Here is a 56929-nt window from a genome sequence, read left to right as displayed (position 1 = left end):
GTAAGGTGCTTTACCCTTCATGGCGGTGGAGATCATCAGCGATGACATGAACCAGCCGCGGTGTTGGTCAGACCCTTCCAGATACATATCGGCAGCGTGACCAGCAAACTCCGGACGCACATCAACCACGGAGGAGTGGGTAGACCCGGAATCGAACCACACGTCCAGGGTATCCGGCACTTTCTCGTAGCTGTCTGCGTCAGCGCCCAGGATGTCGCGGGCGTCGAGATCCCACCACGCCTGAATGCCGTCAACTTCGACGCGCTTCGCCACTTCTTCCATCAGTTCCAGAGTGTTCGGGTGCAGCTCCTGCGTCTCTTTATGTACGAACAGAGACATCGGCACGCCCCAGGTGCGCTGACGGGAGATACACCAGTCAGGACGGTTAGCCACCATGGATTCGATACGCGCCTGGCCCCAGTCAGGGATCCACTGCACGCCTTTGATCTCTTTCAGAGACTGCGCGCGCAGGCCTTTCTGGTCCATGCTGATAAACCACTGCGGGGTTGCACGGAAGATGATCGGGGTCTTGTGACGCCAGCAGCACGGATAGCTGTGCTGCATTTTCTCAACGTGCAGCAGCGCGCCGCTGGTGCGCAGCATGTCAACGATGATGTCGTTAGCTTTAAAGACGTTGATGCCGTCCAGCGCCGGGTACGTGCCTGGCAGGTAAGAGCCGTCCGGACCAACCGGGTTAGCGATTTCCAGACCATATTTCAGGCTGATGTTGTAGTCGTCAGGACCGTGGCCACCGGCGGTATGCACCGCACCGGTACCCGCGTCCAGCGTGACGTGGTCGCCCAGGATCGCCGGAACGTCGAAGTCCAGGAACGGGTGTTTGAAGCGCATCAGTTCCAGCGCGTCGCCTTTTACGGTGCCCAGCACGGTGTAATCGGTGATGTTCGCGCGTTTCAGCACGCTTTCGACCAGGTCTTTCGCCAGGATAACCGCACGGCCATCAATCTGCACCAGCGCATACTCAAACTCGCCAGAGAGGGAGATCGCGCGGTTAGCAGGCAGCGTCCACGGGGTGGTGGTCCAGATCACCAGAGAGATCGGGCCGCTTACACCAGGCAGACCAAATTTAGCTTTGATCGCATCCTGATCGACCGCTTCGAAGGCCACGTCGATAGAAGGCGAGGTTTTGTCGTAATACTCCACTTCCGCTTCTGCCAGCGCAGAGCGGCAGTCGACGCACCAGTGCACCGGCTTCGCGCCTTTGTGCAGGTGACCGTTGCCGATGATTTTACCCAGCGCTCGGATGATGTTGGCTTCGGTTTTGAAGTCCATGGTCAGGTACGGGTGCGACCAGTCGCCCAATACGCCCAGACGGATGAAGTCAGCGCGCTGACCGTCAACCTGGGTGGCAGCGTATTCGCGGCATTTCGCGCGGAATTCTGCGGCGGTGAACTTCTCACCCGGCTTACCGTACTCTTGCTCAACTTTCAGCTCGATTGGCAGACCATGGCAGTCCCAGCCCGGAACGTAAGGCGAGTCATATCCCGCGAGTCCTTTGGACTTCACGATAATGTCTTTCAGAATCTTGTTTACAGAGTGACCAATATGAATGCTGCCATTCGCATATGGAGGGCCATCATGCAGAATGAAGGTTTTTTTGCCTTTTTTGGCTGCACGAATGATGCCGTACAGGTCATCATCGGTCCAACGCGCCAGCATTCCCGGTTCACGCTTGGCGAGATCGCCGCGCATCGGGAACCCTGTTTCCGGCAAATTCAGGGTTGATTTATAGTCACTCATCAGATTCTCGGTTCCGTATTTATCACGTAGGCAGTTAAGCCGGTTCTAAAGCCCAAAAAACTCGCGGGCCGTTAATTCATCTCGCGCGATTTGCGCCTTAAGTTCATCCAGCGAAGCGAATCGCTGTTCATTGCGTATTTTTTTACGCAGTATCACATCTATATGGCGACCATACAGGTCCATTACAACGTCCAGCAGGTGTACTTCTAACTGTTGACGCACACCGGCAACCGTTGGACGTGTGCCAATGTTGGCGACGCCGTAGAAAGGCTTCTCGCCCAGTCCTGCCACTTCCACCGCATAGACCCCTTTAACCGGGGAGACCTGACGACGCAGCGGTATATTCGCCGTCGGGAAACCTATCGTGCGGCCCAGCGCATCGCCATGGACCACGCGACCTGAAATTGTGAACGGGTGACCCAGCAGCGTTTCTGCCGTGTCCAGTTCATCGTTCGCCAGCGCCTGACGTACCGCCGTGCTGCTGACGCGCACGCCGCCCTCACAGAAGGTCATCGTGCTGGTGACGTCAAACCCGTACTCCAGGCCAGCCTTCTGTAATAACAAGAAATCGCCCTGACGACCAGCGCCAAAGCGGAAATCATCGCCCACGGCGAGAAACTGCACGCCAAGCTGCCTGACCAACAGGTCGCTGACAAAATTTTGTGCGGTCAGCGCGGCAAAACGACGGTCGAACCGTACGCACAGGACGTAGTCCACCCCTGACTCCGCCAGGTAGCGTAACTTCTCACGCAGACGCGTCAGCCGCGCGGGGGATTTCTCGCCTGCAAACAGCTCCAGCGGCTGAGGCTCGAAAATCATCACCACGACGGGCAGGCCTCGCGCCTCGCCTTCTTTACGCAATCCCTGCAACAGCGCCTGATGCCCACGATGCACGCCGTCGAAATTACCAATGGTCAGCACGCACCCGTGCGGGGCTTGACTGAGATTATGTATGCCGCGTATCAGCTTCATGACTGGCTCAAAACAGTGAAAATCGCCAAAGTATACCTTGTACAGCGGTTAAGGTTAACCGGCGATTGTTCACGCTAAACAGAAAGCCGTATGATTTCATCACGCTGACCTTTCGCAGCAAAAAAATCTGTCCGCGAACTGCGATTTTTACGCCGAAAAGCTGTATTCACGAACGACAAGCTGGTAGAATCCTGCGCCATCACTACGTAACGTAGCGTCGCCACATTAACGGCGCTTATTTGCACAAATCCATTGACAAAAGAAGGTATAGAGGGCATATTCCTCGGCCTTTGAATTGTCCACATAGATCATATTTGGGAGTTGGACCTTGGCTAATATCAAATCAGCTAAGAAACGTGCCGTTCAGTCTGAAAAGGCTCGTAAGCACAATGCAAGCCGTCGCTCTATGATGCGTACTTTCATCAAGAAAGTATACGCAGCTATCGAAGCTGGCGACAAAGCTGCAGCGCAGAACGCATTTAACGAAATGCAACCAATCGTGGATCGTCAGGCTGCTAAAGGTCTGATCCACAAAAACAAAGCAGCGCGTCATAAAGCAAACCTGACCGCGCAGATCAACAAACTGGCTTAATCGCCACTTGTTGTTGCTTGTTTGAAAGAACCCGCTTAACGCGGGTTTTTTTATGTCTTCAGATTACCGGCGGCGTAAACAGCGCCGAATAGTCGCGATTGCAGATTCGCTGCACCGCCGGGTGCTGAATCATCCTTTCGGCGAATATGGCGTGATACTCTTCCATCACGTTATCCACCCTGCCGATCTCGGTTATTTTGTCGTCTGAATAGAGATCGTGCGCGTACAGCGTCGGAGCAACGAAGATAGCGTTATGCGCTTCGCCAAAGGCTTTCATCAGCGCCGCATCGTCGAACTCACCGAGAATTTCTACGTTCAGCCCCTGCGAGTTAAACCAGTTCAGCAGCTTCCGTCCGAGCATGGACCTCCGACCCGGCACCAGCAAGCGGCGCTCTTCCAGGCAGGCAGGAAACGGTTTTTCCGGTGGCGGATTGATGCACCAGAAACTGACGCCGCATTCGCCAATTTTCACCGAGAACAAGCCTTCCTGCTGCGTGGAATCGATAGGGCAATCCGAAATAATCATATCCAGCTTATGCTGGCTCAGCTGTTCAAGCAGCATCTCGTGAGTGGACTCAAAGCAGCGTAAATGGATCTGTTCATCTTCCACCACCGCCGCATCCAGCACGCCACTCACCAGCCGTTTGGACAGCGCATCCGCCACCCCCACGTCAAAAAGCAGGTTAGACTCTTTGCGGTAGTTGACGATATCCAGCATCTCCTGGCTCAGGGTGAACATTTTATCCGCATAGCGGAACACCAGCTCGCCCAACTCACTGGGCTCAATCCCACGGCCCTTGCGCTTGAACAATTTGCCCTGTAACCGCTCTTCCAGGGCTTTGATTTGCCCGGTAATGGTTTGTGGCGTCAGGTAAAGCGCTTCTGCCGCCCCCACGACCGAGCCCTGTTTATAAACGTGCCAGAAGTAATAAAGATGGTTGTAATTCAAATGAGACATCGCGTGTTCTCTCCCTGAGTGTGTATCGGGAGAAGGAGCCCCCTCCTCCCGGTTTTCCGTTATGCCTGGACAGCCTGTCCGGACAATTTCACCTTCAACAAGGTATAACCAATGACTGCGGCCAGTAATGACCCGATGAGAATGCCGAGTTTTGCCCAGACGATAAGCTCAGGCGCATTTGCGCCAAACGCCAGCGTCGAGATAAAGATCGACATGGTGAATCCAATACCGCACAGCACGCCGACGGCCATAATCTGGCTAAAGGTGGTCCCGTTTGGCAATGACGCCAGCTTCAGCTTCAGCGCCAGCCAGCAGAACAGGCTGATGCCCAGCGGCTTACCGATAAACAGACCGGCGATGATACCCAGCGGCAGCACGGAGGTGAGTCCGTCCAGGGTAACCCCGGCCAGGGAAACACCCGCGTTGGCAAACGCAAACAGCGGCAGGATCATAAAGCCCACCCACGGATGAAGCACATGCTCCAGCTGTCTGGCAGGCGATTTGCCGTCCTGCTCCTTCAGCGGAATAAAGAAGCCAACGATGACGCCCGCCAGCGTGGCATGCACGCCAGACTTCAGCACCGCCGTCCACAGCACCATGCCCACCAGAATATAAATACCCGTACGTCGGACGTTGAAGACGTTCAGCAAGGCCAGCACCACAATAGCCACGGCCGCCACGCTCAGCGACAGAACCGACAGATCGCTGGTGTAGAACAGCGCGATAATCACGATAGCGCCCAGATCATCGATAATCGCCAGCGCCATCAGGAAAATTTTCAGTGCTACCGGGACGCGGCTACCGAGCAAGGCTAAGACCCCGAGCGCAAACGCGATATCCGTTGCGGCCGGGATCGCCCAGCCGTCACGCGCAACCGGATCCTGCCACGCAAACGCGAGAAAGAGCAACGCCGGAACGATCATCCCGCCAATCGCCGCGATCACCGGAAACGCCGCGCGCTGACGGCTGGCAAGCGAACCGATCACCAGCTCACGTTTAACCTCCAGACCCACCAGCAGGAAGAACACCGCCATCAGCGCATCGTTGATCCACAGCAGCATGTTCTTGTTAATTTCCAGCGCCCCGACTTTCAGCTCGACGGGCGTTTCCAGAAATGCGTGATAGAGATCGCGCGTCATGCCCATATTGGCGAGCAGCATAGCGGCCGCAGCAGCAATAATCAGGATGACGCCGCCGGATGCCTCACTGCTAAAGAAACGGTGTAGTAATTTCACGTTTAAACTCTCTTTTACAACAATACCTCGGTAAAACCATAATATCAGCGCAAACAGATCGGTAAAAACAGATTAATATTGGGTATATATTCAGTTTAACCGAGGAATAACGCTATAAACAAAAAGCCCGGAATCGCTTCCGGGCTTTAAAGGATAGTAACCAGCTGGCGGGTTAGCGGGTTAAATCGTCGAAGAATTTTTTGACGCCATCGAAGAAGCTTTTGGAGCGCGGGCTGTTTTTCTCACCCGTCGGGCCGCCAAAGCTTTCCTGAAGCTCTTTCAGCAGCTGTTTCTGCTTATCGTTCAGGCCGACCGGCGTTTCCACGACCACGCGGCATAACAGGTCACCCTGCGCGCCACCGCGAACGGATTTAACGCCTTTGCCGCGCATGCGGAACAGCTTCCCGGTCTGGGTTTCGCCAGGGATTTTCAGGTTAACGCGACCGTCCAGCGTCGGCACTTCGATTTCGCCACCCAGCGCCGCCATCGCAAAGTTGATCGGCACTTCACAGTACAGGTTGTTACCTTCACGCTCGAAGATGGCGTGCTGCTTCACCTGAACCTGAACGTACAGATCGCCTGCCGGTGCGCCGTGCTCGCCGGCTTCACCCTCACCTGCCAGACGGATGCGGTCGCCCGTATCCACGCCTGCCGGGATCTTAACGGACAGTGTTTTGGTTTTCTCCACGCGACCGTGACCGTGGCATTTGGTGCACGGATCTTTAATCAGCGTACCGCGACCATGACAGTGCGGACAGGCCTGCTGCACCGCGAAGAAGCCCTGGCGCATCTGCACCTGACCGGAACCGTGACAGGTTGGGCAGGTCTGTGGCTGAGTCCCCGCTTTCGCGCCGCTGCCGTGGCAAACGTCACACTCTTCCAGCGTCGGAATACGGATCTCTTTGGTGACGCCGCGAACCGCTTCTTCAAGCGTCAGCTCCATGTTGTAGCGCAGGTCTGCGCCGCGCGCCGCGCGCTGACGACCACGTCCGCCGCCGAAGATATCGCCAAATACATCACCAAAGATATCGCTGAAATCAGCGCCGCCGCCGAAGCCGCCGCCACCAAATCCACCGCCGCCCATGCCGCCCTGTTCAAAGGCCGCGTGACCGTACTGATCATAGGCCGCACGTTTTTGTGCATCGGTCAGGACTTCGTAGGCTTCTTTAATCTCTTTAAATTTGGCTTCAGCCTCTTTGTCACCCTGATTACGGTCAGGGTGGAATTTCATGGCCAGGCGCTTATACGCCTTTTTGATTTCACGCTCTTCCGCAGTTTTCGGAACGCCTAAAATCTCGTAATAGTCTTGCTTTGCCATTGGTTTTTTTAAGCCCCTTAACATGCGAGCACGGGCGTGGAGAATTCTCCTACGCCCGTGCCGATTACTTACCCTGCATCAGGGCGATTATTTTTTGTCTTTCACTTCTTCGAACTCAGCGTCGACAACATCGTCGTCTTTCGCGTTGTTCTGGGAAGCATCAGCGCCCGCCTGCTGCTGTGCGTGCTGCTGCTGAGCGATTTCCATCAGCTTCTGAGAAACCTGTGCCAGCTCCTGCATCTTCGCTTCGATGTCCGCTTTGTCTTCGCCTTTCAGAGACGTTTCCAGCGCGCTCAGTGCAGTTTCGATCGCAGTTTTGTCTTCCGCTGGCAGTTTATCGCCCGCTTCTTCAACCTGCTTACGGGTGCTGTGCAGCAGATGGTCACCCTGGTTACGGGTCTGAACCAGCTCTTCGAACTTACGGTCGGATTCCGCGTTAGCTTCGGCATCACGAACCATTTTTTCGATTTCCGCTTCGTTCAGGCCAGAAGATGCCTTGATGGTAATCTTCTGCTCTTTACCGCTATTTTTGTCTTTCGCAGACACATGCAGGATACCGTCAGCATCGATGTCGAAGGTGACTTCGATCTGTGGCATGCCGCGTGGTGCCGGGTTAATACCGTCCAGGTTGAACTGACCCAGAGATTTGTTATCCGCCGCGCGCTTACGCTCACCCTGAATCACATGGATGGTTACCGCAGACTGGTTGTCTTCAGCGGTAGAGAACACCTGGCTGTGTTTCGTCGGGATAGTGGTGTTTTTGTTGATGAGCGGAGTCATCACGCCACCCATGGTTTCGATACCCAGAGACAGCGGGGTAACGTCCAGCAGCAGTACGTCTTTTACTTCACCCGTCAGAACACCACCCTGAACCGCAGCACCGATAGCAACCGCTTCGTCCGGGTTCACGTCTTTACGTGGCTCTTTACCAAAGAACTCAGCCACTTTCTTCTGAACCATTGGCATACGAGTCTGACCACCTACCAGGATAACGTCCTGAATGTCAGACACGGACAGGCCAGCGTCCTGCAATGCAACTTTCAGTGGCTCGATAGAACGGTTCACCAGGTCTTCTACCAGGCTTTCCAGTTTCGCACGGGTCACTTTGATGTTCATGTGTTTTGGACCGGTCGCGTCTGCGGTGATGTACGGCAGGTTCACGTCGGTCTGCTGAGCGGAAGACAGCTCGATCTTCGCTTTCTCAGCGGCTTCTTTCAGTCGCTGCATGGCCAGCGGGTCGTTACGCAGGTCAATGCCCTGATCTTTCTTGAACTCGTCAACGAGGTAGTTGATCAGACGGGTATCGAAGTCTTCACCACCCAGGTGGGTATCACCATTGGTTGCCAGAACTTCGAAGGTTTTTTCGCCGTCAACGTCGTCGATTTCGATAATAGAGATATCGAAGGTACCACCACCCAGGTCGTAAACCGCGATAGTACGGTTGCCAACTTCTTTATCCAGACCGTAAGCCAGTGCTGCTGCGGTTGGTTCGTTGATGATACGTTTTACTTCCAGACCTGCGATACGGCCAGCATCTTTGGTTGCCTGACGCTGAGCATCGTTGAAGTAAGCAGGTACGGTGATAACAGCTTCAGTTACCGGTTCACCCAGGTAATCTTCCGCGGTTTTCTTCATTTTCTTCAGCACTTCAGCAGAGATCTGCGGAGGTGCCGTTTTGGTGCCTTTCACATCAAGCCATGCATCGCCGTTATCGGCTGCGATGATTTTGTAAGGCATGATGGAAACGTCACGCTGAACTTCTTCGTCCTGGAAGCGGCGGCCAATCAGGCGTTTGATCGCAAACAGGGTGTTTTGCGGGTTTGTCACGGCCTGACGTTTAGCCGGCTGACCAACCAGAGTTTCACCATCCTGGGTATAAGCAATGATAGAAGGCGTGGTGCGATCGCCCTCGGCGTTCTCCAGCACACGTGCAGTAGTGCCATCCATAATCGCTACACAAGAGTTGGTAGTACCCAGGTCGATACCAATAATTTTACCCATCTAAACGTCTCCACTAAAAATTCAGTCAACATGTGGTTGTGTACCTGTAATAAGGGCAGAACGTGCTTTTTCAACTGCCCAGATTTGATTTTTTTCAGGTCCACACACTGCGGTTGCTTACAAGATGGGGTCACAACGGCATCCATCAAGGGGGAAGGATAAAAAATTTTTTAATTTCACCCCGGTGAGATCATAGACGGCGTCGATGCCGCCCATTATGATGCCGCGCCCCGTCAGGTAGAACTGGCGCGGGTTTAACCATTTCACCATATTAATGATGATTTTTTTGAGGACTTATGGGCAACACTAAGTTGGCTAATCCGGCTCCGCTGGGCCTGATGGGTTTTGGCATGACCACCATTCTGCTGAACCTGCACAATATCGGGATGTTCCCGATGGACGGCATTATCCTGGCGATGGGCATTTTTTACGGCGGTATCGCACAGATCTTTGCGGGCCTGCTGGAATATAAGAAAGGCAACACCTTCGGCTTAACCGCCTTTACCTCTTACGGTTCCTTCTGGCTGACTCTGGTCGCAATTCTGCTGATGCCTAAAATGGGCCTGGCAGAGGCGGCAAACGCCCATTTCCTGGGCGTGTACCTGGGACTGTGGGGCGTGTTCACCCTGTTCATGTTCTTCGGTACCCTTAAGGCGAACCGCGCACTGCAATTCGTCTTCCTGAGCCTGACCGTACTGTTCGCTCTGCTGGCCATCGGTCACCTGGCGGATAACGAAGGCATCGTTCACGTTGCCGGCTGGGTAGGTCTGGTTTGCGGCGCAAGCGCAATCTACCTGGCCATGGGTGAAGTGCTGAACGAGCAGTTCGACCGCACCATTCTACCGATTGGTGAAAAACACTGATCCCTCTGTCGTGCCCGCGTCGCGGGCACGACGTCCCTCTGACTGGCGAAGCCACACCCCCAAAACCAGTCCCATCAGCGATAACGCCAGCACGTACCACGAAGGTGCAAGGGGTGACACCCCCATCAACACCGTCACCACAATCGGGGTCAGCCCACCGAAAATGGCATACGAGACATTATAAGAGAAAGAGATCCCAGTGAAGCGTACCTCCGGCGGGAAGGCGCGGACCATTACGTACGGTACGGCGCCAACGACGCCCACGCACAGCCCGACGACACCGTACAGCAGGAACAGCTGTTCAGGATGGGTGCCCGCAAGATGATAAAATGCCCAGCTCGACGCGGCCAGAAGCAAACTGCCGACAATAAAGGTCGCGCTTGCGCCGAAACGATCCGCCGCCAGCCCGGCGGCCAGACAACCAAAGCAGAGCATAATTGTCGCGATACTGTTCGCCTGTAACGTCACGGCAGGCGCAAAACCGTACTGTTTTTGCAGCCAGACCGGCGACATCAAAATGACCACCACGATCCCCGCAGACAGCAGCCAGGTCAGAAGCATCGACACCATTACCGCTTTTTTATGCCGCACTACTACGGTTTTCACCGGCAGTTCTTGCGCCAGCGCCTTCCGCTGCTGCATTTCCAGAAATATTGGCGTCTCTTGCAACCAGCGTCGCAGGTACATTGCCACCAGCCCAAACGCCCCGCCCAGCAGGAACGGTATACGCCAGCCCCAGTCGTGAACGGCCTGTTGCGTCATGCTGGTATTGATGATGGTTGCAACCACGGAGCCAAGCAGGATCCCGATCGTCAGCCCTGCGGTCAGCGTTCCGCACGCAATGCCGATGCGGCGCACCGGGACGTGCTCAGCGACAAACACCCAGGCGCCCGGCACTTCCCCGCCGATGGCCGCGCCCTGGAGAATACGCATCAGCAGCAGCAATAACGGGGCGATAATGCCCATCGACTCATAGGTAGGCAAAAGCCCAATCGCCAGCGTCGGCACGGCCATAAGCAGGATGCTGAGGGTAAACATCTTCTTGCGCCCGACCAGATCGCCAAAGTGCGCCATGACAATGCCGCCCAGCGGACGCGCCAGATAGCCGGCAGCGAAAATGCCGAAGGTTTGTACCTGACGCAGCCATTCCGGAATATCCGCCGGGAAAAACAGCGCCCCCACAACGGCGGCGAAGAAGACAAAGATGATGAAGTCGTAAAACTCCAGCGCGCCGCCCAGGGCAGCGAGCGTGAGGGTTTTGTAGTCCTGTCGATTCAGAGGTCGGGTGTTATGTGACATAGCGAACCATTGTGCATGTGTTGTGGATTATTTTTTACAGTAATCGTAAAGAAAAAATTACTATATCGTAAATCCATTTACACGCTACCGCGGCTGGCGCTAATGTCACATTTTAAAGAATTTCAGGAGATTGTTTCGCGGCGAGCGCTTTTAGGGCGAAATGCTGCTACCACATTGCCGTCAGTTTCCACGTACGGACCGTCAAGCAGTTGTATACAATACGGTACACTTGCAAAGATACCGTGGACGATAACGCTGCCGTCCTCGGCTTTTACCCCTTCAAGCGTTTCTTTTATCGACTTCGGCTGCCCCGGCAGGTTCAGGATCAGCGCCTGTTTGCGGATCACCCCGACCTGACGGGAAAGAATGGCCGTCGGGACAAAGTGTAGACTGATCTGGCGCATCTGCTCACCGAAGCCCGGCATTTCACGATCGGCGATAGCCAGCGTCGCGTCCGGCGTTACATCGCGGCGCGCGGGGCCGGTTCCGCCCGTCGTCAGCACCAGGTGGCAGCTCATCTCATCCACCAGTTCACACAGGGTTTGCTCGATGATCGGCTGCTCGTCCGGGATCAGGCGAGTCTGGATCTCAAACGGGGTAGTGAGCGCGCTGCCCAGCCACGCTTCCAGAGCAGGGATGCCTTTATCCTGATAAACACCGCTGGAGGCGCGGTCAGAAATCGACACTAAGCCGATGCGTAAGGTATTCATATCCATTCCATTCAAAAAGTACTGATTAAAGGGAATGATACACGCAGAGAGAAAATTCAGACAGAGGCGGGGGAAAGACGCGTGACCGGGAACCCGGTCACGCAGAATGATTACAGCAGGTCGCCGATCATTTTTTCCAGTTTTTCCTGGTCGATAGCAAACTTACGGATACCGTCCGCCAGTTTATCTACGGCCATTGGATCCTGGTTGTGCTGCCACAGGAACTCGGACTCGGTGATGCGCTCAGGGCGTGCTTTCACTTCGCCGGTGTAGGACAGTTTACGCTCGATAGCACCTTCGCTTTCTGCCAGCTCTTTCAGCAGCGCAGGAGCGATGGTCAGGCGGTCACAGCCAGCCAGCTCGATGATTTCGCCGACGTTACGGAAGCTTGCGCCCATAACAACGGTCTCATAGCCGTGCTGTTTGTAGTATTCGTAGATTTCAGTCACTGAAATCACGCCTGGATCTTCAGACGCCGCGTACTCTTTCTTGTCGGTGTTGGCTTTGTACCAGTCCAGAATACGGCCCACGAACGGAGAAATCAGGTATACGCCAGCTTCGGCACATGCACGCGCCTGCGCGAAGGAGAACAGCAGAGTCAGGTTACAGTTGATGCCTTCTTTTTCCAGCTGCTCAGCAGCGCGGATGCCCTGCCAGGTAGACGCCAGTTTGATCAGGATACGGTCATTGCTGATGCCCGCATCGTTGTACAGTTTGATCAGGCGTTTTGCTTTTGCGATAGACGCTTCGGTGTCGTAGGACAGGCGAGCATCAACTTCGGTAGAGATACGGCCAGGAACGAGCTTCAGGATTTCCAGACCGATGTTCACTGCCAGTTTGTCAGTAGCATCCACAACCTGCTGCGCGCGGTCATTGCTCTGTGCTTTTGCCCAGGTCACCGCCTCGTCGATCAGTTTGCGATACTCAGGGATCTGCGCGGCGTTAAGGATCAGAGAAGGGTTGGTTGTGGCATCCTGCGGCTGGTACAGCTTCATTGCCGCGATATCTCCGGTGTCAGCGACGACAGTGGTGAACTGACGAAGGGAGGTCAATTTATCCGTCATGATAGTGTTTCTCTTTTAACGTGCCCTGGATAATTCACACTACCGACAGCTTGCCAGCAGCGGAAAAATGACAGGTTTACTTGTTAGGGGGATGTAACCGGTCTGCCCTGATGATAACACGAGTGAGAGGCAGCGCAACCGCAGACAGTGCGCTTAGGCAGAGTATGATAAACTCAGAATATTAACAGGCTGCTAAGTAACAGCATGCACAATCAGTGGTAGCGCTTACATATTCACTTTGGCATCAACAAGAGGGACGTTAGTGCCTGATTTCTTTTTCTTTATCAACGAAGTCCTCTGGGGTTCGATCATGATATACCTGCTTTCAGGAGCAGGTATCTGGTTTACGTGGCGCAGCGGTCTGATTCAGTTTCGCTATATCCGCAAATTTGGCAGAAGTCTGAAAAACAGCGTCACCCCACAGCCGGGCGGCCTGACCTCGTTTCAGGCGCTCTGTACCAGCCTGGCCGCGCGCGTCGGCAGCGGTAACCTGGCCGGTGTCGCGCTGGCGATCGGCGCGGGCGGTCCGGGCGCGGTATTCTGGATGTGGGTGACGGCGATTATCGGTATGGCCACCTCCTTTGCTGAATGCTCGCTTGCGCAACTCTACAAAGAAAAAGACGGCAAAGGTCAGTTTCGCGGCGGTCCCGCCTGGTATATGGCTCGCGGGCTGGGAATGCGCTGGATGGGCGTTCTGTTCTCGATCTTTTTGCTGATTGCCTATGGCCTTATTTTCAATACCGTTCAGGCAAATTCCGTCGCCCACGCGCTGCGCTTTGCCTTCAATTGTCCGGAGTGGCTGACGGGCGGCGCGCTTGCCCTTCTCACCCTGCTGACCATTGTGACCGGGCTCAAAGGGGTTGCCCGCCTGATGCAGTGGCTGGTTCCGCTGATGGCGCTGCTGTGGGTGTCCACCAGCCTGATGGTATGCGCGATACATATCGATGAGGTGCCGAACGTCATCGTCACCATTTTCCAAAGCGCGTTCGGCTGGCGCGAAGCGGCTTCCGGCGCGCTGGGTTACACCCTTAGCCAGGCACTCACTGCGGGTTTTCAGCGGGGTATGTTCTCCAACGAAGCGGGAATGGGCTCCACGCCGAATGCCGCCGCAGCGGCCGCATCCTGGCCCCCACATCCCGCCGCGCAGGGCATTGTACAGATGATTGGCGTCTTCACAGACACCATTGTTATCTGCTCCGCCAGCGCGATGATAATGCTGCTGGCCGGTGCCGCTGAACAACCGTCCGGTAGTACGGCAGGCATTCATTGGGTACAACAGGCGCTGGTCTCCCTCGTCGGCAGCTGGGGCGCGGGCCTTGTCGCACTTGTCGTGGGACTTTTTGCCTTTAGTTCCATTGCGGTGAACTATATCTATGCCGAAAACAACCTTATCTTCCTGAAAGTTGACTCGCGTCTGGCCCGCAACATCCTTCGCGCGGGCGTGCTGGCGATGGTGTTTGTAGGTTGCCTGCTCAGCATGCCGATGATCTGGCAAATAGCGGACGTCATTATGGCGCTGATGGCCATCACGAACCTGACGGCCATTTTGCTGCTTTCACCGGTTGTGGCGCTGATCGCGCGCGATTATCTGCGTCAGCGCAAGCTCGGCGTACAGCCCGTCTTTGACGCCTCACGCTATCCCGAAATCGAGTCACAAATTGCCCCTGGCACCTGGGATGATTTGCCGCGGCAATAACAGCTATCGATCAATTCAGGGCGATTTTTTGTTAAAGTCGCTCTAAATTTCCTGCAAGGACTGGATATGCTGATTCTGATTTCACCTGCCAAAACGCTCGACTACCAGAGCCCGCTCGCCACTGAGCGTTATACCCAGCCGGAATTGCTGGACTACTCGCAACAGCTGATCCACGAGGCGCGTAAGCTTTCGGCTCCGCAAATCGCTTCGCTGATGAGCATCAGCGATAAACTCGCCGACCTGAATGCCACCCGTTTTCATGAGTGGCAGCCTGACTTCACGCCCGCCAACGCCCGCCAGGCGCTGTTGGCCTTCAAAGGTGACGTCTACACTGGCCTGCAAGCAGAAACGTTTAGCGAAGCCGATTTCGATTTTGCCCAGCTGCATCTGCGCATGTTATCGGGCCTGTACGGGGTGCTGCGACCGCTGGATCTGATGCAGCCGTATCGTCTGGAGATGGGTATCCGCCTGGAAAACGCTAAAGGTAAAGATCTGTACCAGTTCTGGGGCGATGTCATTACCGACAAGCTTAACGCGGCGCTGCAAGCCCAGGGGGACAACGTGGTGATCAACCTGGCCTCCGATGAGTACTTCAAATCGGTGAAGCCGAAGAAGCTGGATGCGGACATTATCAAGCCGGTGTTCCTCGACGAGAAAAACGGCAAATTTAAAGTGATCAGCTTCTACGCCAAAAAAGCGCGCGGTCTGATGAGCCGCTTCATCATTCAAAACCGTCTGACGAAGCCAGAGCAGCTCACTGGCTTTAACAGTGAAGGGTATTTTTTCGACGAGGCATCGTCAGGAAAAAACGAGCTGGTGTTTAAGCGTCACGAGCAATAAAAAGACAACCCCGCCAGCTGGCGGGGTTTGTGTTAATGGTGCTTCCGGTCCGGGCCCGGGCGACGATCGTCATGACGGTGGTGATCGTCACGATCGCGATGTTCATCGTGTGGACGCCAGTGGTTATCGCGCCAGTCATAGTGCGCTTTCCACCAGTCATGGTCGCGCCAGCGGCCGCCATCCCAGTAGTGCCCGTTATTATCCCGATCGCCAATTTGCAGTTTTACCGCTGGCACGAGGGTGATCTCAGCTGCCTGCACCGCCATGGGAGCGACCAGCATCAGTGAAAGCGCGATAAGTGCAGGTTTCAGGGTAGACATAGGTGACTCCTTATTCTTCTTGCCCAACGTGGGCCGATGTAAGGAGAGTACGTGATGGGGACGGGGGATGTTATTCTCTGCAATCCTAAACGCTAAGTGACCGCATTTATTGGGAATTTCTGCTTTTTTCCTGCTGTTTTTCTCCTTAATTTCTTCACAAAAAAGCCGGGTGGCGCTGCGCTTACCCGGCCTACGATGAGTTCGCCGTTGTAGGCCCGGTAAGGCGAAGCCGCCACCGGGCAGCACAATCACGCTCGGGTCATCATCAGCTTACGCAGCGCGGCAAAGTCTGCGGGCAGCTCATGAGACAGCAGCGGCAGGTCGGCGCGATCGGCCAGCTCTTTTGGTAGCGGCAGCGTTTCCCCCAGGATCGCTTCCACGCTCTCTTTGAACTTGGCCGGATGGGCGGTGCCGAGGAACAGACCATACTCACCCGGTTGAAGCTGATCGCGCAGGGCACGATAGGCAATCGCCGCGTGCGGCTCAGAGGTATAGCCCACCGCTTTCAGCTCGCGCATGGTGGCTTTAGTGGTTTCGTCCGTCACCGCTGCGTAACCCAGATCGCCCAGACGCCAGACCTTACGGCGGAACAGCTCTTCCACACGCGGCCAGTTGTTAGGCTGTGACACATCCATCGCATTGGAGAGCGTGGCCTGAGTCGCGTTCGGCGCCCATTTTCCGTCCTTCAGGAAACGCGGCACGGTGTCGTTGGCGTTGGTGGCGGCGATAAAGCGCTTCACCGGCAGGCCGAGTGATTTCGCCAGCAGGCCTGCCGTCAGGTCGCCGAAGTTCCCACTTGGCACGGAAACCACCAGCTGATTGCGCGCGTCCTGCGGCAGCTGCGCCACCGCTTCGAAGTAGTAGCAGATCTGCGCCAGCAGACGGCTGATGTTGATGGAGTTGGCAGAGTTCAGCCCCAGCGCCGCCTTCAGCTCTTCGTCATCGAAGGCCTGCTTCACCAGCGCCTGACAGGCATCGAAATCGCCGTCGATCGCCACGGTTTCAATGTTGCCCCCAAGGGTGCAGAACAGTTTTTCCTGAAGCGGGCTGATTTTGCCTTTCGGATAGAGGATCACCACGCGGACGTTTTTCAGGCCGTAGAACGCATGGGCCACCGCCGCTCCGGTATCGCCTGAAGTCGCGGTAAGAATGGTCACCGGTTTGTCGCCGCTGATGTGGGTCAGCATCTGCGCCATAAAGCGACCGCCGAAATCTTTGAACGCCAGCGTCGGGCCGTGGAACAGCTCCAGACATCCAACGTCAGGCTCCACCTGCTTCACCGGCGCCGGGAAAGCAAACGCCGCACGCACGCGTTCTTCGAGCAGCTCCTGCGGGATTTCGTCGCCGATAAAGGCAGACAGAATTTTGGTGCTGCGGGTGACAAAGTTCTGCTTCAGCAGCTCATCGATTTCGGTCAGCTGAAATTCCGGCAGGTCGTGGGGGAAGAACAGCCCCTGATTTTTGCCAAGCCCCTGCGTTACCGCCTGCGCGAAGCTGACCTGCTCGTTATGATCTTTAAGGTTGTAGAGTTTCATTCGTTATCCCAGTACTCGTGCGCCAGCCGTGTCCAGACGGCAGATATGAACAAAGCCTTCCTGATTTTGCAGGTAGTGTTTAGAGAGCCAGTCCGCCACGCGCTGCGCGGTGTCTGGCTTGTCGCATAAGGCGAACAGCGTCGGGCCGGAGCCGGAGATGCCGCACGCCTGTGCGCCGATATCCATGGATGCCTGTCGCGCCTCGTTAAAGCCCGGCAGCAGCTTCGTGCGATACGGCTCGGCAATGACGTCTTTCATCAGTTTCGCCGCCAGCTGCGGCTGACGGGTGTAGCAGGCGTGAATAAAGCCCGCCAGATGACGCCCGTGGGCGATACAGTCCTGACGACGATACTGCGCCGGCAGGATCGCACGCGCTTCGGCGGTAGACACTTTAATGCCCGGATAGGCCAGCACCCACAGCCACTCATCAAACCCTGGCACCTGCTGGCTGATGATGCCATTTTCTTCAATCATCAGCTGCATGCCGCCAAGGAAGCACGGCGCCACGTTATCATAATGAATGCTGCCGGAGATGCGCCCTTCCAGCTCGCCCATCAGCGCCAGCAGACGGCTGTTGTTCAGCGGCTTGCCGCAATGCTCATTCATCGCCACCAGCGCGGCGACCACCGAGCAGGCGCTCGAGCCCAGCCCCGAACCAATCGGCATGCTCTTTTCCAGCGTCATGGCGACCGGCACGTTTTTGCCGATCTCCTGACAGAAGCGTTCCCAGCACTGATAAACGATATTCTCGCGCGGTTCAGACGGCAGCTTACTGGCGAAGCGGCCGATGTTATTCAGGCTGAAGCGCTCTGCCGCCTCAACCGTAACCGTATCGCCCAGCAGCGAACCGTCCACCGGCGTGACCGCCGCGCCCAGCACGTCAAATCCGACGCTCATATTGGCGCTGGAAGCCGGGGCATATACTTTAACCATCTTAAACTCCTAACTTCCATGACAGGGTACGCAGCAGATCGGCAAACACGCCTGCCGCCGTCACATCATTCCCTGCGCCATAGCCGCGAAGCACCAGCGGCAGTGGCTGATAATAATGGCTGTAGAACGCCAGGGCGTTCTCGCCGTTTTTCACCTTGTACAGCGGATCGTTGCCATCCACTTCGGCAATCTTCACCCGGCAGACGCCGTCTTCTTCAATGTTGCCAACATAGCGCAATACCTTACCTTCATCACGGGCTTTCGCAACGCGTGCGGCAAAGGCGTCGTCAAGCTGCGGCAAACTGGCCATAAAGGCGCTGACGTCACCGCTGTCATCAAATTCTGCTGGCAGCACCGGCTCAATCACGATATCCGAAAGCTCCAGCTCGCGGCCAGTTTCGCGCGCCAGGATCAGCAGCTTACGCGCCACGTCCATGCCGGAGAGGTCGTCGCGCGGATCCGGCTCGGTGTAGCCCAGCTCGCGCGCGGCGCGGGTGGCTTCCGACAAGCTCATCCCTTCGTCCAGCTTGCCGAAGATAAACGACAGGGAGCCGGAGAGGATGCCGGAGAAACGCTGTAGTTCGTCGCCCGCGTTCAGCAGGTTTTGCAGGTTCTCGATGACCGGCAGGCCCGCGCCCACGTTGGTGTCATACAGAAACTTACGGCGCGACTTACTCGCCGCCAGCCGCAGCTGATAATAGTAATCCATCGACGAGGTGTTGGCCTTTTTGTTTGGCGTCACCACGTGGAACCCTTCGCGCAGGAAGTCGGCGTACTGATCGGCCACCGCCTGGCTGGAGGTACAGTCAACAATCACCGGGTTAAGCAGGTGATATTCTTTCACCAGGCGGATCAGGCGGCCTAGGTTAAATGGCTCTTTCGCCTCTTCCAGCTCCGCCTGCCAGTTTTCCAGATTCAGACCGTGGACGTTAGTCAGCAACGCTTTCGAGTTCGCAATGCCGCAAACGCGCAAATCGATATGTTTCTTCTTAAGCCACTCCTGCTGGCGCTTCACCTGCTCCAGCAGCGCGCCACCGACACCACCGACGCCCACCAGGAACAGCTCAATCACCTGGTCGGTGTTGAACAGCATCTGATGCACCACGCGCACGCCGGTAGTGGCGTCATCGTTATCCACGACAACGGAAATGGAACGCTCTGATGAGCCCTGGGCAATCGCCACGATATTGATATTAGCCCGCGCCAGCGCGGCAAAGAATTTGGCGGAGATACCGCGCAGGGTGCGCATGCCGTCGCCGACCACAGAGATAATCGCCAGACGCTCCTGAATCGAGAGCGGCTCCAGCAGCTCTTCTTTCAGCTCCAGATAGAACTCTTCTTCCAGCGCGCGACGGGCACGCAGGCAATCACCCTGCGGAACGCAGAAGCTGATGCTGTATTCGGAAGAAGACTGCGTGATCAGCACCACGGAGATCCCGTTGCGGGACATAGCGGCAAAGACGCGTGCCGCCATGCCGACCATGCCCTTCATCCCCGGGCCGGAGACGCTGAACATCGCCATGTTATTGAGGTTAGAAATGCCTTTCACCGGCAGGTCATCTTCATCCGCGCTGGCGCCAATCAGCGTGCCCGGCGCCTGAGGGTTACCGGTATTCTTAATCAGGCAAGGGATTTGGAACTGGGCAATCGGGGAGATGGTACGCGGGTGAAGAACTTTAGCGCCGAAGTAGGAAAGCTCCATCGCTTCCTGGTACGACATCGACTTCAGCAGCCTGGCGTCCGGTACCTGGCGCGGATCGCAGGTATAAACGCCGTCGACGTCAGTCCAGATCTCACAACAGTCTGCGCGTAAACAGGCCGCCAGCACGGCGGCGGAGTAGTCAGAGCCGTTACGCCCCAGCACCACCAGTTCGCCCTTCTCGTTACCGGCGGTAAAGCCTGCCATCAGGATCATATGGTCAGACGGAATTTTGCTCGCCGCAATACGGCGTGTCGACTCGGCAATGTCGACGGTGGATTCAAGGTAGTGGCCCACAGCCAGCAGTTTTTCAACCGGATCGATGACCGTCACGTGGTGACCGCGCGCTTCCAGCACGCCTGCCATGATGGCGATAGAGAGTTTTTCACCCCGGCAAATCAGCGCCGCGTTGATGCTGTCCGGACACTGACCAAGCAGGCTGATACCGTGAAGAACGTGTTTAATCTGGGCAAATTCAAGTTCAACGGTGCTTTTCAGCTGCGCCAGCGGGAAACCAGGCTGGGCGTCGGCCAGCCCCTGAAGCAGATCGGCAAAGATACGCTCGGCGTCGCTGATGTTCGGTAGTGCATCCTGACCACCGATGGTTTTTTCAATCATCGCCACCAGGTGGTTCGTGATTTTGGCCGGGGCAGAGAGCACGGTGGCAACCTGCCCCTGCCTGGCGTTGCTTTCCAGGATATCGGCAACACGCAGAAAACGTTCTGCATTTGCCACTGACGTACCGCCGAACTTCAACACTCGCATGGTTCTACCTCATTTCCTTTAGCCGAAAAAAAAGCCCGCACTGTTCAGGTGCGGGCTTTTTTCTGTTTTTCCTGTACGCGTCAGCCCGCATCGTTACCTGTGGTAATGATGATGGTTGTAGTAATGGTGGTGATGCTGATGCGTTTCATGGATGTTGTGTACTCTGTCATTATTATCTGTCTGTGCTCTATTCTTTTAGGGTTAAAGGATCGAGCCCCTTAAGTCAATGAATTTTTAATTCGATCACAATTCGGGACATTCTCACGTCCCGCTGCGGGCAGATTTATTTTCATCGGAATAACCCAGATGCAACCCCAGACATCAGCAGGATCGGCCATAATAAAAACCTATGACACTATTTTACTCGGCTAATTTTTTTTCAATATCATGAAGCAATCGGTGCAGCATTGCCGTATCGCGCTGCTCAAGACGCCCCAGGCGCTGCTGTAACCAGTCCACCATTTTTTGATCGTCAGCGACGCCCAACTGCTCAAGAAGCTTATCTGCACGAACACGCAGTGCCGCCAGCTGGTTTTCATCCGAAACTGTCACCGGTGGCTGAGAAATTTGTATTAAGGATGCTAATTGATAGCAATAGACCATCACCGCCTGCCCCAGATTGAGTGACGGATAATCCGCCACCATCGGCGCGCCCGTCAGCACGTCAGCCAGCTCCAGCTCTTCGTTAGTCAGCCCGGAATCTTCTCGCCCAAACACCAGCGCGGCTTTCTCCAGCCACTGGCTTTTCTCTTCCAGCATCGGCACCAGTTCAGCAGGCGTGGCGTAATAGTGAAACTTCGCCCGGCTGCGCGCGGTCGTCGCGACGGTAAACGAAATATCGTGGAGTGCGTCGGCGAGCGTAGCGTAAGTGGTTATATTATCGAGAATATCACCCGAACCGTGCGCCACCCAGCGCGCAGCAGGCTCCAGATGCGCCGTGCTGTCCACAATACGCAAATCGGTAAAACCCATAGTCTTCATGGCACGCGCCGCAGCGCCAATATTTTCAGCTCTTGCTGGTGCCACCAGCACAATCGACAGATGCATTTACGTTCTCTTTTTAATCAGTTAGCAGGTAAAAATGTGATTCAGTTCAACATATTACGCAGCACGAATTTACAATTTTGCAACACAAATCACCGAAATAGCGTTTCATAACAATTAAAAAAAGCTAAACTATTTTGTGGCTGAACAATCAGTTAGAATGTTAACAGAAGTCCATTATCCTTATGTTTTGTAATGATAATGACCATATGAATACTCTTTTCTGATTGGATTCGTACCGTTTATCAATCAATGTCCGCAACTAGTTGGTTTATTGAAAAATTGTGACAAAGGCTAGCATTCAGCTACGATGATTTCATCAAACTGTTAACGTGCTACAATTGAACTTGATATATGTCAACGAAGCGTAGTTTTATTGGGTGTCCGGTGTCACTTAGCCTGTTATGTTGCTGTTAAAATGGTTAGGATGACAGCCGTTTTTGACACTGTCGGGTCCAAAGGGAAAGTACCCACGACCAAGCTAATGATGTTGTTGACGTTGATGGAAAGTGCATCAAGAACGCAATTACGTACTTTAGTCACGTTAAGCCGATCATGTTAATTTGCGACATGCATCAGGCAGGTCAGGGACTTTTGTACTTCCTGTTTCGATTTAGTTGGCAATTTAGGTAGCAAACATGCAGACCCCGCACATTCTTATCGTTGAAGACGAGTTGGTAACACGCAACACGTTAAAGAGCATTTTCGAAGCAGAAGGCTACGATGTCTTTGAAGCGACCGATGGCGCAGAGATGCATCAGATCCTTTCTGAAAATGATATCAACCTGGTGATTATGGATATCAACCTGCCGGGCAAAAACGGGCTTCTTCTGGCGCGCGAACTGCGTGAACAGGCGAACGTCGCGTTGATGTTCCTGACGGGCCGTGACAACGAGGTTGATAAAATTCTTGGTCTGGAAATCGGCGCGGATGACTACATCACCAAGCCGTTCAACCCTCGCGAGTTAACCATTCGTGCACGCAACCTGCTGTCCCGCACCATGAATCTGGGTACGGTAAGTGAAGAGCGTCGTAGCGTCGACAGCTACAAATTCAACGGCTGGGAACTTGATATCAATAGCCGTTCGCTGATTGGCCCGAACGGTGAGCAGTACAAACTGCCGCGCAGTGAATTCCGCGCGATGCTGCACTTCTGCGAGAACCCGGGCAAGATCCAGTCCCGTGCAGAACTGCTGAAGAAAATGACCGGTCGTGAGTTGAAGCCACACGATCGTACCGTTGACGTAACCATCCGTCGTATTCGTAAGCACTTCGAATCTACGCCGGATACGCCGGAAATCATCGCCACGATCCATGGTGAAGGCTATCGTTTCTGCGGTGACCTCCAGGAGTAATTCTCCCGTCACGCAGTAAAAAACGGCGCATTTGCGCCGTTTTTTTTATCAATGCCACGGCATAATCGGTACCGCGCTTATCGCGTTTTTCGGTGAGCCGTCCACGACTTTGTCGGAATAAGCCAGATAAGCCAGGGTGTTACGCTTCGCGTCATAAAAACGGACCACCTGTAGCTTTTTGAACACCAGCGAGGTCCGTTTCTGGAATACGACGTCGCCCTGCGCTTTGCCGTTTTTGATTTTGTCACTCAATTCCACCGGGCCAACCTGCTGGCAGGAGATGGCCGCGTCAGACGTGTCTTCAGCCAGCCCCAGGCCGCCTTTAATCCCGCCGGTCTTTGCCCGGCTGACATAGCAGGTGACGTTTTTAACGTCCGGATCGTCAAAGGCTTCCACCACAATTTTGTGGTCCGGCCCAAACATTTTAAACACAGTATCCACGGAGCCAATTTGCTCCGCCTGTGCCACGCGCCCTGCCATCAGCGCCAGTGCTGCAAAGACTAAAACCTTGTATTTCATATTGTTACCATTCATAAAAATTACGCTGAGCGATTATTCAACAGGTTAGATAAAAATGTAGCAAGATCACAGGATTAGAATATATCCGCACATAAATCACTACAAAAAGCATTTATGCGCAAAAAAAACACTGAATGCTAAAACGTCAAAAAATGCTATTATCCGCTAACCTGTAAACAGGCACCTGCGGCAGTTTTAAGGATGAGGATAGTATATGGATCAGGCTGGAATTATTCGCGACCTGCTCACCTGGCTGGAAGGTCATCTCGACCAGCCTTTGTCACTGGATAATGTGGCGGCAAAAGCAGGCTATTCCAAGTGGCATCTGCAAAGGATGTTCAAGGATGTCACCGGTCATGCTATCGGTGCCTATATTCGCGCACGTCGTTTATCAAAGTCTGCTGTCGCGTTGCGCCTGACCGCGCGACCAATCCTGGATATTGCCCTGCAATATCGCTTCGATTCACAGCAAACCTTCACCCGCGCCTTTAAAAAACAGTTCTCGTTAACGCCAGCACTTTATCGCCGCTCGCCGGACTGGAGCTCCTTTGGTATGCGTCCGCCGCTGCGTCTGGGCGAGTTTGCGATGCCAAAATATGAAATCATCACCCTGCCGGAAACGCACCTGGTCGGCACCACGCAGAGCTACTCCTGTTCCCTGGAGCAGATCTCCGAGTTCCGCCATCAGATGCGCGTTCAGTTCTGGCGCGAATTTTTAAGCCATGCTCCGGCGCTCCCGCCGATTCTGTATGGCCTGAACGAAACGCATCCCAGCCAGGAAAAAGACGACGAGCAGGAGGTGTTCTATACCACGGCGCTGACGCCTGACATGGCGAACGGTTACATTCATGGCTCGAAGCCTGTCGTGCTGGAAGGCGGCGAGTATGTGATGTTCTCATACGAAGGTTTAGGAACGGGCGTTCAGGAGTTCATCCTGACCGTTTACGGGACCTGCATGCCGATGCTGAATCTGAATCGCCGTAAAGGTCAGGATATTGAGCGCTACTATCCGGCGCAAGATGCTAAACCGGAAGAAGGCCCTATCAATCTGCGTATGGAGTTTCTGATTCCGGTACGTCGTTAACGCTGCAATTCGTCCAGAGCAGGGGCATCAAGATGCGAAATGTCCCCTGCCATCTCAACTACCCACCCCGATGCCAGCCAGGCACTTTCCTGATAGTCGATACGGGAAATGGAACAGTTGCGCAGCCGCAAACGGCGTTCGGCGTAAGCCGGCAGTCCCAGAATGGTGCTCACCAGGCAACCCAGCGCGATACCGTGGCTCACCAGCAGCGGTCGGCTACCTGCCGGGAGTTTCAGGCACTCGGCCAGCGCGGCATGCATGCGCACGCTCAGCTCCTGCATGGATTCCCCTTCAGGGATGCGACCATCTTCAGTGCCGTTCACCAGCGTGCGGCGCCAGCCTTCTTCGGTTTCCGTCAGCGTATCGATAGGACGTTTTTCCAGCACGCCCATATCCAGCTCGCGCAGACGCGGTTCGAGGGTCACGTCGCAGCCACAGGCATCGGCGATGATGCGTGCCGTCTGCTGCGTGCGGCCTAAATCACTGGAGATGACGTGAGTGATACCCAGCGTTCTGGCGCGCTCCGCCACCTGCCACGCTTGCTGCACACCTTTGTCGGTGAGAGGACTGTCTGACTGGCCTTGAATACGTCGCTCGGCGTTCCACTGCGTTTCACCGTGGCGAACAAGGTATACCTGTAACATGCTTTTTTTCCGTTATACTGCGATGAATTTTTTAAATCGAGCTTAATTATGCACCATGTTGTCTCTGCTACCACCAATCCTGCCAAAATTCAGGCAATTCTAAGGGCATTTGAAGAGATCTTCGGCGAAGGATCCTGCCATATTGACGCCGTCGGCGTCGAGAGCGGTGTGCCGGAACAGCCGTTTGGCAGCGAGGAAACACGCGCTGGCGCACGAAATCGCGTGGCGAATGCAAAAGCCGCCGCGCCAGACGCTGACTTCTGGGTCGCGATTGAAGCAGGCATCGACGAAGGGGCGACCTTCAGCTGGGTTGTCATCGAAAGCCGTGAGCAGCGCGGCGAAGCGCGTTCTGCCACGCTGCCGCTGCCGGAAGTCATACTGGAGAAAGTCCGCGCGGGTGAGGCGCTGGGGCCGGTAATGTCGCACTACACCGGCATTGATGAAATTGGTCGTAAAGAGGGGGCGATTGGCGTCTTTACGGGTGGCAAGCTTACGCGTTCAGGCGTTTACCACCAGGCCGTTATTCTGGCGTTAAGTCCGTTCCATAACGCGATTTATCGTTAAGTTTACAGGCCGGATAAGGCGAAGCCGTCATCCGGCGCTTTTCAGCAATACCGCTTCCAGCCACTGACGCAGTTCAACCGGCGCCGACTTCAGGCTGTTTGAACCACGGGTGATGGTCGCAATACCCGCGCCCAGCTCGTTTTTCAGCTCGCGCTGGCTCATTTCGCCGCGCAGCAGTTCCTCAATAATGCGTACCCGCGTGCCCAGCGCTTCGCGTTCATCGGGCGTCAGCATCAGCTGTAGCAACGGTAAATGCAGATCTTTGTCGTAAGACTGGCGGAGCAACTCCACAAAACGAAGCCACTCCTGATGACGCTGTTCGGCCATGGCCGAGGAATACGGGGAATGCTGGGTCATGTTATGCTGCCTCTTGTACTCATTAGCGAGTACAGCATAACACAACCCGCGCCGATCAGTAACGTCTCTGCCACTCGGCATCGCTCATCAGGGTATCTTTCTGCCCCATGAAGTAGCGATAGTAGGCGTCATAAGCCAGCACATTCTTCACATAGCCGCGCGTTTCCGAGAACGGAATGCTCTCGACAAACGCCACGGCGTCGATGCGCCCTGCGCTGTTGCCAAGCCATGTCCGCACGCGGCCAGGCCCGGCGTTGTACGCCGCTGACGCGAAGATACGGTTATTACCGAACTGCTGATAGACGTACTGCAAGTAGCTGGTACCGATGTTGATGTTAGTCTCCGGATCCAGCAGCTGGGACGGGCTGCTGTAGCCTGGAATATTAAACATCTTCACCGTGTGCGTCGCGGTACCCGGCATAATCTGCATCAGGCCGCTGGCACCCACCGGAGAACGCACTTTCGGGTTCCAGGCGCTCTCCTGACGGGCAATGGCCATCGCGTAGCTTTGCGGAATATCTTTGCCGCTGGTGTAGCGATCGAACAGATCCTTATAAGCCAGCGGGAAACGCTCTTCGAGATGATCCCACAGTTTGCCGGCGATCGTCGCCTGCACGCTCAGATCCCACCAGCGATTATCAAATGCATAGCGGGCAAGCTGCGCTTTCTCATCGGTGGTACGGCTGGTGACCAGATTCGCCCACTCGCTGCGCGCGGTATTATCCAGATTCCAGTACATCAGCTCGCGCACGCGCGCCATCTCCGGCCCCTGCGTCAGCGCCGGGTTCGCGTTGGCGGGCGCTTTGTCGATCTTAAGCGTGTACTCCTCGCCCAGCCGCTGCGCCGCCGCCATCGGGTAGAATCCGCGCTGTTGCATCAGGGAGTGGAGGATCTCTTTGGCTTCATCTTCACGACCACGTTCCAGCAGCATGTCCGCCTGCCAGTAACGCCATTCATCTTTCTCTTTGGCATCCATCGGCAGACGCGCCAGCCAGGTATTGAGGCCACGACGATCGCCCGTTCCCAGCGCCATGCGCACGCGACGCTCCACCAGCGAGACAGAGTTTGAACGCATCACCGCATCATCACGCCAGCGCGCCTGTTCGTCGGTGACATCTGTCCCCATCAGTCGCCATGCCACGATATCGCGCAGCTCCTGAGTTTGATCGTCATTAAGCTGCTGGGCCTGCACCAGCTGCGGGATCATCAGCCGGGCGTTTTCCACATCATCACGCGCCACGCTGGCAAAGGCCACCGCCGCCATCTGGCGGGTAAAATCGGTCGCGCCGGTAGTACGCGCAAACGTCAGCACGGTATTGGGATCGTTTGCAAGACTGATAACGGCAGACGCAATGGTCTGATAATCTGCGGGCATCTGGCCCGCCAGCACGGTGACCAGCCGGGTGTTTCCGGCCTTCATCGCCAGGCGAATACGTTCCAGGTAAGAGAGCGGATCCTGCTTGCCCGAGGCGCGCCAGGCGCTGAACAGCGGGTCACAGGCGTTTGGCTGGCTTTTGCCCGTCAACCACAGCTCTTTCGCGCCGGTCCAGGCTTCCTCCTGCTGACCGGTCGCCCATTTCGCATAATAGTAATTACACTGCGCTTCCGTCGCGCCCGGTTTATCCGGGCTGAAAGCCAGCAGGCCGCGCCAGTCTTCGCGACGGGCCAGCTCGTTCACAAACCGGGACTTCAGGGTGCGCGCAGGCGGCAGGGTCGGGTTCGCCTGAATGAAGTTATTCACGGTGACGGTCGGTTGATTCATGAGATCGTCCGTGATCTGACGATACTCAAGATACGGATACAGCGGATAATCCTTCAGCGTCGGCATCAGCGCCTGCACGGTATCCATCTGCTTGTTGTCCCATGCCTGTTTAATCTGGGCATAGCGGTTTCGTTGTTCATCCAGTGAATCGGCATGCACCGCCTGGCTTACCGCCATTACGCATACGCTGGCAGCCAGCAGACGCCAGACCACCCGTTTGGCTTTTTCCACAAGCTCTTCCTCATTGTTTTTCGTCAGTTGCAGCGTCTTGCCACGTCAAAGTTACATCAACTTATGCTAACCAGGCATCCCACAACGCGCCACGTCATGGACACTTTTTTACCTTTCTTGCGCGTTTTAACACTCCCGACGTTCCTGGCTGGGATTAGGGCGTGAAAAAGGCTACACTTCGAGGCTGAAATTCATTCTCATCACGATAAAAGAGGCGAAGTCCAACGTGGCTCAATTCGTTTATACCATGCATCGTGTCGGCAAAGTTGTCCCGCCGAAACGTCATATTCTTAAAAATATCTCGCTGAGCTTCTTCCCGGGCGCAAAAATCGGTGTTCTGGGTCTCAACGGTGCCGGTAAGTCCACCCTGCTGCGCATCATGGCCGGCATCGATACAGACATCGAAGGTGAAGCCCGTCCGCAGCCTGGCATTAAGATCGGCTACCTGCCGCAGGAACCTCAGCTGAACCCGGAACACACCGTGCGTGAATCCGTTGAAGAAGCGGTATCCGAGGTGGTTAACGCCCTGAAAGGTCTGGATGACGTGTATGCCAAATACGCCGAGCCGGATGCGGACTTCGACAAACTGGCCGCTCAGCAGGGCAAATATGAAGAGATTATCCAGGCGCACGACGGTCACAACCTGAACGTGCAGCTGGAGCGCGCGGCCGATGCCCTGCGTCTGCCAGACTGGGATGCGAAAATCGCTAACCTGTCCGGTGGTGAACGCCGCCGCGTGGCGCTGTGCCGCCTGCTGCTGGAAAAACCAGACATGCTGCTGCTCGACGAACCAACCAACCACCTGGATGCGGAATCCGTGGCGTGGCTGGAGCGCTTCCTGCACGACTTCGAAGGCACCGTGGTGGCGATTACCCACGACCGTTACTTCCTCGACAACGTTGCAGGCTGGATCCTGGAGCTGGACCGCGGCGAAGGTATTCCGTGGGAAGGCAATTACTCCTCCTGGCTGGAGCAGAAAGATCAGCGTCTGGCGCAGGAAGCATCTCAGGAAGCGGCGCGTCGTAAGTCTATCGAGAAAGAGCTGGAGTGGGTGCGTCAGGGCGCGAAAGGCCGTCAGTCCAAGGGCAAAGCCCGTCTGGCACGCTTCGAAGAGCTGAATAACACTGAATACCAGAAACGTAACGAAACCAACGAACTGTTTATTCCACCTGGCGCACGTCTGGGGGATAAAGTGGTTGAAGTGACCAACCTGCGTAAGTCCTACGGCGACCGTCTGCTGATCGACGACCTGACCTTCTCCGTGCCGAAAGGCGCTATCGTTGGCATCATCGGTCCGAACGGCGCAGGTAAATCGACCCTGTTCCGCATGATGTCCGGTCAGGAACAGCCTGACAGCGGCTCTATCACCCTGGGTGAAACCGTGAAGCTGGCTTCCGTGGACCAGTTCCGCGACGCAATGGATAACAGCAAAACCGTGTGGGAAGAGGTTTCCGGCGGTCTGGATATCATGCGTATCGGCAACACCGAGATGCCAAGCCGCGCTTACGTTGGCCGCTTTAACTTTAAGGGCACTGACCAGGGCAAACGCGTGGGCGAGCTGTCCGGCGGTGAGCGCGGTCGTCTGCACCTGGCGAAGCTGCTCCAGGTTGGCGGCAACGTTCTGCTGCTTGATGAACCTACCAACGACCTGGACATCGAAACCCTGCGCGCGCTGGAAAACGCCCTGCTGGAGTTCCCGGGCTGCGCGATGGTTATCTCGCACGACCGCTGGTTCCTGGACCGCATCGCAACCCACATCCTGGACTACCAGGACGAAGGTAAGGTGGAGTTCTTCGAAGGTAACTTCACCGAATACGAAGAGTACAAGAAACGCACGCTGGGCGCAGACGCGCTGGAGCCGAAGCGTATTAAGTACAAGCGTATTGCGAAATAAAAGCAAAACGGCAACTTCGGTTGCCGTTTTTTATGTTTGTAACCTCTCCCCGTGGGAGAGGGCCAGGGTGAGGGCATCAGGCCGCACAGTGTGTAGGCCGGGTAAGGCGAAGCCTCCACCCGGCTTTTTTATTTGCCCACGTAATACCGCTTCACCTCATCAAACTGCATCGCAAAGTCGATATAGCTCATCAGCGCAGGCGAATTGAGCTTACGGCTCGGGTAGGCCAGCCAGAGATCGTTTCCCTCAACGCTCCACGCCGGCAGCACCTTCACCAGCGCGCCCTTTTCGATCTTATCTTCCAGCAGGAATGCGGGTAACAGCGTGATCCCCGCCCCGGCAATGGCGCATTCCCGGGCGTACACCAGGTTATCCGTCATGTGGGCGTTATCCGGCAGGTAGCGGTAATCCTCACTCTCGCTTCGCAGAAGCCACTCCGACCATGCCCGGTGCGTAATGCAGCGGTGCTCCACCAGCTGTCGGGGATGGATTAACGGCGCCCGACGCGCCAGGTAGTGGGGCGAGGCCAGCATGTAGCGCGGACAGTGCCCAATCATGCGGCCAATCAGGGAAGAATCCTGCGGTTTGCCGGTGCGCAGCGCCACGTCAAAGCCAGACTCGACCAGATCCACCACGTCGTCTGAGATCGACACATCCAGCGACACGTCCGGATAGCGAAGCTGGAACTCGGCATTCATATGCGCCAGCAGCGTCGCGCCAATTCCCGCCGGACAGGTGATCCGCAGCCGCCCGCTGGGGTTTTCGCGCAGCCGCTGAATGGCATACTCCGCGCGCTCGCTGGCCGCCAGCATCTCGCGACAGTGCACCAGATAGTGCTCGCCTGCAAACGTCAGGCTGATCCTGCGCGTGGTGCGATTCAACAGACGGATCCCCACCTGCTGCTCCAGCTGGCTAATCCGCTGGCTGACGCTGGATTTCGGCAGTTCCGCCTTCTGCGCCGCCGCGGTAAAGCTGCCCATCTCGGCCACCAGCGCAAACAGTGCCATATCCTGAAGCTGTTTAAACATGATTGTTCACCCTGTACGAACGCTGAGTTCTTGATTGTCCATCTTATCATGCAGCTGACCACTTAATAGACTAGCCTCAACAAAACGCATGCCATTGAGGAGCACACCATGTCAGTGAAAGCCATTGCCGTTAACCCGGAAAATCCGTCCACCTTCGTTGAAATCACTCCGCCGATGCCGCAGCCCGGTGAACACGATCTGCTGGTGGAGGTAAAAGCCGTCTCCGTAAACCCGGTGGACACCAAGGTACATGCAGGCATTGCCAAAAGCGGACTGAAGGAGCCGCGCATTCTCGGGTGGGATGCCAGCGGGATCGTAAAAGCCGTTGGGGCTGGCGTCACCGGATTCAAACCGGGTGACGAAGTGTGGTACGCGGGGGACATCACCCGTCCGGGCAGTAATACCACGCACCAGCTGATCGATGCGCGCATTGTCGGGCACAAGCCTGCAAGCCTTGACTGGGCCGCCTCGGCAGCACTGCCGCTGACGGCGCTCACCGCGTGGGAAGGCCTGTTTGAACGGCTGAAGATTCAGGATGCCGACGCAGATAAAACGCTGCTGATAATTGGCGGCGCGGGTGGAGTCGGATCGCTGGCGATCCCGTTTGCGAAGCACAACAGCAAGGTGAAGATCGTCGCAACCGCTTCACGAGAAGATTCCGCCCGGTGGTGTCGCGATCGCGGTGCAGACATTGTTGTAAATTACCGCGACCTGAAGGGTGAACTGGCGAAACAGGGGCTCACCTTTGTGGATTACATTTTTATCCTCAACGATACCGACGGGCACTGGGATGCGGTCAGCGATCTGATTGCCCCTCAGGGACACATTTGTTCCATCGTTGAAAACGCGCATCCGCTGAACCAGGACAAGCTGAAGTCCAAATCTGCCGCCCTGCACTGGGAATTTATGTACACCCGTAGCATGTACCAGACCACGGATATGGCGCGTCAAGGTGAGATTTTAGATGAGGTGGCGAAGCTAGTGGATAACGGCGTGGTGGAAAGCTCGCTCAGCGAAACGCTGCACGGGCTAAGCGTGGAAAGCATTACCGAAGCGCACCGCAGGGTCCTGGAGGGGCATATGCGTGGGAAGGTGGTGGTTGAGTATTGAGTGGACTGATTCCCTCACCCCGGCCCTCTCCCAAAGGGAGAGGGCGATTAAAGCCCCCTCTCCTGGTGGGAGAGGGGAAGTTATTAACCCTGCTCCCCCATCATCTCCTTCACCAGCTCGACGCAGCGCAGGAAGCGGGAGTCGTAGTCCGACTCTTCCACATGTACAAACTCAACGTTGTTCTCGTTAAGCATCTCTACCAGCATGGTCTGGAACTCCCGCCTGTCCACCGAGCTGCCCAGGCTGCGCATGCCGTCGGCCACCCACGGGGTATTGTTTTCCAGCAGGATCACCAGGTCAAAGCGGTATTCGTCAATCAGCGCCTGCACAAACGGGTGCTCGCGCCCTTCGTACTTTTTGCAGAACGCCTGCGTGGTGACGAAATCGGTATCAATAAAGGCGACTTTATTGGCGTATTTCACCGCAAAATCAATGTACTGGGCATGACCGAGCGCGATTTTATCGTAGTCGGAATACTGCAACGCCATCTCGTCGCCGCCAAGGTGTGAGAAGACGTAATCGCGGCCATACTCCCACGCACTGGTGGTATTGAAGATGTTAGCCAGCTTATTTACCAGCGTCGATTTCCCGCTCGACTCGCCGCCGAGGATCGCCACCGTACGCACGAAGAACGGCTTAACCTCGGTCGGGATGTAGTCCCAGTAACGGAACGGGTTCTCGCGGATCTGCGCCCCGCTGATGTTCATGAAGGTGCGTTTAGGATCGATCAGCACCGTCTCGATGCCCAGATGCTCTCGAAACTGCGGCGCGTCGGACTCTTCAGAGGTGTAGATCCAGTTAGGCGCAATGCCCTTCTCTTCCATAAACGCTTTGATGCCGTTGCTCCACACGTCCCAGCCGTGCGGATACGGCTCCATGCCCTCTTCGTTAAAGGCATGAATACGAATATTTTTCTGATATTTAAAGGTCTGAAGTAGCCAGCGCAGGCGGTCCGGCACGGTGGGCTGCTGCGACATGGCGCTGTCTTCAAACAGCTGGCGATCGCGGGTTTCATCATAACCCATGATGATATGCAGCTCGTCGACCTGGCTACAGGCGCGCTGGATCAGATAGATATGCCCGGTATGCAGCGGGTAGAACTTACCGAACACCACGCCAATGTTCTTTTGCATCCGCGGAAATTCAAGCCCCAGAAAACGGTGCAGCGCTTCCAGCTTCTGCGCGCTGGGGCTTTTGATTTTGGCGTTCAGCAGTTGGCTCAGGTAGCCCTTGGTCATGCCGCTGGCGTCCGCCACCTGCTGCAACGTGCAGCCCTTCTGGCGGATAGCGGTCTTGATGTAGTCAAATGATGACATAAATTACGGTGCCTCCTGCAAAATCGAATACGTAATTATAAGTCGTCAAAGACATTTAACGCATCTGCAAGTTTTTTAACGCCAAAAACCTGCATCCCTTCCGGAATTTTTTTCGGCACGTTGGCGGCCGGAACAATCGCGCGGCGGAAGCCATGTTTTGCCGCTTCGGAGATACGCTCCTGACCGCTCGGCACCGGGCGGATCTCGCCGGCCAACCCTACCTCACCAAATACCACCAGATCCTGCGGCAACGGTCTGTCGCGCAGGCTGGAGACCATTGCCAGCAGCAGCGCCAGGTCCGCGCTGGTTTCCGTAACCTTCACCCCACCAACCACGTTGACGAACACATCCTGATCCGCCATTTGCAGACCGCCGTGACGGTGCAGCACCGCCAGCAGGATCGCCAGGCGGTTCTGTTCCAGACCGACCGCCACGCGCCGCGGGTTGCCCATCATCGAGTGATCCACCAGCGCCTGAATTTCAACCAGCAGCGGACGCGTCCCCTCCCACAGCACCATCACCGAACTACCGGACGTGATCTCGTCGCCACGGCTCAGGAAGATGGCCGACGGGTTGCTGACTTCGCGAAGCCCCTGCTCGGTCATGGCAAACACGCCCAGCTCATTCACCGCGCCAAAGCGGTTTTTATGGCTGCGCAGGGTACGAAAACGGGAATCCGCATCGCCATCGAGCATCACCGAGCAGTCGATACAGTGTTCAAGCACTTTCGGTCCCGCCAGCGAGCCGTCTTTGGTCACATGACCAACCATCACAATCGCCACGCCGCGCGTTTTGGCAAAGCGCGTCAGGTAGGCCGCGGTTTCACGCACCTGCGCCACGCTTCCCGGTGACGACTGAATGTCAGCCATATGCATCACCTGAATGGAGTCAATCACCATCAGCTTCGGCTGCTCTTCTTCGGCGATCATGCAGATCTGCTCGATGCTGGTTTCCGAAAGCATATTCAGATTGCCGGTCGGCAGGCCGAGGCGGTGCGCGCGCATCGCCACCTGCTGAAGTGATTCTTCCCCCGTGACGTACAGGGTTTTCATCTGTTCGGCTAGCTTGCAGAGCGTTTGCAGCAGCAGGGTCGATTTACCCGCGCCCGGGTTACCGCCGATCAGAATGGCGCTGCCCGGCACTACGCCACCGCCGAGCACGCGGTCAAATTCTTTGAATCCGGTGGAAAAGCGCGGCAGTGCTTCCAGGCTGATATCCGAAAGTTTTTGTACCTTCGACACGCCTGCATTGCCCGCATAGCCGCTCAGCCGTTCATTGCGGGCCACGCTCGGCGAAGCCGCCACACCACGCACTTCGGTGATGGTGTTCCAGGCATGACAGGCGCTGCATTGCCCCTGCCAGCGCGGATAATCCGCACCACATTCATTACAGACAAATGCGCGTTTTGGAGCTTTCGCCACGGTTTACCTCGTTATTTCTGTGCGGTCTGCGCGCCGGGTGGCGCTGACGCTTACCCGGCCTACAAAAGCAGGCCGCTATTTTTGATTAATGCTGCCGGAGAGAATACAGAACACCCCCATCAGATCAGCATGACGGATAGTGACTTCCGTCTTTTCATTCACTTTCGGCTTGGCATGGTAGGCAATACCCAGCCCGGCAACTTTGATCATCGGCAGATCGTTCGCGCCATCGCCGATGGCGACGGTCTGCTCGACCGGAATGGCATATTTCTCCGCCAGACGCGTCAGCGTATTGGCTTTGTACTGCGCATCCACGATGTCGCCGATGACCTGTCCGGTGAGTTTGCCGTCCATGATCTCCAGCTCGTTTGCCACCACGGTGGTCAGACGCAGCTTGTCACGCAGGTAGTCGGCAAAGAAGGTGAACCCGCCGGAGGCAATCGCCACTTTCCAGCCGAGCGTCTCCAGCTTGAGCACCAGCTGCGTCAGCCCAGGCATCAGGGGCAGTTCATCGCGCACCTGACGCAAAATGTTAGCATCGGCCCCCTTCAGGGTCGCCACGCGCTGTCTCAGGCTGGCGGTAAAATCCAGCTCGCCGCGCATCGCGCGCTCGGTGACTTCCGCCACCAGCTCGCCGCTGCCCGCCAGTTTAGCAATCTCGTCAATACATTCGATCTGAATGGCGGTGGAGTCCATGTCCATTACCAGCAGGCCGGGCGTTTTCAGGTGCGGAATTTTGCCGAGGGGGGCAACGTCCAGCCCGGCGTCGTGCGCCAGACGCGTGGCGCGCTGCGTCAGGGAACCCGCCAGGCGAATGACCTGATAATCTTCCACGCACCAGGCCGCAACGATGACCATCGCTGCGCCCAGTTTGGTTTGATACTGGGTGAGGCGTTGCTTATCCAGGCCGCGTCCGTACAGCAGCCAGCCGCTACGGCCAGCGTGGTAATCGAGAGGCATCACCTCATCGCCACTTAAAGAGAGCGGCAATCCTGGCCATAAAGAGACATCCGTTGGCAGGTCGCACCAGGTAATGTTCGGCATTGAAGCTCCTGTAATTTCGTTCGCGCCGGAAGGTTCCAGAGGGAAAATAACGCATGAGGCTACCCTGTAACCATCACTTCTGGCAACATTAAGCCGTAAATTTTAAGCAGGTGGAATATGGCTCGCGCAAAACTGAAATTCCGGCTTCATCGCGCCGTGATTGTCCTGATCTGTCTCGCACTATTAGTGGCGCTGATGCAGGGGGCATCCTGGTTTAGCCAGAATCACCAACGACAGCGTAACCCGCAGTTTGAGGAGCTGGCCCGGACGCTGGCGCGCCAGGTGACGCTCAACGTTGCGCCGTCTATGCGCACCGAAACGCCGGATGACAAGCGGATAGCCCAGGTATTGTGCCAGCTTACGGAAAACAGCCGCATTCTGGATGCGGGTGTGTACGATGAACAGGGCGACCTGATTGCCCGCGCGGGTGAGCATGTCGACGTGCGCGACAGGCTGGCGCTGGACGGCAAAAAAGCCGGTGGTTATTTCAACCAACAAATCGTCGAACCCATTCAGGGCAAGAATGGTCCGCTCGGCTATTTACGTCTGACACTCGACACCCACACCCTGCCAACCGAAGCCAAACAGGTGGATAACACCACCAATATTTTGCGCCTGATGCTGCTGCTCTCGCTGGCGATTGGCGTGGTACTGGCGCGCACGCTGCTCCAGGGCAAACGCACCCGCTGGCAGCAGTCGCCGTTCCTGTTAACCGCCAGCAAGTCGGTTCCCGAAGAGGAAGAGAGCGAGAAGAAAGAATAGTGATAAAGTAGGCGGATGATTCGGAAAAGGAACTCTGCCATGTCGACGTTACGCCTGCTAATCTCTGACTCTTACGATCCCTGGTTTAACCTGGCGGTGGAAGAGTGCATCTTCCGCCAGATGCCTGCCACCCAGCGCGTCCTGTTTCTCTGGCGCAACGCCGATACGGTCGTTATTGGTCGCGCGCAAAATCCGTGGAAAGAGTGTAACACCCGCCGTATGGAAGAGGACAACGTCCGCCTGGCGCGACGCAGCAGCGGCGGCGGTGCGGTGTTTCACGATCTGGGCAACACCTGCTTTACCTTTATGGCGGGCAAGCCGGAATACGACAAAACCATCTCGACCTCCATTGTGCTTAACGCGCTCAATTCACTCGGCGTGACGGCTGAAGCCTCGGGACGTAACGATCTGGTCGTGAAAACGCCTGAAGGCGACCGGAAAGTGTCAGGCTCAGCCTACCGCGAAACGATGGATCGCGGATTCCACCACGGCACATTATTGCTGAATGCCGATCTGAGCCGTCTGGCAAACTATCTGAACCCGGACAAGAAAAAGCTCCAGGCTAAGGGAATTACCTCCGTGCGCGGTCGCGTGGCGAATCTGGTGGAGCTCCTGCCGGGGATTACCCATGAGCGCATTTGCGATGCGATCCGCGAGGCCTTTTTCAGGCATTACGGTGAACGCGTAGAAGCCGAGGTGATTTCTCCGGATAAAACCCCGGATCTGCCAAACTTCGCGGAAACCTTCGCCCGCCAGAGCAGCTGGGAGTGGAATTTCGGTCAGGCACCGGCGTTTTCACACCTGCTGGATGAGCGATTTACCTGGGGCGGCGTTGAGCTGCACTTTGACGTCGAGAAAGGCCATATCTCTCGTACCCAGGTATTTACGGATAGTCTTAATCCGGCACCGTTAGAAGCGCTGGCTGCACGTTTGCAGGGCTGTCTCTATCGGGCAGATATGCTGCAACAGGAGTGTGACGCGTTACGTGTTGATTTTCCGGAACAGGAACAAGAGTTGCGGGAGTTATCGGCGTGGATTGCGCAGGCAGTACGCTAATAAAAAAGCCCGCTGGCGCTCTGCTTAGCGGGCCTGGAAAACCGCAGGCCGGGTCAGGCGAAGCCGCCACCCGGCACAACAGGTATTACTCTTTATCGCCCAGCAGAACGGATTCCAGCGCGATTTTGATCATGTCGTTGAAGGTGGTCTGACGCTCGGCAGCGGTAGTCTGCTCGTGGGTACGGATGTGGTCAGACACGGTGCAGATGGTCAGCGCTTTCGCACCGAATTCAGCCGCCACGCCATAAATACCGGCCGCTTCCATTTCCACGCCCAGAATGCCGTATTTTTCCATCACGTCGAACATGTCGCCTTCTGGCGAGTAGAACAGATCGGCAGAGAACAGGTTGCCCACGCGCGCGTCAACGCCCAGCGCTTTTGCCGCGTCAACCGCGTTACGCACCATGTCAAAGTCAGCGATGGCCGCAAAGTCATGATCTTTAAAACGGATGCGGTTAACTTTAGAGTCGGTGCACGCGCCCATGCCGATTACTACGTCACGCAGCTTAACGTCCATACGCACCGCGCCGCAGGAGCCCACGCGGATGATTTTCTTCACGCCGAAGTCGGTGATCAGCTCTTTGGTGTAGATGGAGCAGGATGGGATACCCATGCCGTGACCCATCACGGAGATTTTGCGGCCTTTATAGGTGCCAGTGAAGCCCAGCATGCCGCGCACGTTGTTCACTTCACGCACGTCTTCGAGGAAGGTTTCTGCAATGTGCTTCGCGCGCAGCGGGTCGCCCGGCATCAATACGACGTCAGCGAAATCACCCATTTCTGCATTAATGTGAGGAGTTGCCATCTTCAGTTCCTTTTACATTGTTGTTTTTGCCGGGTGGCGGCTACGCCTTACCCGGCCTACATTCTGTTTCTCCCTCTCCCGGTGGGAGAGGGCCGGGGTGAGGGCATCAGGCCGCACCCAATCCGTTTAGAACATAGCCTTGCCATATTCCATGTCAGACGTACCAAAGTATTTCGCAATCGTCTGGCCGATGTCCGCGAAGGTCTCACGGTGACCCAGCGAGCCCGGTTTGACTTTCGGGCCGTACACCAGCACCGGAATGTGCTCACGGGTGTGGTCGGTACCGGTCCAGGTCGGGTCACAGCCATGGTCAGCGGTCAGGATCAGAATGTCATCTTCCCCCACCAGCTCCATCAGCTCTGGCAGACGGCGGTCAAACAGCTCCAGACCCGCAGCATACCCGGCGACGTCGCGACGGTGGCCCCAGGAGGAGTCGAAGTCCACGAAGTTGGTGAAGACAATGGTCTTATCGCCCGCTTCTTTCATCTCTTTGATGGTGGCGTCGAACAGCGCATCCAGACCGGTCGCTTTGACCTTTTTGGTAATGCCGCAGTTGGCGTAAATGTCCGCGATTTTACCCACGGAAACCACGTGGCCGTCTTTCTCGTCGACGAGTTTTTGCAGCACGGTCGGCGCCGGTGGCTCCACGGCCAGATCGTGACGGTTGCCGGTACGCTGGAAGTTACCCGCTTTGTCGCCGATAAACGGACGCGCGATAACGCGGCCAATGTTGTAGCCGCCTTCGGTCAGCTCTTCACGGGCGATCTCGCACAGCTCGTACAGTTTATCCAGGCCAAACGTCTCTTCATGGCAGGCGATCTGGAACACGGAGTCAGCAGAGGTATAGAAAATCGGTTTACCGGTTTTCATGTGCTCTTCGCCAAGCTGATCCAGAATCACGGTACCGGAAGAGTGGCAGTTGCCGAGGTAGCCCGGCAGGTTGGCGCGCTTCACCAGCTTATCGAGCAGCTCCTGCGGGAAGCTGTTCTCGTGATCGGAGAAGTAGCCCCAGTCAAACAGCACCGGCACGCCGGCAATTTCCCAGTGACCGGACGGAGTATCTTTCCCGGAAGAGAGCTCGTGCGCCCACGCGTAGGCGCCCACGACTTCCGCGTTACCGTCCATACCGGCTGCGATCTTACCGGTAGAGCCTTCATGCGCTTTTACCAGCCCCAGACGGGTCAGGTTTGGCAGGTTCAGAGGGCCTTTACGACCGTTGTCCGCTTCGCCTTTTGCACAGGCTTCCGCGATGTGACCCAGGGTATCGGAACCCACGTCACCAAATCGTTCTGCATCTTCGGTTGCGCCGATGCCGAATGAGTCCAGCACCATAATAAATGCACGTTTCATAATTGTTCTCCGTACTTAGTGCTTCATAAAAATGCGATCAGATCAGTATACCGCTATTCAGTGATACGACGATAGACCGTCGGTGTGGTTTCCGGTGCTTTATCGTCAAGAGATATTGCCGCCTTCACCGCTTTCGCCGCGTCCTGCCAGCTGGCTTCGTCTTTCGCGTGGATCACCGCCAGCGGACGTTGGCCGTCAACGCTGTCGCCCAGACGGGCCATATCGGTAAAGCCGACGCTGTAATCAATGGTGTCCGATGCCTGACGACGACCGCCGCCCATAGACACAACAGCCATGCCGAGCGCGCGGGTATCCATAGCCGAGACAAAGCCTTCGCTGTCCGCATAGACCGCTTTGCTGAGCATCGCGGTGGGCAGGTATTTCGCGTAGTTTTCCACGAAGTCGGTCGGGCCTTTCTGCGCCGCCACCATCCGACCAAAGATCTCCGCCGCTTTGCCGTTGTCCAGCACCGCCTGAAGCTTCGCGCGGGCTTCCGCGTCGTCTTTGGCCAGCTTGCCGGAGATTAACATCTCAACGCACAGCGCCATGGTGACATCGAACAAGCGCGGGTTACGGTATTCGCCTGTGAGGAACTGCACGGCCTCACGGACTTCAACCGCGTTACCGGCGCTGGAGGCCAGCACCTGGTTCATGTCCGTCAGCAGTGCAGTGGTGCGCACGCCCGCGCCGTTGGAGACGCCAACGATCGCTTCGGCCAGCGCCTCAGAGAGTTCATAGGTTGGCATAAACGCGCCGCTGCCCACTTTCACATCCATCACCAGCGCATCCAGACCTTCCGCCAGTTTTTTGGCAAGGATAGAGGCAGTGATCAGCGGGATGGAGTCTACGGTCGCGGTAATGTCACGCGTCGCGTAGAAACGCTTGTCAGCCGGAGCAAGAGAGCTGGTCTGGCCGATAATCGCCACGCCAACGTCTTTAATAATGTCGCGGAAGCGGTTGTCATCCGGGAAGATATCGAAGCCCGGAATGGCTTCCAGTTTGTCGAGCGTACCGCCGGTATGACCCAGGCCGCGCCCGGAAATCATCGGGATGTAACCGCCACAGGCTGCCACCATCGGGCCAAGCATCAGGGAGGTCACGTCGCCCACGCCGCCGGTGGAGTGTTTGTCCACAATCGGGCCGTTGAGGTTGAGGCTTTTCCAGTCCAGAACGGTTCCTGAATCTCGCATCGCCATGGTCAGCGACACGCGCTCAGGCATCGACATATCGTGGAAGAAAATGGTCATCGCCAGAGCCGCAATCTGCCCTTCAGAGATGGTGTTATCACGAATGCCGTTGATAAAAAAGCGGATTTCTTCGTCGCTTAATGCATGACCATCACGTTTTTTACGAATAATTTCTTGTGCGAGAAACACGGTAACCTCCATGCGGAATCGGGTGAATGGCGGCGGATATGTTGACCCGCCCTACGATCCTGTAGGCCGGGTTAGCGTAGCGCCACCCGGCAATTCAACTTAGTAGCTGCTTGCGCTCTTACCGTCACCGTGACCCAGCGCTTTCAGCAGGCTGGCCAGCAGGCTGGACGCGCCGAAGCGGTAGTGGCGGGAATCAGCCCAGTCGGCGCCGAACAGCTCGTCGGCAATCGCCAGGAACTGCTGCGCGTCTTCCGCGGTACGCACGCCGCCCGCCGGTTTGAAGCCAACGGTTTTGGACACGCCCATATCACGGATGACTTCCATCATGATGCGTGCGCTTTCCGGAGTAGCGTTGACCGGCACTTTACCGGTAGAAGTTTTAATGAAGTCCGCGCCCGCTTTGATGGAGATTTCAGACGCCTTACGAATCAGCGCCTCTTCTTTCAGCTCGCCGGTTTCGATGATCACTTTAAGCAGCACGTTTGCCGCCGCACACGCGTCTTTACAGGCTTTCACCAGGTCAAAACCGACCTGCTCGTTGCCGGCGATCAGCGCGCGGTACGGGAATACCACGTCAACTTCGTCTGCGCCGTACGCAATCGCCGCGCGGGTTTCTGCCAGCGCGATCTCGATATCGTCATTGCCGTGCGGGAAGTTAGTTACGGTGGCAATGCGCACATCCGGCGTGCCCTGCTCTTTCAGCGTTTTGCGGGCAATCGGGATAAAGCGCGGATAGATACAGACGGCGGCGGTGTTACCCACTGGCGTTTTCGCCTGATGGCACAGGGCGATGACTTTTTCATTGGTGTCGTCATCGTTCAGGGTGGTCAGGTCCATCAGTTTCAACGCGCGCAGGCTGCTTGCAGTTAAATCGGTCATAACATTCTCCAACGGCAGTGCCGTATAAATTTTACCTTGCGGGTCTGTGAGTATTCTAACATTCACCCGCATCCACACTTCGACATTCATCACAGTTAATGAAAACTGTGTGCAAATTTGCATTACTGTAATGAGATCTTCTTCAAATTTTAGTGCGTTAATTGCTGACTAAATCGGCGATATCCCCGTTCTGATCAAAAGCGCCACCAGGCTGGCTTCCTACAATTCGTTCACCATCCGCAGAACAACCAAGGAAGTGAACATGCCCGACGCCCTGCAACAACGTTGCCAGCACATTGTGACCAGCCCGGTGTTAACCCCGGAACAAAAACGTCATTTTCTGGCGCTGGAAGCGGAGAACAATCTGCCCTATCCCGCCCTGCCAGAGGCGGCCCGCGCCGCGCTGGACGAGGGGTTCATCTGCGACATGTTCGAAGGCCATGCGCCTTACAAACCGCGCTACGTGCTGCCGGACTACGCTAAATTTCTGGCTAACGGCTCAGAATGGCTGGAGCTGGAAGGGGCGAAAGATCTGGATGATGCCCTCTCGCTGCTCACTATCCTTTATCACCACGTTCCGTCCGTCACATCGATGCCGGTCTATCTGGGCCAGCTCGATGAGATACTCAGCCCCTATGTTAAAATTCTAACACAGGATGAAATCGATAGCCGAATAAAACGTTTCTGGCGTTACCTGGACAGAACCCTGCCCGATGCGTTTATGCATGCCAATATCGGCCCGGCGGATACGCCTGTCACCCGAGCCATCCTTCGCGCGGATGCCGAACTGAAGCAGGTTGCGCCGAACCTGACCTTTATCTACGACCCGGATGTAACCCCCGGCGATCTGCTGCTGAGCGTGGCGGAAAACATTTGTGAATGTAGTAAACCGCATATTTCTAATGGCCCGGTGAATGATAAAATTTTCACAAAAGGTCGCTATGGCGTGGTGAGCTGTTACAACTCCCTGCCGCTGGCGGGCGGCGGCAGCACGCTGGTGCGCCTTAACCTGAAGGCGATTGCGGAACACAGCCGCTCACCGGAAGACTTTTTCACCCGTACCCTTCCCCACTACTGCCAGCAACAAATCGCGATCATCAATGCGCGCTGCGATTTTTTATATGAACAATCCGGCTTCTTTGAGAATAGCTTCCTGGTGAAAGAGGGGCTGATTGATGCCGATCGTTTTGTGCCGATGTTTGGCATGTACGGTCTGGCTGAAGCGGTAAATGTGCTGTGCGAGAAAGCAGGTATTACGGGACGTTACGGTAAGAACGAAGAGGCCAATGCGCTGGGCTACCGCATCAGTGAACAGCTTGCGGCGTTTGTTGAAAACACGCCGGTGAAACACGGCTGGCAGCACCGCGCGATGCTACATGCCCAGTCGGGGATCAGTTCCGATTCTGGCACCACGCCGGGCGCGCGTCTGCCGTACGGCGACGAACCGGACCCTGTCAGCCACCTGCTGGCCGTGGCGCCGCATCATAAACACTATCATTCGGGGATCAGCGATATTCTCACCCTGGAGGAAACGGTTAAACGCAATCCTCAGGCTGTGGTCCAGCTGTGCCTGGGGGCGTTCAACGCCGGTATGCGTGAGTTCACCGCGAATGTAGCCGGAAACGACCTCGTGCGCGTCACCGGGTATATGGTGCGGCTCTCCGATCTGGATAAATACCGGGAGGCCGGCTCGCGCACCAACACCACCTGGCTCGGCGAGGAGGCCGCGCGCAATACCCGTATTCTGGAACGGCAGCCACGCGTGATAAGCCATGAACAACAGATGCGCTTTAGTTAGTCAGGTCATACCCTTCTCCTGCGTGGACGGGCCGGGCAGCCGCCTGGCGCTGTTCCTCCAGGGCTGTAACCTGCGCTGCAAAACCTGCCATAACCCGTGGACGATAGGGCGCTGCAACGACTGCGGCGACTGTGTGCCCCACTGTCCTCATGATGCGCTGGCAATTCAGGCCGGGCGCGTCTGGTGGCAGGAGAGTCACTGTCAGCTGTGCGACACCTGTCTGCACCTGTGTCAGCAGCAGGCGACGCCGATGGCGCAGCGCTATAGCGTCGAGGAGATCCTCTCCCGGGTTCGCACGTCCGCGCCGTTTATTGAGGGCGTGACCGTCAGCGGGGGTGAGGCCACCACGCAGCTGCCGTTTTTGGTTGCGCTGTTCACCGCGATCAAAGCCGATCCGTCCCTGCGCCATCTGACGTGCCTGGTGGACAGCAACGGCCTGTTAAGCGAAACCGGCTGGCAAAAGCTGTTACCGGTGTTTGACGGCGCGATGGTGGATCTGAAAGCCTGGGGCAATGAACATCACCGTTTTCTGACCGGGCGCGAAAACACGCAGATCAAGCAGAGCATCCGCTGGCTGGCCGATCGTCATCGCCTGACGGAGCTGCGCCTGCTGGTGATCCCCGCTCGGTGTGATTATCTGCACCATCTGCCATCGCTGACCGCTTTTATCCACGCGTTGGGGAACGTTCCTGTGCGGATCAACGCGTTTCATGCTCATGGGGTTTACGGGGAGGCGGCGCGATGGCGGAGCGCCACGCCGGAGGACATCGAGCCGCTGGCGCAGGCCCTGGAACGGCAGCAGATCACGGTGATCCGCCCGGCCCTTTATTTATAGCGTGATGCCGAAGACCGCGCGGGTGTTTTCCAGCAGCGCGCTGGCAATCACATCTTCAGGCTCCTGACGCAGCTCACACAGCACATCAAAAACGCGCGCCGCCTGCTCCGGGCGGTTGGGCTGGCCCTGAAAACCATTCAGCGGCATGTCAGGCGCATCCGTTTCCAGCAGGAGCGAGGTCAGCGGGAGCTGCGCCATCACATCACGGGTTTTGCTGGCACGCGGATAGGTGATGGTGCCACCGACGCCAATCTTATAGCCCAGCTCAATAAAACGCTGCGCCTGCTGAAGGCTTCCAGCGAAACCATGGACCACGCCCCTGCGCGGCACGTCGATACGCTTCAGGTGCATCGCCAGTTTGTCATGGGTACGTCTGGAGTGGAGGATCACCGGCAGATCGTGGCGCTTTGCCAGCCGGAGCTGCGCATCCAGGATCGTCTGCTGGCGCTCAAACTGCGGATCTTCACGATAGAGATCGAGGCCGATCTCACCGATGGCAACCAGCTTCGTATCCGCATTTTGCAGCGTGGCATCCAGCCTGTCGAGATGGTCATCAAGATGGTGCTCAATAACGATCGGATGCAGACCCAGCGCGGCATACAGCGCATCGTGCTCCCGGGCAAGCGCCAGAACTTTGTCGAATCTCGCCGCTTCAATAGCGGGCACAATAATGGCTCTCACACCGGCCTCAGCCGCGCGCGCAATACTTGATGTTTCCTCCCCGCTAAACGGCGGGAAATCAAAGTGGCAATGGGTATCGATAAAGCAGTGCGTCACGCCAGATCCTCGTTATCGAGTAAGCCATCGTTGGCCTGCGGCGCGTCCACCAGCGGCATCGCCACCGCGTCATTGGCCACAACGGCAGGCGGCAAAATGATGCTTTTATGCCGATGAAGAGGCGGTTGCTCCGCCAGCATTTTCCCGACGGTCGCCAGGAAGTAACGCCCGCACAGCCGCCCCGTTTTGTAATCCATACGCAACGCAGGCAGCCGACTGCCCAGCGCCATGCTCAACAGCGGTTTAGGCGGATAAATTTCAAAGATGCGCAGCTTGCCCGGTGGTTTTTCAATAAAACGCTGCATCGCGCCGTAGGTGGTTTCATGCTGCTTCGCGATATTCACCAGCGGTTGCAGGCTGCTGTCGCCCAGCCAGCGTTCCATCCGCTTAAACCACTGTGGGGTGTAATACATCTGCGAAGGCACCGTGCGGATCACCACAATGGTTTTTGCCCCGCGCCGCGCCGCCTCCTGTACCGGCACCGCGTCGCTGATACCGCCGTCAAGATAGCTTATCCCCTCCAGCAGGGCGCCGGTGCGGTAGAATCCCGGGATCGCGCTGGATGCGCGGATGATATCCAGCCAGTTCTCTTTCTGCGGCGAAAAGTAACCCGGCGAATAGTCATCGCCACGGCTGGCGCACATCCAGAACTCTTTGCCGGTATCGAACAGTCGTGACGCGGTATCCATGGCCAGCGGCATCTGGCTGGAGGTGGCATCCAGTAACCAGTCGAGATCGATCAGGTTCCCGCCGCGTACGAAGCGTACCGGATTGAAGAATTCTTTGGAGGTGGTGTAGCGCATAATCACTTTGCGCGCATAGCCGGGCTGGTTGCAGACATAGGCGGAGAGGTTCTGCGCCCCGGCAGAGGTGCCGAAATAGAGATCGAACGGGTTGAATTGCGCGCGCATAAATTCGTCGAGCACGCCAGCAGTGAAAATACCGCGCTGCCCTCCCCCTTCACAGACCAGCGCAAGCTGGCCTGCATGAAACGGTTTTAACGTCAGCGGCGCAATATTGCCGAGCGTAACGGGAATTCGTTGCCCCACCTCTGCCTTCCTGTTTTCATTATTTTGATGAGACACAGTAACGCACTTCCCCGGTGGTTCTCAAACGAGAAAAAGCCAGTCACGAGGACTGGCTTGAGTTTGTTTAGTAAATATTGCGTTTGCTACGGGCGACGTCGACCCGTAAACAGGCTGACCAGGAACAGAATAATACCGACGACGAAGACAATTTTCGCTGCCCATGCCGCGGTACCCGCCAGTCCACCAAAGCCCAATGCGGCGGCAATTAACGCGATAACCAGAAATATAATGCCCCAACGAAACATAAGCCTCTCCTTTACCATAGTTAATGTCGGCCGCTAAACGTGAGCGCTCAGGTCACTCACCGGCTTTTCCAGAATCGTTTTTATTTCGCCCGCGGTTTTCAGCCTGACGGGCGAATGGTACTGCTTTACTTCGTTTTCAGATCGTTTTTGACGCTTTTCACACCATCAATAGCTTTCGCAATTGACTCGGCACGATCGCTTTGTGCCTGATTCTCAACCGTACCGGACAGCTGGACCACACCATCGGTGGTTTCAACTTTCACCATACGGGATGGCACGATGTCGTCAGCTAACAGTTTAGCTTTGATTTCGCTGGTAGTTGCTGCATCTCCGGCATAGCCCTTCACCGACGATTCTTTGCTGTCACGTACGTGCAGTTTGTCGCTGACGGAGCTTACGCCCTCAACGCCTTTCGCCACTTTAACGGCTTCTTCAGCCTGGGTCTGGCTTTCAACGAAACCGCTCAGGGTGACAACCTTGTTGTCGGTTTTAACAGAAATATCGGTGCTCTTGATGGATTCGTGATCCACCAGTGCGGCTTTCACTTTTGCTGTGATTGAGCTGTCATCCATGAAATTACCGACTTTATTCATAGAGCTATCGATTTTTTCCCCTGCGGTATTGGCGGAATTTTGCGCTTTATCCATGGTGCTGGTTTCCGCCAGAGCAGAACCGCTTACCAAGACACTACCCAATGTTACAGCCAGCAGAGTTTTAGAAATCTTCAGTCTTGTCATATTCATCGATTTATTCCTGTGTTTTGCCCATTATTTGGGCGACATACTTCCCTAATCTTGGTTTTATATATTGCGAATTAACACCGGGGCAAAATGGAGAACCAATGGACATGCATTGAACAGTTAATTCATCCACGCCCGGTGCTAAACACTGAGTTAAATATAGATCACAATCAGAGGGGTGCATTCAGAATTGGGGAAAAAACGAACGAATAGCGAAAAATTGCGGTGAATTAAGAACATTCCGCAAGGGTTTAATAACACAGGAATTAAAGAAGAGCACGGCGGCTGCCGTGCTCTGAAAGGAAATTAATGCTCGCGCGTTTTGCGGAACTGAACATCAGGATAACGTTCCTGCGTCAGGTTCAGGTTTACCATGGTTGGGGCGATATAGGTCAGGTTATCGCCACCGTCCAGCGCCAGCTGAACTTCGTTCTTACGTTTAAATTCTTCGAATTTCTTCACGTCAGAACACTCAACCCAGCGCGCCGTCGCCACGTTCACCGATTCGTAAATCGCTTCCACGTTGTACTCGCTCTTAAGACGGGCAACCACCACGTCGAACTGGAGCACACCCACCGCGCCCACGATCAGATCGTTGTTGGCGATTGGGCGGAACACCTGTACCGCACCCTCTTCGGAAAGCTGGACCAGGCCTTTCAGCAGCTGCTTCTGCTTCAGCGGATCGCGCAGGCGAATGCGGCGGAACAGTTCTGGCGCGAAGTTAGGGATACCGGTGAACTTCATCATTTCGCCTTGCGTGAAGGTATCGCCAATCTGAATGGTACCGTGGTTGTGTAAACCAATGATGTCACCCGGATAGGCTTCTTCTACATGCGAACGGTCGCCCGCCATGAAGGTCAGCGCGTCGGATATCACTACGTCTTTACCGATACGGACCTGACGCAGCTTCATGCCCTTTTCGTACTTACCGGAAACCACGCGCATAAAGGCGACGCGGTCGCGGTGTTTCGGGTCCATGTTGGCCTGAATTTTAAAGACGAAGCCGGAGAACTTCTCTTCCTTCGCTTCTACTTCGCGGGTGTCGGTTTTACGCGGCATCGGCTGCGGGGCCCACTCAACCAGACCGTCGAGCATATGGTCAACGCCGAAGTTGCCGAGTGCGGTACCGAAGAAGACCGGGGTAATTTCACCGCTCAGGAACAGCTCTCTGTCGAACTCGTGGGACGCGCCTTTAACCAGCTCCAGCTCATCGCGCAGCTGGGCGGCCAGCTCTTCACCGACAGCGGCGTCCAGCTCCGGGTTGTCCAGACCTTTCACAATGCGGACTTCCTGAATGGTGTGGCCCTTACCGGTCTGGTACAGGTAGGTTTCGTCTTTATAGAGGTGGTAAACCCCTTTGAACAGCTTGCCGCAGCCAATCGGCCAGGTGATTGGCGCGCAGGCAATCTTCAGCTCGTTTTCCACTTCATCCATCAGTTCCATCGGATCACGGATGTCACGGTCGAGTTTGTTCATAAAGGTGAGGATCGGCGTATCGCGCAGACGGGTGACTTCCATCAGCTTGCGGGTACGATCTTCAACACCTTTCGCGGCGTCGATCACCATCAGGCAGCAGTCCACCGCCGTCAGCGTACGGTAGGTATCTTCGGAGAAGTCTTCGTGCCCCGGGGTGTCCAGCAGGTTCACCAGGCAGTCGTGATACGGGAATTGCATCACGGAGGTGGTAATCGAAATACCACGCTGCTTTTCCATCTCCATCCAGTCGGATTTAGCATGCTGGCTGGAGCCACGGCCTTTAACGGTACCCGCGGTCTGGATCGCCTGTCCGAACAGCAACACCTTCTCGGTGATGGTCGTTTTACCGGCATCCGGGTGCGAGATAATGGCAAAAGTGCGGCGTTTGGCCACCTCTTGCAGATAAGGAGACAACGTCATAATCAATTCTTCTTAGGTAAGCGCGGCAGCAGGCCGCGCATCATGGAATACGAAAAATGCGGCTATTTTACCCATCAACAGGGGGCAGGCAATCATTGTTTACACAGGAGCTGCTCCAGTTCGTTCAATGACGTAACGGTCCAGGTCGGCTCGATGCCTTCCGGCAGCGTGCGACCATGCGCATTCAGCCAGACGGTCGACAGGCCCGATCTCATACCTCCCAGAATATCAGATTCTGCCGTATCCCCCACCATCAGCACGCGATCGCGGTCAGGATTGCCCGCTTGCGCCAGCGCATAATCGAAAATACGCGGATCCGGCTTCGGTACGCCCACCTCTTCGGAGATCACCAGCGCGTCGAAATGATCGCGCAGGCCGGTGCGTTCAAGGCGGATCTGCTGAAGCGCGGTAAAGCCGTTGGTGATGATCCCAAGCTTCACCTTCCCTTTCAGCGAATCCAGCAGAGAAACGGCGCCGGGCAGCGGCGCGCAGATATCTGCCATCGCATTCAGGAAGGCCTCGTTCAGCACCCCAGGACTGACGTTTAACCGTTCAGCCCACACGTCAAACCGCTGATGCTGAAGCTGTAACGCGGTGATGGCTCCGTTCTGGTAATCCACCCACAGCGGTTTGTTCACCGCCTGATAGTCCTGAAAATCTTCCGCGGTGAACGTCACGCTATAGTCGAGAAACATCCGCTGTAGGCCGCCGAACGAGTCAAACGTAAACAGCGTTTCGTCGGCATCAAAGAAAATCCAGTCCCATTTCATCGTTACAACCTTATTTTCGTTATCCAATCGGCAGAGCCATGATAATGGCGTCTTCACGTCCCTCTGCGGTGGGGTAGTAGTTACGGCGGATAGTCGCCTCGTTGAAGCCTAAGCTTTCATAGAGCGCGATGGCGGCGACATTGGACGCACGCACCTCCAGCCACAGGGTGAAAACGTCACGGGTTTCCAGCTCACGAATGAGGTGCTCAAGCAGTTCCCTGCCCAGCCCGCGGCGCTGGTAAGCGGGATCGACCGCGATATTAAACAGCGTCGCCTCGTCCAGAACGACCTGCGTGATGGCGAACGCAGCCATCGCACCGTCAACGTCCAGGCGGAGATTTAAATAGCGTTCGCCCTGATTGCTGGCAAACGTCTTTTCGCTCCACGGAAAGGCATGGGCGCGGGTTTCAATCGCGAACGCGGTGGTCAGGTCAGCCGTCGTGAGGGAAGAAATCGTGTTCATATTCGCAAATTTGTTGCCATAGCGCGCTACGCGCTTTTGGGTTGGCTTTCAGTTCGTCCAGCGCTGGCGAACTGATCTGGCTTCCTTCAAGAGGTAGCTCGTCCACCGCCCCGATTCGCCAGCTGTTACAGCGGCTGTCAGGGGGAAGCATCGCGACGCTTTCAGGCGCCAGCTGTAATACCTGATCGCGGGTCACCTTCAGGGTGCGAAGGACATCCTCAATCAGGGGCTCGTTCAGGGCAGGCGGCGCTTCTGCCACCATCACCAGGCGGACATGCGCAGGTATGGAGATGGCTATTTCGCCCCGCAACGCCGTCGGGCGACGCAAAGCCCACTGGGTAATGCCCAGCTGCTGCAACTGCCAGTCTCGTCGGGATGTCATAGCGAAAACTCCTGTCTCTCAGGCGCGCAAATATAGCAAATGTGTCGAAACTGCGCCATCTACCTACTATAATCCCCGCCTGAGTTTATTGAGGAACAATTCATGTCTGCATTTACCCCGGCAAGTGAAGTCTTGCTGCGTCACAGTGATGATTTCGAAGAAAGCCGTATTCTGTTTGCCGGAGATATGCAGGATGACCTGCCCGCGCGTTTCGACTGTGCTGAAAGCCGTGCCCACACCCAGTACTATCACCACTGGCAGGTGCTGAGCCGCCAGATGGGCGAGCGCGCGCGCTTTAGCCTGGCGGCGGAGCAGAGCGATATTGCTGACTGCGATACGCTCATTTACTACTGGCCGAAAAACAAGCCGGAAGCCCAGTTCCAGCTGATGAACCTGCTTTCTCTGCTGCCGGTCGGCTGCGATATTTTTGTTGTCGGTGAGAACCGCAGCGGGGTGCGTAGCGCAGAGCAGATGCTCGAAGCCTGGGCGCCGCTGACGAAAATCGACAGCGCCCGTCGCTGCGGACTGTACCATGGTCGTCTGGAAAAACAGACCACCTTCGATGCCGACGCCTTCTGGGACGAGTACCAGCTTGACGGCCTGACCATTAAAACCCTGCCGGGCGTGTTCAGTCGTGATGCGCTCGATACGGGCAGCAAGCTGCTGCTGTCCACCCTGACGCCTCACACCAAGGGCAAGGTGCTGGACGTCGGCTGTGGCGCGGGCGTGCTGTCAACGGTTCTCGCCAGCCACTCACCAAAAGTGCGTTTAACCCTGTGTGACGTGAGCGCCCCGGCAGTAGAAGCCAGCCGCGCCACGCTTGCTGCGAATGGCATAGAAGGTGACGTGTTTGCCAGCAACGTTTTCTCCGACGTGACCGGTCGCTTTGACATGATCATCTCTAACCCGCCGTTCCACGACGGAATGGAGACCAGCCTTGAAGCGGCGCAAACGCTGATCCGTGGCGCAACCCGTCACCTCAACAGCGGCGGTGAGCTGCGTATCGTAGCGAACGCCTTCCTCGCGTACCCGAAAGTGCTGGATGAAACCTTTGGCTTCCACGAAGTGATCGCCCAGACGGGCCGCTTTAAGGTCTATCGCACCGTGATGACGCGCCAGGCGAAAAAGTAAACCCCCGGTCCGGCGATGGCCGACGCTGCCATCGCCCATTTTTGCAGCAATCAAAACAACGTGCGCAATTTTCTGTTGACGTAAAGCTGAAAACATCTAGAATGCGCCTCCGTGGTTACGATACTTTTACAGTGTCGATGGTATGCGAAGGTGGCGGAATTGGTAGACGCGCTAGCTTCAGGTGTTAGTGTCCTTACGGACGTGGGGGTTCAAGTCCCCCCCCTCGCACCATAAATCACGTTGATATTGCTCGCACTGGGCGAAGGTGGCGGAATTGGTAGACGCGCTAGCTTCAGGTGTTAGTGTCCTTAGGATGTGGGGGTTCGAGTCCCCCCCCTCGCACCAACGAGGCGATATCAAACCAGTAAGATGACTGTGCGAAGGTGGCGGAATTGGTAGACGCGCTAGCTTCAGGTGTTAGTGTCCTTACGGACGTGGGGGTTCAAGTCCCCCCCCTCGCACCAATTATCTTACATCCCCTCAGCAGTGCCTCCTGTTTTTCCCTTTTATTTCAAACTCATCAGAATCACCAGCAGTCCACTGATTAGCGCAACGCATGATGGCAGCAGCACGTAATGCCGTAACTGTTTGTGCCAGATCATCGCGGATGTCACCAGCAAGCCTGAAACAATCATTGCTTTCCAGACATCAATGGGGAGATCGGCAAACATTAGCCCACCGATAATGGAACCAGGCAGTAATATTCCCCACCCACTTCCCAGCGCTTTGCTCAACATGGTTTCACCTCTCGCACTGATAATGATAACCAGTATCATATGATAGTAATTATCACTTGTCAGCATGCGACGTAGAAATTGCGCCAGCAATTGCTTTCCCATAATGACAGAGAATGTGTAAGGTGATAAATTGCCCACCTGTTAACTTCCGATAAAGTTTTTCTGATAATAAAAATTCATTTTTGTAGCACCCAATATTACACAACAACACCTTGCTCATTGTTTTAATTGAGTTTTGATAAAAACGCACGCATATGACATCACAATCCTGGCTGTCTTTAGTCAACAAGAAATATCAGCTATCTTTACGTTTGTTTTTATTTCTGAACGCCGCATCAGCATTGTTCTCGGTAACAAACCCTCTCTATTCCGTGCGTGTGTTATCAGTCCCGCTCTTTGCCGTAATGACTATCAGCACAGGCTTACTTATCTGGCACTGGAAAAACAGCACGCGAAAAATAAATATCCCTGTTGTTTCAGCTATTTTTGGTCTTTTATGGGCCTGGCAGATCGTCTCTAAATTTCTGTTAATCACGCACGATCACGCGACCTATTTAATGATGGCGCTATTAACAGTGCTTTTTATAGGGTCTCTGGCGTTCGCGAGTAATATTAAAGCCTTTACGTTACATTCATTTCCCGCTTTTATATCCTGCCTGTGGCTTAGTCCGTCCGAAAACTGGCTGAGAATGGCCTATTTTTTCGCGCTGCCGGTGGTCGCTATTGGTATCCATCATGTTCTTCAGCGGCGCAATGACCGTTTCGCCCAGGAGCTGCTTTCCGAACTGCTGGAGGAGCGCGAAACCCTGACCGATCTCAGCATGATGGACCCGCTCACCGGCCTATATAACCGTCGCGGGCTGCAAAGCCGGCTGGAGAATCTTCCCAGGCCTGACGCTGGCGAGCACTTCGTGCTGCTAATGGATATCGACCACTTCAAAGCCTACAACGACCATTATGGCCATATGATGGGCGATCAGGCCTTGATCAGGGTCTCGGCTGCGATACGCGACGCCGTGCGCTCACGCGATGTTGTCGCCCGGTTTGGCGGGGAAGAATTTATGGTGCTGTTGAGTAACATCCCGCTGGAGCAAGCGCGACAGACGGCTGAACGCATACGTCAGAAGGTTTACGATCTTAAAATCCCCCATATGTTTAACGAAAGCGTCGCCACTAACGTGACCATCAGCATCGGCATCGCCATGTTCGAAGGTGACGACGTTGAGGGCGCGCTGGCGAAAGCCGATAAAGCCCTCTATGAAGCCAAGCATATGGGACGTAACAGCATTCTGCTGAGCGAAGAGCTTCATACCGCCTGAAACCGCCTTCACAGCGCCAGGATAAAACGCTTGCGCTCGGTTTTATCTATAGTTAGGATTGGCAATCATTATCATTTAGATTTGTAATCCACACTATGGCGACTCGTACCGCACACATCGTTGAGCCCCTGCTCTGGCGAGCTCCACTCTCCGCCGGGGAAACGACGCTTGCGGATGCCATTCGGGAAAAAATTGCCGTAACGCGCGCCCATCTGCTGGATTTCATCAAACTGGATGAAGCACCGCCGCATCATGCTCTGACGCTGACTGAGTGGCAACGCCCTGCGGAGCTGCGGTCACTGCTGGCAACCTATTCCGACCATATTTATCGTAACCAACCTACCCTGACGCGGGAAAACAAACCGCTGTTATCCCTCTGGGCACAGTGGTATATCGGGCTGATGGTGCCGCCTGTCATGCTGGCCCTGTTGACCCAGGAAACGATGCTCGATCTCTCGTCGGAACATTTCCATGTTGAGTTTCATGAAACCGGGCGCGCTGCCTGTTTCTGGATTGATGTACACGAAGATCCGAGCGCGAGACACTTGTCAGCGCAGGCGCGTATGGAACGGCTGATTACAAGAGCGCTGGTTCCGGTCATTGATGCGCTGGAAGCGACGGGAGAGATTAACGGCAAACTGATCTGGAGTAATACCGGGTATCTTATCCACTGGTATTTAACGGAGATGAAGCCGCTGCTCGGCGACGAGAAAGTGGATGCACTGCGTCAGAGCTGTTTCTTTGCCAGACAGCTGTCGGATGGACGGGACAACCCTCTTTACCGCACCGTGGTTCCGCGTGAGGGACTTCTGGTACGTCGTACCTGCTGTCAGCGCTACCGTCTGCCGGACGTGCAGCAGTGTGGCGATTGCACGCTTAAGTAGTCTGGCCCGGCCTGAAACCCGCAGAGAGAGGGAACAAACATTAAAAACGGCAACCTACGTTGCCGTTTTGCTTTTACCTAAGCGACCTGCTGATTTTCCTCTTCTCCATTACGCTGTGCTTCTTCCGCTTCCTGCTGAAGCAACTGTTTCTCGTACACCTTGAAGAACGGGAAATAGATAATGGCGGAAACGCAGGCCAAAACCAGCACCAGAATGGCTGCACGGAAATCCCAGCCCAGCGCCCAGGCGGCACCAACCGGAGCCGGTGCCGTCCACGGCACAACGGAAATCACGCGGCCAATCAGATCAAACTTCATCGCTGCCCATGCCAGCACGGCATTAACCATCGGCGCCAGCAGGAAAGGAATAAAGAACACCGGGTTCATCACAATCGGCGTACCGAAAATCACCGGTTCATTGATATTGAAAATGCTTGGTACCACGCTCAGACGTCCAATGGAGCGCAGGTGCGCGGAGCGGCTACGCAGATAGCAGAACACCAGCCCCATCGTCGCCCCCGATCCGCCGATAACGATAAAGAACGTCCAGAAGGCTTCCATAAAGATGTGTGGCAAAGGCTGGCTCGCCGCCAGCGCGGTCTGGTTCGCCCCCAGGTTTGTCAGCCAGAACATTTGCAGCATCCCGGAGACAATCGCCGCGCCGTGGATCCCGGCAAACCACAGCAGGTGGCCAATCAACACCGCCAGCAGGATCGCAGGGAGCGAGTCAGCCGCAGAGACCAGCGGTTTGAATATCGACATGATGGCCTGTGGGATCAGCATACCGAACTGCGACTGGATCAGCAGGCTCAGCGGGTAGAGCGTGAGCACCACCACCAGCACCGGGATCAGCAGGTCAAACGAGTTTTTGATCATCGGTGGAACCTGGTCTGGAAGGCGGATCCCGATATTGTGTGCTTTCAGGAAACGCATCATCTCAACGCAATAGATCGCCACCAGAATCGCGGTGAAAATACCGGTCCCTCCCAGGCTATCCACCGGTAAAGCGCCTTTGGTTTTAGGGGCAGCGACCAGCAGGAACGCCATCAGCGACAGCATCGCGCACATGAACGGATCCAGCTGATGCGTTTTAACGTAATGTTTGCCCAGGTTGTAGGCAATAGCCGCACAGATATAAAGGGACATCACCCCCATTGTCATATCAAACGGCGTCAGAATTTGACCTTCAAACTGCTTCGCCATATCCAGCCAGGCGCGAGCAAAACCCCAGGTGGTATCAGGCGAAAAAGGCGGGTAAGCGAACACTAATAAAAACGAGCCTACAATCATAAACGGCATCGCTGAGATAAACCCGTCACGAATAGCCATAACGTGACGCTGGGAAGAGATGCGCCCCGCAATAGGGCTGACATAATTTTCAACGAAGCGGAAAATCAGATTAAATGCAGCGTGGTTGGCAGACATAGCAGATCTCCTGTCAGACGTTCGTTTTGGACGCTCTCACGTCACACGTTGTTCCATACATCAGCGTCACAACCTTGCCGGATCGTGTACCTGCGGTACTGCTCAAACGGAATGGTTTCATAATTAGCTCTTATTATTAGATACAGGGGAAGTTACACACTTAGTACTGAGAGATCCCCTCATAATTTCCCCAAAGCGTAACCATGTGTGAATAAATTTTGAGCTAGTAGGGTTGCAGCCACGAGTAAGTCTTCCCTTGTTATTGTGTAGCCAGAATGCCG

At 55.8% G+C, this 56929-nt stretch carries 55 protein-coding genes, 3 tRNA genes, 1 pseudogene and 1 other annotated feature (1 of these 60 cut by a window edge); of the genes and pseudogenes, 19 read left to right on the top strand and 40 right to left on the bottom strand.

Annotation, left to right across the window (positions count from 1 at the left end; translation table 11 throughout):
- The 3 genes and pseudogenes from ileS to ACOTX5_RS17940 all read right to left on the bottom strand — a co-directional run.
- Window positions 1-1758: the 5' portion of an isoleucine--tRNA ligase gene (gene ileS / locus ACOTX5_RS17950; protein WP_032670587.1), read on the bottom strand. Its footprint begins 1059 nt before the window's first position; the window shows 1758 of its 2817 coding nt (coding positions 1-1758); it begins with the start codon at window positions 1756-1758; its stop codon lies off the left edge, out of view.
- A gap of 45 nt (window positions 1759-1803) precedes the next feature.
- On the bottom strand, window positions 1804-2730 hold the full coding sequence (gene ribF, locus ACOTX5_RS17945) for a bifunctional riboflavin kinase/FAD synthetase (protein ID WP_003856456.1): 927 nt from the start codon (window positions 2728-2730) through the stop codon (window positions 1804-1806).
- A 7-nt stretch (window positions 2731-2737) separates the two neighbouring features.
- Window positions 2738-2943: pseudogene (locus ACOTX5_RS17940) on the bottom strand (DUF2575 domain-containing protein); the annotation flags it as partial.
- A gap of 115 nt (window positions 2944-3058) precedes the next feature.
- On the opposite strand from ACOTX5_RS17940, the gene rpsT reads away from it, so the two are divergent.
- Window positions 3059-3322, top strand: a complete 264-nt coding sequence (gene rpsT / locus ACOTX5_RS17935; RefSeq protein ID WP_003856458.1) for a 30S ribosomal protein S20 — start codon at window positions 3059-3061, stop codon at window positions 3320-3322.
- A gap of 58 nt (window positions 3323-3380) precedes the next feature.
- Here the strand turns inward: rpsT and nhaR are convergent, their stop codons facing one another.
- The 4 genes from nhaR to dnaK form a co-directional block, all read right to left on the bottom strand.
- Complete coding sequence (gene nhaR, locus ACOTX5_RS17930; protein ID WP_017694543.1) at window positions 3381-4280, bottom strand: transcriptional activator NhaR; 900 nt, start codon at window positions 4278-4280, stop codon at window positions 3381-3383.
- 59 nt (window positions 4281-4339) lie between these two features.
- Window positions 4340-5515, bottom strand: coding sequence for a Na+/H+ antiporter NhaA (nhaA, locus tag ACOTX5_RS17925; RefSeq protein WP_017383817.1), 1176 nt, complete (start codon window positions 5513-5515; stop codon window positions 4340-4342).
- A gap of 172 nt (window positions 5516-5687) precedes the next feature.
- Window positions 5688-6833: a molecular chaperone DnaJ gene (gene dnaJ / locus ACOTX5_RS17920; RefSeq protein WP_014830600.1), complete on the bottom strand. Its 1146-nt coding sequence runs from the start codon at window positions 6831-6833 to the stop codon at window positions 5688-5690.
- Window positions 6834-6920: 87 nt separating this feature from the next.
- Window positions 6921-8834 carry a molecular chaperone DnaK gene (gene dnaK / locus ACOTX5_RS17915; RefSeq protein WP_006810169.1) on the bottom strand — a complete coding sequence of 638 codons (1914 nt, stop codon included), beginning with the start codon at window positions 8832-8834 and terminating at the stop codon, window positions 6921-6923.
- 296 nt (window positions 8835-9130) lie between these two features.
- Here dnaK and satP point away from each other — a divergent pair, with 296 nt between their 5' ends.
- Complete coding sequence (gene satP, locus ACOTX5_RS17910; protein ID WP_003856474.1) at window positions 9131-9697, top strand: acetate uptake transporter; 567 nt, start codon at window positions 9131-9133, stop codon at window positions 9695-9697.
- Here the strand turns inward: satP and ACOTX5_RS17905 are convergent.
- The 3 genes from ACOTX5_RS17905 to tal form a co-directional block, all read right to left on the bottom strand.
- Window positions 9674-10996, bottom strand: coding sequence for an MFS transporter (locus tag ACOTX5_RS17905; RefSeq protein WP_045141628.1), 1323 nt, complete (start codon window positions 10994-10996; stop codon window positions 9674-9676). The two genes, satP and ACOTX5_RS17905, sit on opposite strands and share 24 nt — an antisense overlap.
- 122 nt (window positions 10997-11118) lie before the next feature.
- Window positions 11119-11706 carry a molybdopterin adenylyltransferase gene (gene mog / locus ACOTX5_RS17900; RefSeq protein ID WP_003856479.1) on the bottom strand — a complete coding sequence of 196 codons (588 nt, stop codon included), beginning with the start codon at window positions 11704-11706 and terminating at the stop codon, window positions 11119-11121.
- A gap of 110 nt (window positions 11707-11816) precedes the next feature.
- A complete protein-coding gene (tal, locus tag ACOTX5_RS17895; RefSeq protein WP_003856481.1) occupies window positions 11817-12770 on the bottom strand; it encodes a transaldolase in 954 nt (317 codons plus the stop codon).
- Window positions 12771-13032: 262 nt separating this feature from the next.
- Between tal and ACOTX5_RS17890 the strand changes: the two genes are divergently transcribed.
- Both ACOTX5_RS17890 and yaaA read left to right on the top strand, forming a co-directional pair.
- A complete protein-coding gene (locus tag ACOTX5_RS17890) occupies window positions 13033-14466 on the top strand; it encodes an alanine/glycine:cation symporter family protein (protein ID WP_023303057.1) in 1434 nt (477 codons plus the stop codon).
- Window positions 14467-14532: 66 nt separating this feature from the next.
- Window positions 14533-15306 (top strand): peroxide stress protein YaaA, encoded by a 774-nt coding sequence (yaaA, locus tag ACOTX5_RS17885; RefSeq protein WP_015572628.1) that lies wholly within the window; start codon window positions 14533-14535, stop codon window positions 15304-15306.
- A 32-nt stretch (window positions 15307-15338) separates the two neighbouring features.
- Here yaaA and ACOTX5_RS17880 read toward each other — a convergent pair whose 3' ends face one another.
- The 7 genes from ACOTX5_RS17880 to yjjY all read right to left on the bottom strand — a co-directional run bounded on the left by ACOTX5_RS17880 (window position 15339) and on the right by yjjY (window position 22145).
- The gene (locus tag ACOTX5_RS17880; protein ID WP_015572627.1) at window positions 15339-15626 is read right to left on the bottom strand and encodes a DUF2502 domain-containing protein; all 288 of its coding nucleotides are present in this window, start codon (window positions 15624-15626) and stop codon (window positions 15339-15341) included.
- A gap of 248 nt (window positions 15627-15874) precedes the next feature.
- Window positions 15875-17161, bottom strand: coding sequence for a threonine synthase (gene thrC / locus ACOTX5_RS17875; RefSeq protein WP_039271764.1), 1287 nt, complete (start codon window positions 17159-17161; stop codon window positions 15875-15877).
- A gap of 3 nt (window positions 17162-17164) precedes the next feature.
- A complete protein-coding gene (gene thrB / locus ACOTX5_RS17870) occupies window positions 17165-18094 on the bottom strand; it encodes a homoserine kinase (RefSeq protein WP_022650380.1) in 930 nt (309 codons plus the stop codon).
- Window position 18095: 1 nt separating this feature from the next.
- Complete coding sequence (gene thrA, locus ACOTX5_RS17865; protein WP_045911289.1) at window positions 18096-20558, bottom strand: bifunctional aspartate kinase/homoserine dehydrogenase I; 2463 nt, start codon at window positions 20556-20558, stop codon at window positions 18096-18098.
- 24 nt (window positions 20559-20582) lie between these two features.
- Window positions 20583-20700 (bottom strand) — a sequence feature (Thr leader region).
- Window positions 20639-20707 (bottom strand): thr operon leader peptide, encoded by a 69-nt coding sequence (gene thrL / locus ACOTX5_RS17860; protein ID WP_015572623.1) that lies wholly within the window; start codon window positions 20705-20707, stop codon window positions 20639-20641. It overlaps the preceding feature by 62 nt.
- A gap of 211 nt (window positions 20708-20918) precedes the next feature.
- Entirely contained in the window at window positions 20919-21605 is a 687-nt protein-coding gene (locus tag ACOTX5_RS17855) for a tRNA/rRNA methyltransferase (protein WP_045911290.1), read from the bottom strand.
- Between the two features lie 399 nt (window positions 21606-22004).
- Complete coding sequence (yjjY, locus tag ACOTX5_RS17850; RefSeq protein WP_001541509.1) at window positions 22005-22145, bottom strand: protein YjjY; 141 nt, start codon at window positions 22143-22145, stop codon at window positions 22005-22007.
- Between the two features lie 95 nt (window positions 22146-22240).
- Here yjjY and arcA point away from each other — a divergent pair, with 95 nt between their 5' ends.
- Window positions 22241-22957, top strand: a complete 717-nt coding sequence (gene arcA / locus ACOTX5_RS17845; protein ID WP_045911291.1) for a two-component system response regulator ArcA — start codon at window positions 22241-22243, stop codon at window positions 22955-22957.
- A gap of 48 nt (window positions 22958-23005) precedes the next feature.
- Here the strand turns inward: arcA and creA are convergent, their stop codons facing one another.
- Complete coding sequence (gene creA / locus ACOTX5_RS17840) at window positions 23006-23476, bottom strand: protein CreA (RefSeq protein WP_017383825.1); 471 nt, start codon at window positions 23474-23476, stop codon at window positions 23006-23008.
- Between the two features lie 214 nt (window positions 23477-23690).
- On the opposite strand from creA, the gene robA reads away from it, so the two are divergent.
- Complete coding sequence (robA, locus tag ACOTX5_RS17835) at window positions 23691-24560, top strand: MDR efflux pump AcrAB transcriptional activator RobA (protein WP_015572620.1); 870 nt, start codon at window positions 23691-23693, stop codon at window positions 24558-24560.
- Here the strand turns inward: robA and gpmB are convergent.
- Window positions 24557-25204 carry a 2,3-diphosphoglycerate-dependent phosphoglycerate mutase GpmB gene (gene gpmB / locus ACOTX5_RS17830; RefSeq protein ID WP_006810187.1) on the bottom strand — a complete coding sequence of 216 codons (648 nt, stop codon included), beginning with the start codon at window positions 25202-25204 and terminating at the stop codon, window positions 24557-24559. The two genes, robA and gpmB, sit on opposite strands and share 4 nt — an antisense overlap.
- A gap of 48 nt (window positions 25205-25252) precedes the next feature.
- Here gpmB and yjjX point away from each other — a divergent pair, with 48 nt between their 5' ends.
- Window positions 25253-25768, top strand: coding sequence for an inosine/xanthosine triphosphatase (yjjX, locus tag ACOTX5_RS17825; protein ID WP_015572619.1), 516 nt, complete (start codon window positions 25253-25255; stop codon window positions 25766-25768).
- A gap of 27 nt (window positions 25769-25795) precedes the next feature.
- Here the strand turns inward: yjjX and trpR are convergent, their stop codons facing one another.
- Together trpR and sltY are read right to left on the bottom strand one after the other, a co-directional pair.
- Window positions 25796-26125, bottom strand: coding sequence for a trp operon repressor (trpR, locus tag ACOTX5_RS17820; RefSeq protein ID WP_032670591.1), 330 nt, complete (start codon window positions 26123-26125; stop codon window positions 25796-25798).
- 55 nt (window positions 26126-26180) lie between these two features.
- Complete coding sequence (sltY, locus tag ACOTX5_RS17815) at window positions 26181-28118, bottom strand: murein transglycosylase (RefSeq protein WP_017694548.1); 1938 nt, start codon at window positions 28116-28118, stop codon at window positions 26181-26183.
- 226 nt (window positions 28119-28344) lie between these two features.
- On the opposite strand from sltY, the gene ettA reads away from it, so the two are divergent.
- Complete coding sequence (gene ettA / locus ACOTX5_RS17810; protein WP_059452812.1) at window positions 28345-30012, top strand: energy-dependent translational throttle protein EttA; 1668 nt, start codon at window positions 28345-28347, stop codon at window positions 30010-30012.
- Window positions 30013-30140: 128 nt separating this feature from the next.
- Here the strand turns inward: ettA and ACOTX5_RS17805 are convergent, their stop codons facing one another.
- Window positions 30141-31040 (bottom strand): LysR family transcriptional regulator, encoded by a 900-nt coding sequence (locus ACOTX5_RS17805; protein ID WP_015572618.1) that lies wholly within the window; start codon window positions 31038-31040, stop codon window positions 30141-30143.
- A 108-nt stretch (window positions 31041-31148) separates the two neighbouring features.
- Here ACOTX5_RS17805 and ACOTX5_RS17800 point away from each other — a divergent pair, with 108 nt between their 5' ends.
- Window positions 31149-32150 (top strand): zinc-binding alcohol dehydrogenase family protein, encoded by a 1002-nt coding sequence (locus ACOTX5_RS17800; RefSeq protein WP_045911292.1) that lies wholly within the window; start codon window positions 31149-31151, stop codon window positions 32148-32150.
- A gap of 83 nt (window positions 32151-32233) precedes the next feature.
- Here the strand turns inward: ACOTX5_RS17800 and nadR are convergent, their stop codons facing one another.
- The 3 genes from nadR to serB all read right to left on the bottom strand — a co-directional run bounded on the left by nadR (window position 32234) and on the right by serB (window position 35931).
- A complete protein-coding gene (gene nadR, locus ACOTX5_RS17795; RefSeq protein WP_015572616.1) occupies window positions 32234-33466 on the bottom strand; it encodes a multifunctional transcriptional regulator/nicotinamide-nucleotide adenylyltransferase/ribosylnicotinamide kinase NadR in 1233 nt (410 codons plus the stop codon).
- 35 nt (window positions 33467-33501) lie between these two features.
- Window positions 33502-34887, bottom strand: a complete 1386-nt coding sequence (gene radA / locus ACOTX5_RS17790; RefSeq protein ID WP_003856523.1) for a DNA repair protein RadA — start codon at window positions 34885-34887, stop codon at window positions 33502-33504.
- Window positions 34888-34962: 75 nt separating this feature from the next.
- On the bottom strand, window positions 34963-35931 hold the full coding sequence (gene serB, locus ACOTX5_RS17785) for a phosphoserine phosphatase (RefSeq protein WP_003856524.1): 969 nt from the start codon (window positions 35929-35931) through the stop codon (window positions 34963-34965).
- A 117-nt stretch (window positions 35932-36048) separates the two neighbouring features.
- On the opposite strand from serB, the gene ACOTX5_RS17780 reads away from it, so the two are divergent.
- Window positions 36049-36693 (top strand): YtjB family periplasmic protein, encoded by a 645-nt coding sequence (locus ACOTX5_RS17780; RefSeq protein ID WP_045911293.1) that lies wholly within the window; start codon window positions 36049-36051, stop codon window positions 36691-36693.
- 39 nt (window positions 36694-36732) lie between these two features.
- The gene (gene lplA, locus ACOTX5_RS17775; RefSeq protein ID WP_015572614.1) at window positions 36733-37749 is read left to right on the top strand and encodes a lipoate--protein ligase LplA; all 1017 of its coding nucleotides are present in this window, start codon (window positions 36733-36735) and stop codon (window positions 37747-37749) included.
- A gap of 85 nt (window positions 37750-37834) precedes the next feature.
- Here the strand turns inward: lplA and deoD are convergent, their stop codons facing one another.
- The 4 genes from deoD to deoC all read right to left on the bottom strand — a co-directional run bounded on the left by deoD (window position 37835) and on the right by deoC (window position 42159).
- Window positions 37835-38554 carry a purine-nucleoside phosphorylase gene (gene deoD, locus ACOTX5_RS17770; protein ID WP_003856538.1) on the bottom strand — a complete coding sequence of 240 codons (720 nt, stop codon included), beginning with the start codon at window positions 38552-38554 and terminating at the stop codon, window positions 37835-37837.
- Between the two features lie 126 nt (window positions 38555-38680).
- Window positions 38681-39904, bottom strand: coding sequence for a phosphopentomutase (gene deoB, locus ACOTX5_RS17765; protein ID WP_003856540.1), 1224 nt, complete (start codon window positions 39902-39904; stop codon window positions 38681-38683).
- 53 nt (window positions 39905-39957) lie between these two features.
- The gene (deoA, locus tag ACOTX5_RS17760) at window positions 39958-41280 is read right to left on the bottom strand and encodes a thymidine phosphorylase (protein ID WP_017383831.1); all 1323 of its coding nucleotides are present in this window, start codon (window positions 41278-41280) and stop codon (window positions 39958-39960) included.
- Between the two features lie 99 nt (window positions 41281-41379).
- Window positions 41380-42159: a deoxyribose-phosphate aldolase gene (gene deoC, locus ACOTX5_RS17755; RefSeq protein WP_003856543.1), complete on the bottom strand. Its 780-nt coding sequence runs from the start codon at window positions 42157-42159 to the stop codon at window positions 41380-41382.
- A 262-nt stretch (window positions 42160-42421) separates the two neighbouring features.
- Between deoC and ACOTX5_RS17750 the strand changes: the two genes are divergently transcribed.
- Window positions 42422-43957: a YjjI family glycine radical enzyme gene (locus ACOTX5_RS17750; protein WP_045911294.1), complete on the top strand. Its 1536-nt coding sequence runs from the start codon at window positions 42422-42424 to the stop codon at window positions 43955-43957.
- Complete coding sequence (locus tag ACOTX5_RS17745) at window positions 43932-44792, top strand: YjjW family glycine radical enzyme activase (RefSeq protein ID WP_234101243.1); 861 nt, start codon at window positions 43932-43934, stop codon at window positions 44790-44792. The genes ACOTX5_RS17750 and ACOTX5_RS17745 overlap by 26 nt, the downstream gene beginning before the upstream one ends.
- Here the strand turns inward: ACOTX5_RS17745 and ACOTX5_RS17740 are convergent.
- The 8 genes from ACOTX5_RS17740 to ACOTX5_RS17705 all read right to left on the bottom strand — a co-directional run bounded on the left by ACOTX5_RS17740 (window position 44787) and on the right by ACOTX5_RS17705 (window position 51153).
- Window positions 44787-45569 (bottom strand): TatD family hydrolase, encoded by a 783-nt coding sequence (locus ACOTX5_RS17740; RefSeq protein WP_032652508.1) that lies wholly within the window; start codon window positions 45567-45569, stop codon window positions 44787-44789. The genes ACOTX5_RS17745 and ACOTX5_RS17740 overlap by 6 nt on opposite strands.
- Window positions 45566-46618: a patatin-like phospholipase family protein gene (locus ACOTX5_RS17735; RefSeq protein ID WP_003856550.1), complete on the bottom strand. Its 1053-nt coding sequence runs from the start codon at window positions 46616-46618 to the stop codon at window positions 45566-45568. Before ACOTX5_RS17735 ends, ACOTX5_RS17740 begins: the two co-directional genes overlap by 4 nt.
- Before the next feature lie 122 nt (window positions 46619-46740).
- The gene (locus tag ACOTX5_RS17730) at window positions 46741-46902 is read right to left on the bottom strand and encodes a DUF1328 domain-containing protein (protein WP_003856556.1); all 162 of its coding nucleotides are present in this window, start codon (window positions 46900-46902) and stop codon (window positions 46741-46743) included.
- A 125-nt stretch (window positions 46903-47027) separates the two neighbouring features.
- A complete protein-coding gene (gene osmY / locus ACOTX5_RS17725; protein ID WP_015572610.1) occupies window positions 47028-47645 on the bottom strand; it encodes a molecular chaperone OsmY in 618 nt (205 codons plus the stop codon).
- 303 nt (window positions 47646-47948) lie between these two features.
- Window positions 47949-49538: a peptide chain release factor 3 gene (prfC, locus tag ACOTX5_RS17720; protein ID WP_006810210.1), complete on the bottom strand. Its 1590-nt coding sequence runs from the start codon at window positions 49536-49538 to the stop codon at window positions 47949-47951.
- Between the two features lie 92 nt (window positions 49539-49630).
- Window positions 49631-50308: a pyrimidine 5'-nucleotidase gene (gene yjjG / locus ACOTX5_RS17715; RefSeq protein WP_023295889.1), complete on the bottom strand. Its 678-nt coding sequence runs from the start codon at window positions 50306-50308 to the stop codon at window positions 49631-49633.
- A gap of 19 nt (window positions 50309-50327) precedes the next feature.
- Complete coding sequence (rimI, locus tag ACOTX5_RS17710) at window positions 50328-50771, bottom strand: ribosomal protein S18-alanine N-acetyltransferase (RefSeq protein ID WP_003856565.1); 444 nt, start codon at window positions 50769-50771, stop codon at window positions 50328-50330.
- The gene (locus ACOTX5_RS17705) at window positions 50740-51153 is read right to left on the bottom strand and encodes a DNA polymerase III subunit psi (RefSeq protein ID WP_023295888.1); all 414 of its coding nucleotides are present in this window, start codon (window positions 51151-51153) and stop codon (window positions 50740-50742) included. Before ACOTX5_RS17705 ends, rimI begins: the two co-directional genes overlap by 32 nt.
- A 102-nt stretch (window positions 51154-51255) precedes the next feature.
- Here ACOTX5_RS17705 and rsmC point away from each other — a divergent pair, with 102 nt between their 5' ends.
- From rsmC to ACOTX5_RS17685, 4 genes are all read left to right on the top strand, one after another.
- Window positions 51256-52284: a 16S rRNA (guanine(1207)-N(2))-methyltransferase RsmC gene (gene rsmC / locus ACOTX5_RS17700; protein ID WP_015572609.1), complete on the top strand. Its 1029-nt coding sequence runs from the start codon at window positions 51256-51258 to the stop codon at window positions 52282-52284.
- Window positions 52285-52428: 144 nt separating this feature from the next.
- Window positions 52429-52515, top strand: a tRNA-Leu gene (locus ACOTX5_RS17695).
- 28 nt (window positions 52516-52543) lie between these two features.
- Window positions 52544-52629: transfer RNA gene (locus ACOTX5_RS17690), tRNA-Leu, on the top strand.
- A gap of 32 nt (window positions 52630-52661) precedes the next feature.
- Window positions 52662-52748 (top strand) — tRNA-Leu (locus ACOTX5_RS17685).
- 42 nt (window positions 52749-52790) lie between these two features.
- On the opposite strand, the gene ACOTX5_RS17680 is transcribed toward ACOTX5_RS17685, so the two are convergent.
- Entirely contained in the window at window positions 52791-53060 is a 270-nt protein-coding gene (locus ACOTX5_RS17680; protein WP_026080652.1) for a DUF1435 domain-containing protein, read from the bottom strand.
- A 215-nt stretch (window positions 53061-53275) separates the two neighbouring features.
- On the opposite strand from ACOTX5_RS17680, the gene ACOTX5_RS17675 reads away from it, so the two are divergent.
- Window positions 53276-54340, top strand: coding sequence for a GGDEF domain-containing protein (locus tag ACOTX5_RS17675; RefSeq protein ID WP_017694554.1), 1065 nt, complete (start codon window positions 53276-53278; stop codon window positions 54338-54340).
- A gap of 95 nt (window positions 54341-54435) precedes the next feature.
- Entirely contained in the window at window positions 54436-55224 is a 789-nt protein-coding gene (fhuF, locus tag ACOTX5_RS17670; protein WP_003856570.1) for a siderophore-iron reductase FhuF, read from the top strand.
- Window positions 55225-55301: 77 nt separating this feature from the next.
- On the opposite strand, the gene ACOTX5_RS17665 is transcribed toward fhuF, so the two are convergent.
- A complete protein-coding gene (locus tag ACOTX5_RS17665) occupies window positions 55302-56648 on the bottom strand; it encodes a PTS cellobiose transporter subunit IIC (RefSeq protein ID WP_003856571.1) in 1347 nt (448 codons plus the stop codon).
- Window positions 56649-56827: 179 nt separating this feature from the next.
- A partial coding sequence (locus tag ACOTX5_RS17660) for a hypothetical protein (RefSeq protein WP_223230349.1) occupies window positions 56828-56929 on the bottom strand: 102 nt, incomplete at its 5' end.

The sequence above is a fragment of the Enterobacter cloacae complex sp. IR5441 genome, from assembly GCF_049238215.1.
Taxonomy (GTDB): Bacteria; Pseudomonadota; Gammaproteobacteria; order Enterobacterales; family Enterobacteriaceae; genus Enterobacter; species Enterobacter hormaechei_C.
The sequence above is the reverse complement of the archived record's forward strand: the minus strand, read 5'-3'. Positions and strand labels throughout refer to the sequence as shown.

What these genes read in the sequence shown, in the direction of transcription:
- ribF (WP_003856456.1), bottom strand. Translation starts at nt 2,730, where the DNA reads ATGAAGCTGATACGCGGCATACATAATCTCAGTCAAGCCCCGCACGGG.
- nhaR (WP_017694543.1), bottom strand. Translation starts at nt 4,280, where the DNA reads ATGTCTCATTTGAATTACAACCATCTTTATTACTTCTGGCACGTTTAT.
- dnaJ (WP_014830600.1), bottom strand. Translation starts at nt 6,833, where the DNA reads ATGGCAAAGCAAGACTATTACGAGATTTTAGGCGTTCCGAAAACTGCG.
- dnaK (WP_006810169.1), bottom strand. Translation starts at nt 8,834, where the DNA reads ATGGGTAAAATTATTGGTATCGACCTGGGTACTACCAACTCTTGTGTA.
- satP (WP_003856474.1), top strand. Translation starts at nt 9,131, where the DNA reads ATGGGCAACACTAAGTTGGCTAATCCGGCTCCGCTGGGCCTGATGGGT.
- ACOTX5_RS17905 (WP_045141628.1), bottom strand. Translation starts at nt 10,996, where the DNA reads ATGTCACATAACACCCGACCTCTGAATCGACAGGACTACAAAACCCTC.
- mog (WP_003856479.1), bottom strand. Translation starts at nt 11,706, where the DNA reads ATGAATACCTTACGCATCGGCTTAGTGTCGATTTCTGACCGCGCCTCC.
- tal (WP_003856481.1), bottom strand. Translation starts at nt 12,770, where the DNA reads ATGACGGATAAATTGACCTCCCTTCGTCAGTTCACCACTGTCGTCGCT.
- yaaA (WP_015572628.1), top strand. Translation starts at nt 14,533, where the DNA reads ATGCTGATTCTGATTTCACCTGCCAAAACGCTCGACTACCAGAGCCCG.
- ACOTX5_RS17880 (WP_015572627.1), bottom strand. Translation starts at nt 15,626, where the DNA reads ATGTCTACCCTGAAACCTGCACTTATCGCGCTTTCACTGATGCTGGTC.
- thrC (WP_039271764.1), bottom strand. Translation starts at nt 17,161, where the DNA reads ATGAAACTCTACAACCTTAAAGATCATAACGAGCAGGTCAGCTTCGCG.
- thrB (WP_022650380.1), bottom strand. Translation starts at nt 18,094, where the DNA reads ATGGTTAAAGTATATGCCCCGGCTTCCAGCGCCAATATGAGCGTCGGA.
- thrA (WP_045911289.1), bottom strand. Translation starts at nt 20,558, where the DNA reads ATGCGAGTGTTGAAGTTCGGCGGTACGTCAGTGGCAAATGCAGAACGT.
- ACOTX5_RS17855 (WP_045911290.1), bottom strand. Translation starts at nt 21,605, where the DNA reads ATGCATCTGTCGATTGTGCTGGTGGCACCAGCAAGAGCTGAAAATATT.
- arcA (WP_045911291.1), top strand. Translation starts at nt 22,241, where the DNA reads ATGCAGACCCCGCACATTCTTATCGTTGAAGACGAGTTGGTAACACGC.
- creA (WP_017383825.1), bottom strand. Translation starts at nt 23,476, where the DNA reads ATGAAATACAAGGTTTTAGTCTTTGCAGCACTGGCGCTGATGGCAGGG.
- robA (WP_015572620.1), top strand. Translation starts at nt 23,691, where the DNA reads ATGGATCAGGCTGGAATTATTCGCGACCTGCTCACCTGGCTGGAAGGT.
- gpmB (WP_006810187.1), bottom strand. Translation starts at nt 25,204, where the DNA reads ATGTTACAGGTATACCTTGTTCGCCACGGTGAAACGCAGTGGAACGCC.
- yjjX (WP_015572619.1), top strand. Translation starts at nt 25,253, where the DNA reads ATGCACCATGTTGTCTCTGCTACCACCAATCCTGCCAAAATTCAGGCA.
- trpR (WP_032670591.1), bottom strand. Translation starts at nt 26,125, where the DNA reads ATGACCCAGCATTCCCCGTATTCCTCGGCCATGGCCGAACAGCGTCAT.
- ACOTX5_RS17805 (WP_015572618.1), bottom strand. Translation starts at nt 31,040, where the DNA reads ATGTTTAAACAGCTTCAGGATATGGCACTGTTTGCGCTGGTGGCCGAG.
- ACOTX5_RS17800 (WP_045911292.1), top strand. Translation starts at nt 31,149, where the DNA reads ATGTCAGTGAAAGCCATTGCCGTTAACCCGGAAAATCCGTCCACCTTC.
- nadR (WP_015572616.1), bottom strand. Translation starts at nt 33,466, where the DNA reads ATGTCATCATTTGACTACATCAAGACCGCTATCCGCCAGAAGGGCTGC.
- serB (WP_003856524.1), bottom strand. Translation starts at nt 35,931, where the DNA reads ATGCCGAACATTACCTGGTGCGACCTGCCAACGGATGTCTCTTTATGG.
- ACOTX5_RS17780 (WP_045911293.1), top strand. Translation starts at nt 36,049, where the DNA reads ATGGCTCGCGCAAAACTGAAATTCCGGCTTCATCGCGCCGTGATTGTC.
- lplA (WP_015572614.1), top strand. Translation starts at nt 36,733, where the DNA reads ATGTCGACGTTACGCCTGCTAATCTCTGACTCTTACGATCCCTGGTTT.
- deoD (WP_003856538.1), bottom strand. Translation starts at nt 38,554, where the DNA reads ATGGCAACTCCTCACATTAATGCAGAAATGGGTGATTTCGCTGACGTC.
- deoB (WP_003856540.1), bottom strand. Translation starts at nt 39,904, where the DNA reads ATGAAACGTGCATTTATTATGGTGCTGGACTCATTCGGCATCGGCGCA.
- deoC (WP_003856543.1), bottom strand. Translation starts at nt 42,159, where the DNA reads ATGACCGATTTAACTGCAAGCAGCCTGCGCGCGTTGAAACTGATGGAC.
- ACOTX5_RS17750 (WP_045911294.1), top strand. Translation starts at nt 42,422, where the DNA reads ATGCCCGACGCCCTGCAACAACGTTGCCAGCACATTGTGACCAGCCCG.
- ACOTX5_RS17745 (WP_234101243.1), top strand. Translation starts at nt 43,932, where the DNA reads ATGAACAACAGATGCGCTTTAGTTAGTCAGGTCATACCCTTCTCCTGC.
- ACOTX5_RS17730 (WP_003856556.1), bottom strand. Translation starts at nt 46,902, where the DNA reads ATGTTTCGTTGGGGCATTATATTTCTGGTTATCGCGTTAATTGCCGCC.
- osmY (WP_015572610.1), bottom strand. Translation starts at nt 47,645, where the DNA reads ATGAATATGACAAGACTGAAGATTTCTAAAACTCTGCTGGCTGTAACA.
- prfC (WP_006810210.1), bottom strand. Translation starts at nt 49,538, where the DNA reads ATGACGTTGTCTCCTTATCTGCAAGAGGTGGCCAAACGCCGCACTTTT.
- yjjG (WP_023295889.1), bottom strand. Translation starts at nt 50,308, where the DNA reads ATGAAATGGGACTGGATTTTCTTTGATGCCGACGAAACGCTGTTTACG.
- rimI (WP_003856565.1), bottom strand. Translation starts at nt 50,771, where the DNA reads ATGAACACGATTTCTTCCCTCACGACGGCTGACCTGACCACCGCGTTC.
- ACOTX5_RS17705 (WP_023295888.1), bottom strand. Translation starts at nt 51,153, where the DNA reads ATGACATCCCGACGAGACTGGCAGTTGCAGCAGCTGGGCATTACCCAG.
- rsmC (WP_015572609.1), top strand. Translation starts at nt 51,256, where the DNA reads ATGTCTGCATTTACCCCGGCAAGTGAAGTCTTGCTGCGTCACAGTGAT.
- ACOTX5_RS17680 (WP_026080652.1), bottom strand. Translation starts at nt 53,060, where the DNA reads ATGATACTGGTTATCATTATCAGTGCGAGAGGTGAAACCATGTTGAGC.
- ACOTX5_RS17675 (WP_017694554.1), top strand. Translation starts at nt 53,276, where the DNA reads ATGACATCACAATCCTGGCTGTCTTTAGTCAACAAGAAATATCAGCTA.
- fhuF (WP_003856570.1), top strand. Translation starts at nt 54,436, where the DNA reads ATGGCGACTCGTACCGCACACATCGTTGAGCCCCTGCTCTGGCGAGCT.
- ACOTX5_RS17665 (WP_003856571.1), bottom strand. Translation starts at nt 56,648, where the DNA reads ATGTCTGCCAACCACGCTGCATTTAATCTGATTTTCCGCTTCGTTGAA.